Origin of the sequence: Kitasatospora sp. DSM 101779, assembly GCF_025655475.1 — a bacterium.
In the GTDB taxonomy this organism is placed as follows: Bacteria; Actinomycetota; Actinomycetes; order Streptomycetales; family Streptomycetaceae; genus Kitasatospora.
Genome location: NZ_JAHTIK010000001.1, coordinates 5001370 through 5056713, shown reverse-complemented (window position 1 = coordinate 5056713; position 55344 = coordinate 5001370). Strand labels below are relative to the sequence as shown.

Here is a 55344-nt window from a genome sequence, read left to right as displayed (position 1 = left end):
GGACCTCCGGCTGGGCCCGCTAGCGGCCGAGCCGCCGGACGGCCCGGTGCACCCCCCTCGCGGGGCGGTGCGCCGGGCCGTCGGTGCGTCCGGCGGGAGGGTGTCCGAAGGGTCGCGCCGGTCAGCCGGCCGGCGCCGAACGGCGGCCGAGCAGGCCGTCCAGTGCCACCGCGCCCGGGCCGAGCACCGCGATCAGCAGGAACACCCAGGCGAACAGCGCGGCCGGCTCGCCGCCGTTCTGCATCGGCCAGAGCGCGTGCTCCTGATGCACGGAGAAGTAGGCGTACGCCATCGAGCCGGAGCAGACGACGGCGGCGGCGCGGGTGGCGAGCCCGAGCAGCACCAGGGCGCCGCCGACGAGCTGGATGACCGCGGCGTACCAGCCGGGCCAGGACCACGCCTCGACGGTGCCGCCGCCCCGGCCACTGGCCGGGACGCCGAACAGCGAGGCCGCGCCGTGGGCCGTGAACAGCAGACCGGCGACGACACGGAAGAGGCCCACCGCATAAGGGCGGACGGCCTCTGTTCTGACGGACGAACGGGACACGGTACGTCTCCTCGGCTGGAACCTGCGGAAACCGGGCGCCGGTCGACGCCCGGGGAGTCCCTGACCTGGTGGCGCTGACGCGTCCTCCGCCCGCACGGATCATGAACGCGACAAGTCGTCCGGACCATTGGAGGGCGGACCGCTCCCCGCGTCAAGGGTTCCGGACGGGGTGGGAGGGTTTGAGTACGCGTACTCAGGCGCCGCCCGCGACCGGGACGCAGGCTGGTGAGGTGCTCTGGTCAGACCCCCGCGACGAACCCTCCCCGGAAGCGCGGAGGGCCCAGCGGATGCTCCGCCGCGCCGGCCTGCTGCTGGCGGTCCTCGGCTTCGTCGCGGCCGTCCTGCTGGTGCGGTAGGGAGCCCTCCGGCAGGACCTGCGCCCCTGAACGGGTGCCCTCGCTCTCGCCGGTTGCCCCTAGGCTGGGCGCCATGACCGATCGCCGCACTCTCGTCCTCGCCTCCGCGTCCCCGGCCCGGCTCGGGCTGCTCCGCCAGGCCGGCCTCGACCCGCAGGTCCGGGTCAGCGGGGTCGACGAGGACGCGCTGACCGCCGCCACGCCCGCCGAACTCGCCCTGGTGCTGGCCGAGGCGAAGGCCAAGACGGTGGCCGCCGGACTGGCCGGCGGCGAGCTGGTGATCGGCTGCGACTCGGTGCTGGAGCTCGACGGGCAGGCACTCGGCAAGCCCGCGGACGCCGCCGAGGCGATGGAGCGCTGGCGTTCGATGCGCGGGCGGGCGGGCGTGCTGCAGACCGGTCACTGCGTCATCGACAGCGCGACGGGCCGGCAGTCCTCGGCGACCGCCTCGACCACCGTGCGCTTCGGCACCCCGGACGACGAGGAGGTCGCCGCGTACATCGCCTCCGGCGAACCCCTGCACGTGGCCGGGGCGTTCACCCTGGACGGCCGCTCGGCGCCGTTCGTGGAGGGCATCGACGGCGACCCGGGCAATGTGATCGGCCTGTCGCTGCCGCTGCTGCGCCGCTTGCTGGCCGACCTCGACGTGCGGATCACCGACCTCTGGGTCTGATGCCCTGCGCCCGCTCCGGTCAGCCCTGCGGCGGCGCGGTCCGGGCCAGGAAGGCGAGCACGTCGGGCAGGGCGCCGTCGGAGAGCAGCGGGGCGCCGCGGTCGGCGCCCGGGTAGATCTTGAGCTGCTCGTCCTCGGCGGCGGCCGTGTCGTACAGGCCGTGCGCGTCGTCGGCGAAGGGCCGGTCCCCCGCCTCGGCGGCGAACAGCACGGGCACGGCCAGCCGCTTGACGGCGCTGCTCGCACTGTCACCGCCGAAGGACTCGGCCGAGCTCAGCGAGACCACCGCGGCCGGCGGCATCGCCAGGTCCGGCAGCGAGCCGGCGACGATCGACCCGGTGCCGCCCTTGGAGGCGCCCACCCGTACCAGCCGGGCGATCCCCTTGGTCCTGAGGTAGCCGGCGACCTGCTGGATGTTGTCGGAGCCGTTCCCGTCGGCGGTGTGGGGCAGCACCGCGTAGCCGGCCTTGGCGAAGGCGTCCAGGTAGGGGATCCGGTCGCAGAGGGTGCCGCCGTTCTGGTGCGAGAGGACGACGGCGGTCTTCGCGCCGCCCGCGTCGGAGTCGCGGAAGTCGGCCTGCACCGGGGCGAGCCCGTCGACGGTGACCGAGCCCCTGGCGGCCTGCTCCTCGGTGAGGCGGCCGTACCTCTCGGGGCCGCTCGCGGCCGCGGCGCTTGTGCGCCGCCCGCGGAGGAGCAGCCGGCCAGCGCCGCGGCTGCCGCCGGCACGGTCGCGAGCCGTACCGCCGTGGTGGTCCGCATCACATCGACTCCCGGGGTCGGGGCGGCCGGCCGCCGCCCGACGGGGCGTCACGCCGGGGGGGGGAGCCGCAGACAGCGCCAGTAGTCCATACCAATCCCCACCGATGGGACCAAGAAGCGGAGCCGGACACTCCGCACTGCGCCCTGCGGAATCGGACAGAACCGGGGGCGAACTACTGTCGCGGCGGGCCAGCCCGGCCCCGTACCGTCCCCCGATAGGCTGACGCAGCCGTCGGCCGGAAGGAGCGGGGGACATGACCGACAGCGTCCTCAACGTGGTGCTCGGGCTGGTGGCGTCGGCCATCAGCGCGGGCATCGGCTGGCTCGCCCAGACCGTGCGCCGCCGGCGCCGGCTGGAGCGCACCCAGCGGTTCTTCGGCATGCCGGAGGGCACCGAGTGCCTCCTGGTGGTCAATCGGGACGCCGGGGCACGCGCCTCCACGGCCGTCGCACGCAACGACGTGTACGCGCTGATGGAACTCGCCGCCCTGGTGCGCGAGTGCGGGGCGCGGGCCGAGATCGTGGCGCACGACCAGGTGCGCCAGGGGCTCGGCGCCAAGGCGGAGTTCTGCCTCGGCGGGCCGTCCAGCAACAACCGGACGGCCGCCCACCTGGCGTCCTGGCTGCCCGGGGTGACCTCCGCCGCGGGGGACACCGACCTGACGATCACGGTGGGCGACACGGAGTTCCCGCTGACCCGGCCGGTGCAGGAGGGCGTGCCGGTGTACGCCCTGCTGGCCAGGGTGCACGCCGGATCGGGTGACCGCCCGGTCTTCCTGATATCCGGTCAGACCTCCACGTCCAACCACGCGGCGGTCCGCTACCTGGCGGCCAACCACCGCACGCTGGCGCGGCGGCACGGCACGGACAGCACCTTCGTCGTGGTGCTGAAGGTGGTCAACCCCGGGGCGTACGGTCCGGACGTGGTCGAGCTCGCCGCGGAGGTCACCGCCAAGGCGACCGCCAGGCCGGCGCCGGCGGCCGCCACGGCGGCGGCCTGACCGCCGTGTGGCGAAGGCCACGGGCCCGCGACAGCGGCCCGGGGCCGCTACGCGCCGCGGCGGGCCGCTGCGCGTAGCGTCTCTACCAGCGGGGTCTGCCGCTGCGTGGTCGCGTGATCACGAAATCGGGTGACGCTCCGTGTGGGCTAGCTCACCACCAGGGACTACTCGCCGGTAGTGCCCTTAGATCCCTAGACTCAACGAGGTTCAAGAAGGGAGCCACAGTGCGCAAGGTGCTCATCGCCAACCGCGGAGAGATCGCTGTCCGCGTCGCCCGGGCGTGTCGGGACGCCGGTATCGCCAGCGTCGCCGTCTACGCCGAGCCGGATCGGGACGCGCTGCACGTCCGCGCGGCCGACGAGGCCTACGCGCTCGGCGGCGACACCCCCGCGACCAGCTACCTGGACATCGCCAAGGTGCTCAAGGCGGCCGCCGACTCCGGTGCGGACGCCGTCCACCCCGGGTACGGCTTCCTCTCGGAGAACGCCGACTTCGCCGAGGCCGTCATCGCGGCCGGTCTGATCTGGATCGGCCCGCCGCCGCAGGCCATCCGCGACCTCGGCGACAAGGTCACCGCGCGGCACGTCGCCCAGCGCGCCGGCGCCCCGCTGGTCGCCGGCACCCCGGAGCCGGTCTCCGGCGCCGACGAGGTCGTCGCGTTCGCCACCGAGCACGGCCTGCCGGTCGCCATCAAGGCGGCGTACGGCGGCGGCGGCCGCGGCCTGAAGGTCGCCCGCACGCTCGAGGAGATCCCCGAGCTGTACGAGTCCGCCGTCCGCGAGGCGGTCGCCGCCTTCGGCCGCGGCGAGTGCTTCGTCGAGCAGTACCTGGACAAGCCGCGGCACGTGGAGACCCAGTGCCTGGCGGACCAGCACGGCAACGTGGTGATCGTCTCCACCCGCGACTGCTCGCTGCAGCGCCGCCACCAGAAGCTGGTCGAGGAGGCCCCCGCGCCGTTCCTGACCGCCGAGCAGAACGCGGAGCTGTACCGCGCCTCCAAGGCCATCCTCCGCGAGGCGGGCTACGTCGGCGCCGGCACCTGCGAGTTCCTGGTCTCCCAGGACGGCCTGATCTCCTTCCTGGAGGTCAACACCCGGCTGCAGGTCGAGCACCCGGTCTCCGAGGAGGTCACCGGGATCGACCTGGTCCGCGAGATGTTCCGGATCGCCGACGGCGAGGAGCTCGGCTACGACGACCCGGAGATCCGCGGTCACTCGATCGAGTTCCGCATCAACGGCGAGGACCCGGGCCGGGGCTTCCTGCCCGCCCCGGGCACGGTGACGCTGTTCGCCCCGCCCTCCGGTCCGGGTGTCCGGCTGGACGCCGGCGTCGAGTCCGGCTCCGTCATCGGCCCCGCCTGGGACTCGCTGCTCGCCAAGCTGATCGTCACCGGTGCCACCCGGCAGCAGGCCCTGCAGCGTGCCGCCCGTGCGCTGGAGGAGTTCAAGGTCGAGGGCATGGCGACCGCCATCCCGTTCCACCGCGCGGTGGTCACCGACCCGGCGTTCGCGCCCGAGGTGCACGGCAGCGACGCGCCGTTCTCGGTCTACACCCGCTGGATCGAGACCGAGTTCCAGAACACCATCCCGCCGTTCGCCGGGGCCGGCGCCGAGGGCGAGGAGGCCGAGGGCCGCGAGACCGTCGTCGTCGAGGTCGGCGGCAAGCGGATCGAGGTCTCGCTGCCGTCCTCGCTGGGCGTCGCGAGCGCCCCGGCGGCGACCGGCACCAAGGTCGCCAAGCGCCGCGTCGGCGCGAAGAAGGCGGGCTCCGCGGTCAGCGGCGACACCCTCGCCTCGCCGATGCAGGGCACCATCGTCAAGGTCGCCGTCGAGGAGGGCCAGGTCGTCGCGGAGGGCGAGCTGATCGTCGTCCTGGAGGCCATGAAGATGGAGCAGCCGCTCAACGCCCACAAGGCCGGCACCATCGTCGGCCTCAAGGCCGAGGTCGGCGCCAGCGTCAGCAGCGGCGCCGCGCTCTGCGAGATCAAGGACAACTGACCCAGCGTCAGCGGTCGGACGGCCGGCCCGCACCCCTCGGGTGTGCGGGCCGGCCGTCGGCCGTTCGGGGCCGGCCGTTCGGGTCTCAGGGCCGGCCGGTGGCCAGTGGGCGCGCCATCAGACCGGCGTGCCCGGGGCGGCGCTGGCCGGGCAGCGGGGCGCCGGGCGGTGCGGTGCGCCGCGGGCCGCCGGCGGGCGGCTGCTGGTGCGGCGTCATCGGGTGCGCAGGGCCGCCGCTGTGCACGGTCGGCTCCGCGGGCGTGCCCAGCGGGGCGAGCGAGATCTGCACCCCGCAGTCGGCGAGCGCGTCCAGCTCCCGGGCGGTCGGGTCGTGGGCGGCGGCCTGCTCGTCGGTGACCAGCCGGGTGATGGCGTCCGTCGGCACCGTCTGGAACATGGTGTCGGCACCGAGCTTGGTGTGGTCGGCGAGGACGATCACCTCCGTCGCCGCCTGCACCAGCGCGCGGTCCACGCTCGCGGACAGCATGTTGGTGGTCGACAGGCCGCGCTCCGCGGTCAGGCCGCTGCCGGAGACGAACGCCTTGGACACCCGCAGGCCGGCCAGCGACTGCTCGGCGCCACTGCCCACCAGGGCGTAGTTGGAGCCGCGCAGGGTGCCGCCGGTCATCACCACCTCGACGCGGTTGGCGTGCGCCAGTGCCTGGGCGACCAGCAGCGAGTTGGTGACCACGGTGAGGCCGGGCACCCGGGCGAGCCGGCGGGCCAGCTCCTGGGTGGTGGTGCCGGCGCCCACGACCACGGCGTCGCCCTCCTCGACCAGGCCGGCGGCCAGGTCGGCGATGGCGCTCTTCTCGGCCGCGGCGAGATGGGTCTTCTGCGGGTAGCCGGGCTCCCGGCTGAAGCCTCCGGGGAGCACCGCGCCGCCGTGGCGGCGGTCGAGCAGCCCTTCGGCCTCCAGGGCCCGGACGTCCCGGCGGACGGTGACTTCGGAGGTCTGGACGACGCGGGCCAACTCCCGGAGCGAGACCGCTCCGTTGGCGCGCACCATTTCGAGGATCAACTGGCGACGTTCTGCAGCAAACACGGAACCGACGGTAACCTGAATGACCGTCTGCTTTCAGGCGTTTGCAGCCAGTAGCCGGAAACGCTCACCTACGAGCGGCGCGCGACCGTACAATTCGCGCCGCGGACGGCTCCGCGCACGCTCGGCCGCGCGGGTGGAACGCGGCCGGAACGCACGGGGCGGCCGCCGCGGCGACCGCCCCAACTGCGTCCGGCAGGTCAGGAGTCCGAGCCCTCGCGCTTGCGGATGTGCAGCTGTCGGGCGGCCTCCGCGGTGGAGCCGGACAGCGACGGGTACACGGTGAACGCGCGGGCCACCTGTTCGACCGTCAAGTTGTTGTCCACCGCGAGCGAGATCGAATGGATGAGCTCGCTGGCGCGCGGCGCGACGACGACGCCGCCGACCACGATGCCGGTGCCGGGGCGGCAGAAGAGCTTCACGAAGCCGTCCCGGATGCCCTGCATCTTGGCCCGCGGGTTGCCGCGGAGCGGCAGCTTGACCTCGACGGCGTCCATGGTGCCGCCGGCCACGTCGGCGGCGGTGTAGCCGACGGTGGCGATCTCCGGGTCGGTGAAGACGTTGGAGGCGACGGTCTTCAGGTTGAGCGGCTGCACCGCGTCGCCGAGCGCGTGGTACATCGCGATCCGGCCCTGCATGGCGGCGACCGAGGCGAGCATGAAGACGCCGGTGCAGTCGCCGGCCGCGTAGACGCCGGGGGCGGTGGTCCGCGAGACCCGGTCGACCTTGATCTGGCCCCAGTCGTTCAGCGCGACGCCGGCCTCCTCCAGGCCCATGTCCGCGGTGTTGGGGATCGAGCCGACCGCCATCAGGCAGTGGGTGCCCTCGATGACCGTGCCGTCGGAGAGGGTGACCTCGACCTTGTCGCCGATCCGCTTGGCGCTCTCGGCGCGCGAGCGGCTCATGACGTTCATGCCGCGGCGGCGGAAGACGTCCTCCAGCACCTCGGCCGCGTCCGGGTCCTCGCCCGGCAGCACCCGGTCGCGGCTGGAGACCAGCGTGACGTCGGAGCCGAGCGCCTGGTAGGCGCCGGCGAACTCGGCGCCGGTGACGCCGGAGCCGACCACGATCAGCTCGCGGGGCAGCTCGTCGAGGTCGTAGACCTGGGTCCAGGTGAGGATCCGCTCGCCGTCCGGCTGGGCGTCCGGCAGTTCGCGCGGGTGCACGCCGGTGGCGATCAGCACGGCGTCGGCGCGCACCGTCTCGGTGGTGCCGTCCTCGCGGTCGACGACCACCTCGCGGGAGCCGTCCACCGCCTGGCCGCCGGCGCCGAGCCGGCCCTTGCCGCGCAGCACGGTGACGCCGGCCCGGGTGACGGCCTGGGTGATGTCGTGGGACTGGGCGATCGCCAGGCGCTTCACCCGTCGGTTGACCTTGCCGAGGTCGACGCCGACCACCCGGGCGGACTGCGCGAGCGGCGGGGTGTCGTCGGCGACGATGATGCCGAGCTCCTCGTAGGAGCTGTCGAAGGTCGTCATCACCTCGGCGGTCGCGATCAGCGTCTTGGACGGCACACAGTCCGTCAGCACCGCCGATCCGCCCAGGCCGTCGCGGTCGACGACGGTCACCTCCGCGCCGAGCTGGGCTGCCACCAGGGCCGCCTCGTATCCGCCGGGTCCGCCACCGATGATCACGATCCGAGTCACGAGCACCATTCTCCCGCATGCCGGAACCAAAGCCACGCCGGGGGCGTTGCCTCCCGCCCGGGCCCTCCGGGCGCCTCCCGCGGGTGCCGCCGCGGGCCCGCCCGTTCCCGCCCGGGGCAGCGCTCTCCCGTAGGCTGACGCCCATGTCGCTCTACGCCGCGTACGCCACGAACCTCGACGCCCGGCAGATGACCCGGCGCGCTCCGCACTCCCCGCTGCGCGGCACCGGCTGGCTGGACGGCTGGCGGCTGACCTTCGGCGGCGAGCAGCTGGGCTGGGAGGGCTCGCTGGCGACGGTCGTGGAGGACGAGAAGGAGCAGGTCTTCGTCTCGCTCTACGACGTCTCGCCGATGGACGAGGAGGGGCTCGACCGCTGGGAGGGCGTGCAGCTCGGCATCTACCGCAAGATCCGGCTGCGGGCGCACACCCTGGAGGGCGACATCCCGGTGTGGACGTACGTGCTGAACGACTACGAGGGCGGGCTGCCGGCCGCCCGCTACCTGGGGCTGATCGCGGACGCGGCGGAGAGCGCCGGCGCCCCCGACGACTACGTGCACGAGCTGCGCCGCCGCCCCTGCTGAGCCGCTGCCGCCGCGCGGCGCGGCGCGGCCGCGCGCCGATCCGGCGCCGCGGCCTCGTGCGATCCGACGGACCGGGGCGTCCGCAGGCGCCCTGTCACGGTATTTCCGGATGATTCCGGTAACGATCCGGCGCGTCTTGGCGGGATGGTCTACGCGCGTAGGCGAATCTTGTCTATCCTCGGTCGTGTGAACGCATCTCCTCAGTCGGTCGTCTCCGCCGACCCCTACGCCGCCGCCCGGGCCGCCGCCGACCGCCTCCGCGAGCTGACCGGCGTCGACCGCCACGACGTCGCCCTCGTCATGGGCTCCGGCTGGGTGCCGGCCGCCGACGCCCTGGGCGAGACCGTGGCCGAGTTCCCGGTCACCGAGCTCCCGGGCTTCCCCGCCCCCGCCGTCGCCGGGCACGCCGGCCGTATCCGCTCCGTGAAGATCGGCGAGAAGCGCGCCCTGATCTTCCTCGGCCGCAACCACTACTACGAGGGCCACGGCGTGGCCACCGTGGTGCACGGCGTCCGCACCGCCGCCGCGGCGGGCTGCGGGATCATCGTCCTCACCAACGGCTGCGGCGGCCTCCGCGAGGGCTGGACCCCGGGCCAGCCGGTCCTGATCAGCGACCACATCAACCTCACCGCCGACTCGCCGATCGTCGGCGCCAACTTCGTCGACCTCACCGACCTCTACTCCAAGCGGTTGCGCACCCTGTGCCGCGAGGTCGACCCGAGCCTCGACGAGGCCGTCTACGTGCAGTTCCGCGGCCCGCACTACGAGACCCCGGCCGAGGTCAACATGGCCCGGGTGATCGGCGGAGAGCTGGTCGGCATGTCGACCACCCTGGAGGCCATCGCCGCCCGCGAGGCCGGCTCCGAGGTGCTCGGCATCTCCCTGGTGACCAACCTGGCCGCCGGCATCACCGGCGAGCCGCTCAACCACGAAGAGGTGCTGGAGGCCGGCAAGGCCAGCGCCGAGCGGATGGGCGCGCTGCTCGCGAAGGTCCTTGAGCGGATCTGAGCCCGCACTGACGCAGAATCAGTAGACCGGCGGCAGGCCGCGGCACCTTCGCGGTGCCGCGGCCGCCGCCGGCCGGCCCACACCCTCGTTTGGAGCTCGCAGCATGGCGCAGGCACCCACCACCGACCTCCTCGCCCGGGCCCGCGCGTGGCTCGCGGAGGATCCCGACCCGCAGACCCGCACGGAGCTCACCGAGCTGCTCGCCGCCGCCGAGGGCCCCGACGCCGAGTCCGGCGAGCGGATCGCCTGGTCCCGGCTGGCCGAGCGCTTCGCCGGCCGCCTCCAGTTCGGCACCGCGGGCCTGCGCGGCGAACTCGGCGCCGGCCCGATGCGGATGAACCGCGCCGTGGTGATCCGCGCCGCCGCCGGCCTCGCCGCGTACGTGCGCAAGAACCCGCAGCTGGGCGACCTCGTGGTGATCGGCTACGACGCCCGGCACAAGTCGTACGACTTCGCCCGGGACACCGCCGCCGCCGTGGTCGGCGCCGGCCTGCGCGCCGCGCTGCTGCCGCGGCCGCTGCCCACCCCGGTGCTCGCCTTCGCCATCCGCCACCTCGGCGCCGCGGCCGGCGTCACGGTGACGGCCAGCCACAACCCGCCGCAGGACAACGGCTACAAGGTCTACCTGGGCGACGGCTCGCAGATCGTCCCGCCCGCGGACGTCGAGATCGCCGCCGAGATCGACGCGATCGGCGCCCTCGCCGACGTCCCGCTCGCCGAGCAGGGCTGGGAGGTGCTCGGCGACGACGTCGTGGAGGCCTACCTGGACCGCGCGGTCACCGTGCTGGAGCCGGCCGGCCCCCGCGCACTGGACGTGGTCTACACGCCGCTGCACGGCGTCGGCCGGGACGTCCTGCTCGCCGCCTTCAAGCAGGCCGGCTTCCCCGCGCCCACCGTGGTCGCCGAGCAGGCCGAGCCCGATCCGGACTTCCCGACCGTGGCCTTCCCCAACCCGGAGGAGCCCGGCGCGATGGACCTGTCCTTCCGGACGGCCGCCGCCGCTAGCCCCGACATCGTCATCGCCAACGACCCGGACGCCGACCGCTGCGCGGTGGCCGTCCCGGACAACGGCGGCTGGCGGATGCTGCGCGGCGACGACGTCGGCGCCCTGCTCGGCTCGGCGCTGGTCGCCAAGCGGGTCGGCGGCACCTTCGCCACCACCATCGTCTCCTCCACCCTGCTCGGCCGGATCGCCGCCGCCGCGGGCCTCGGCTACACCGAGACGCTCACCGGCTTCAAGTGGATCTCCCGCGCCGAGGGCCTGCGCTACGGCTACGAGGAGGCGCTCGGCTACTGCGTCGACCCCGAGGGCGTCCGCGACAAGGACGGCATCACCGCCGCCCTGCTGATCGCCGAACTCGCCGCCACCCTCAAGCAGTCCGGCCGCACCCTCACCGACCTGCTGGACGACCTGGCGCTGGAGCACGGCCTGCACGCCACCGACCAGCTCTCCGCCCGGGTCGACGACCTCTCGCTGATCGCCGAGGCGATGCACCGGCTGCGCGAGCGGCCGCCGACCGTGCTGGCCGGGCTGCAGGTCACCCGTGCCGACGACCTCACCGCCGGCTCCGCCGACCTGCCGGCCACCGACGGCCTGCGCTACTACCTGGCCGGCGAGGACGTCCGCTCGGCCCGGATCGTGGTCCGGCCCTCCGGCACGGAACCCAAGCTCAAGTGCTACCTGGAGGTCGTCCTCCCGGTCGCCGACGCCGCCGCACTGGCGGACGCCCGCGAGCGGGCCTCCGTCCTGCTCGGCGGCATCAAGCGGGACCTCGCGGCTGCCGCAGGCATCGGCGCCTGACGGCCCGGCTCCGCCCGGCGGGCACCCCGCTTCGTCCGCCGGGCGGCGCCACCATGCAAGGAGCCCCCGCCGACCTCGGGTCGGCGGGGGCTCGTGCGCGTCACGGCCCGGCCGTCAGCCGGCGGCGATCAGGGTGATCAGCGCGATCAGGCCGAGCACGGTCGGCACGATCACCCACCAGCACCAGCTGACGGACAGCTCGCCCTTCGCCTCGGGCCGGCCGGCGCACCGCTCGGCGAGCTCCTGCAGGTTCCCGACCACCTGGTCGGACCAGGCCCGGGTCGGGTCGTTCTGCCCCGGCCGGAGCGACGGCACCGGTGTGCCGTCCTTGGCGGCCCGCACCGCCCGGCGGTTCGCCGCCTTCCGCTGGCGGATCGACACCGGCACCGCCCAGACCTGGTACTTGTGGCCGCCGGCGAACAGCTCGACCGAGTACCCCGACCGCAGCCCCTCCACCTGCGACCACGGCGCGTGGATGCTGCGCAGCGGGTTGCGGACGAGCAGTCGGTGCTCGTTGGCGTACACCGCGGGGCGCAGCGTGTAGGCGATCACCGGGAAGACGAAGACCGGCGCGGCGGCGAGCGCCACCCAGGGCGTGCGGCCGGTGCCGGAGATCACGGCGTCGCCGATCAGCCAGGCGGCCACGGCGAGCAGCAGGACACCGGAGATGATGCCCGGGCCGGAGCGGTAGACGCGGTCGGCGTACTGCGGCTCCTCGGGGGCGGCGGGGCCCGGGTGGGGCGTGCCGTCGGATTCGGTCATGGGGACGATTCTGCCGCATGGGACCCGTCCACCCCAGGGACCCCGGCCGCCGGATCCGTGCGGGTCACGCCGGGCGCCGCCGGACCCGTTGCGGGTACGGCGGCGCGGGGCGCGGTCCACCGGGCGCGGGTCAGGGCGTGCGGCGACGGAGGGTGGCCGCGCCGAGGCCGAGGGCGAGCAGGGCGCAGCCGGCGATGACCGCGAGGTCCGTGACCACCTCGCTGCCGACTCCGCTGTGCACGGTGAGCCGGCCCATCGCGTCGACGGCGTAGGAGAGCGGCATCACGTCGGAGGCCCAGCGCAGCACGTCCGCCATCTGCTCGCGGGGCACGAACAGGCCGCAGAGCAGGAACTGCGGCAGCAGCACGGCGGGCAGGAACTGCACGGCCTGGAACTCGGTGGCGGCGAACGCGGAGACCAGCAGGCCGAGCGCCATGCCGAGCAGGCCGTCGCCGACCGCGACGGCGAACAGCAGCCAGGTGGGTCCGGCGACGTCGAGGCCGAGCAGGCCGATGGTCAGCGCGGAGGCGAGTGCCGCCTGGACGAGGGCGACCAGGCCGAAGGCGAGGGCGTAGCCGAGCAGCAGGTCCAGCTTGCCGAGCGGCATGGTGAGCAGCCGCTCCAGGGTGCCGGTGGTGCGCTCGCGCAGCATGGCGACGGAGGTGACCAGGAACATCACCAGCAGCGGGAAGATCCCGAGCAGGGCGGGGCCGATCCGGTCGAAGGTGTCCGGCTGCCCGTCGTACATGTAGCGCAGCAGGGTCAGCAGCACGCAGGGGACGACCAGCAGCATCGCGAGGGTGCGCGGGTCGTGGCGCAGCTGGGCGAGGACGCGGCGGGCGGTGGCGAGGGTGCGCCGGGTGTTCATCGGCCGGTCTCCACGGTGTCGGCGGTGCGGGGGGTGTCCTCGACCAGGCGGAGGAAGGCGCTGTCGATGTCGGCGGCCCCCGTGGCGGCGAGCAGGGCGGCCGGGGTGTCGTGGGCGAGCAGGCGGCCGTCGCGCATCAGCAGCAGGCGGTCGCAGCGGGTCGCCTCGTCCATGACGTGGCTGGAGACCAGCAGGGTGGCGCCGTCCTCGGCGAGGCCGCGGAAGAGCTGCCAGAGGTCCTGGCGGAGCACGGGGTCGAGGCCGACGGTGGGTTCGTCCAGGACGAGGAGCTCGGGGGCGCCGAGCAGGGCGGCGGCGAGCGAGACGCGGGCGCGCTGGCCGCCGGAGAGCCGGCCGGCGGGGTCGTTCTCGTGGCCGGTCAGGCCGACCTGGCGGATCACCCGCTCCGGGTCGCCCTTCGGGGCGCCGAGGACGGCGGCGAAGTAGTCGAGGTTCTCGGTGACGGTGAGGTCGGCGTAGACGGAGGGCGCCTGGGTGACGTACCCGACGCGGTGGCGCAGCGCGGCGTCGCCGGCCGGGCGGCCGAGCACCTCGACGGCGCCTCCGGCGGTGCGCTGCACACCGACGACCGAGCGCAGCAGGGTGGTCTTGCCGCAGCCGCTGGGGCCGAGCAGTCCGGTCACCGATCCGCGCGGGATCTCCAGGTCGAGGCCGTGCAGGACGGGGCGTCCGCCGCGGACCACGGTGAGGCCGGTGGTCCGGATCGCGGGGCCGGGCCCCGCCTTGGAATTCATCATGTGATGAGTTTTACGCCCGACACCCCGGCCGTCAAGAGAGCGGGCACGGTGGTGCAGGGCGAACCGGGGACAAACCGGGGCCGACCGGGGTGCGGACCGGGCATGGACAACGGGCCCGCCGACCAGCAGGGTGGGCGCGTGACCGCACCGGACGCCCCCGCCCAGCCCGCCGACGCCGACCCGCCGACCGACACCGACCCGAAGACCACGAAGACCCCGCAGGCCGCCGACCCCGCCGACGGCGCCGTCCGGGGCCTGCCGCTGCCGCACCTGCTGCTCGACCTGATCGCCGACGGGCGCTGGCGGCACCCGGGCGACGAGGCCCTCGCCGCCGCCCTGCCCTGGTTCGCCGACCCGGTGGAGCTGCTGCCCGACGTGGCGGCGGTGCGGCGCCAGTCCGCCTCGCTCGACGACCTCTCGGGCGAGGAGCTGGGCCCGCTCTTCCGGCAGGCCCGCGGCAGTGCCGCCGACCGCCCCGTGGAGCTGCCCTGGCTGGACGCCGAGCAGGCCGTGCTCATCGCGGTCGCCCGCACCGCCGGCGACGACACCGCACTCGCCCTCGACTACCGCACCGACCCGGCCGACCCGCGCGTGGTGGGCAGCGACATCTGGACGAACCCACAGGAGTACACCTGGCGGGTCGCCGCCCCGAGCTTCACCGCCTTCGCCACCGCCCTCGGCCTCCTGGAGCCGGATGGGCCGGCCACTCGGGGGCGCGGGGAACCGCGCAGCCCGGGAGCGGGCGCCGCAACAGCACCGGGGCACCCCTGATGCATCCGTGAGCCGGCACGGTTCTCCCCAAACCTCCGGCCGGGAGGTGCCCCCACGCGCCCCCGCGTGGCGCCCCCCTCGGAGGGACCCCTCAGGCCTCGACGAGGTACCCCTGCACCGCGCGGGCCAGCAGCGGCAGCAACTCCTCGGCCGGGGCGGAGGCCAGCGGCTCGACGGCGATCACGTACCGGGCCATGGCGAGGCCGAGGATCTGCGACATCACCAGCTCGACGCGGAGCTCCGGCTGCGGCACGTCGAGGCCGACGGCGAGTCGCGAGACCAGCTCGGTGACCATGAAGCCGCGCATCAGCCCGGCCACCTCCTCGGAGGCGGCGGCCGTCCGCAGCACGGCGAGCAGCCGGTCGCGGACGGTCGGCTGCTCCCACAGTGCGAGGACGAAGCGGGCGACCCGCTCGCCGACCTCCGCGCGGTCGCCGGCCAGCACCTGCTCGACCATCAGCCGCGGGTCGACGGGGAACTCCAGCGCGGCGAGGAAGAGTTTGTCTTTGCTGCCGAAGTAGTGGTGCAGCAGGGCGGCGTCCACGCCGGCGGCCCGGGCGATCGCCCGCATGCTGGCCTTCTGGTAGCCGCGGGCGGCGAACTCGGCCCGCGCGGCCTCCAGCACCGTCCGCCGGGTGTCCGCCCCGCCGGGGCGCCGGCCGGTCTTCTTGCGGGGTGCGGGCTGTTCGGCGGCGGAAGTCACCAGGGCATTCTTCCCGGTCACCAGGCCATTCTTCCCGCCCGCCGGGGGCACTCGGGGGCGGCGGGGTGCCACATCTCGGTCCGGCATCGAAAACCGACCCCTCCCTAGCGGATCGCTACGCGCGTAGATATGCTGGTCTGGTGACTATGTCCACTCTTGCAGCCCACGCCCCCGGCGCTGCGGGCAGCGGCCTCGCGGACGTCGCGGCGTCCGAGGCCTCGCTCCGCCGCTTCCTGCACGGCCTGCCCGGCGTCGACCAGGTCGGCCTGGAGGCTCGCGCCGCCACCCTCGGCACCCGTTCGATCAAGACCACGGCGAAGGCGTACGCCATCGACCTGGCGATCTCGATGATCGACCTGACCACGCTGGAAGGCGCGGACACGGTCGGCAAGGTGCGCTCGCTGTGCATCAAGGGCCGTAACCCCGACCCGTCCGACCCGACGACCCCGCGGGTCGCGGCGATCTGCGTCTACCCGGACATGGTCGCCACCGCCAAGGAGGCGCTGCGCGGCACCGACATCCAGGTCGCCTCGGTCGCCACCGCCTTCCCGGCCGGCCGCGCGGCCCTGCCGGTGAAGCTCGCCGACACCGCGGACGCGGTCGCCGCCGGCGCCGACGAGATCGACATGGTGATCGACCGCGGCGCCTTCCTGTCCGGCCGCTACCTGGACGTCTTCAACGAGATCACCGCGGTCAAGGAGGCCTGCCGCCGCCCCGACGGCACCTCCGCCCACCTCAAGGTGATCTTCGAGACCGGCGAGCTGCAGACGTACGACAACGTCCGCCGCGCCTCCTGGCTGGCGATGCTGGCCGGCGCGGACTTCATCAAGACGTCCACCGGCAAGGTCGCGGTGAACGCCACTCCCCCGGTGACCCTGCTGATGCTGGAGGCGGTCCGCGACTTCCGCGCCGCGACCGGCGTGCAGGTGGGCGTGAAGCCGGCCGGCGGCATCAAGACCACCAAGGACGCCATGAAGTACCTGGTGATGGTCAACGAGACGCTCGGCGACGACTGGCTGAGCCCGCACTGGTTCCGCTTCGGCGCCTCCAGCCTGCTCAACGACCTGCTGATGCAGCGCCAGAAGCTGACCACCGGACGGTACTCCGGCCCTGACTACGTGACGGTGGACTGAGACAGATGGCCAAGAACACCAAGAAGACCGACGCACCCGTGGCGCAGGCCCCCCGCGGCGGCCTCTTCACCTACGCCCCCGCTCCGGAGTCCCCGGCCGCGGCCGGCGACATCGCGACCTCGTACGGACACTTCATCGGCGGCGAGTTCGTCGACTCCTCCGGCAGCGAGGCCCTGAAGACCGTCAACCCGGCCACCGAGCAGGTGCTGGCGGAGTTCGCGCAGGGCACCGGCGAGGACGTCGACCGCGCGGTCGCCGCCGCCCGCAGGGCCTTCGCCGACTGGTCGGCGCTGCCGGGCAGCGAGCGCGCCAAGTACCTGTTCCGGATCGCCCGGATCGTCCAGGAGCGCTCCCGCGAGCTGGCCGTGCTGGAGTCGATCGACAACGGCAAGCCGATCCGCGAGACCCGCGACTTCGACGTGCCGATGGTCGCCGCGTGGTTCTTCTACTACGCGGGCTGGGCGGACAAGCTGGACTACGCGGGCTACGGCCCCAACCCGAAGCCGGTCGGCGTCGCCGCCCAGGTCATCCCGTGGAACTTCCCGCTGATGATGCTGGCGTGGAAGATCGCCCCGGCGCTGGCCACCGGCAACACGGTCGTCCTCAAGCCGGCCGAGACCACCCCGCTGACCGCGCTGCGCTTCGCCGAGATCTGCCGCCAGGCGGGCCTGCCGAAGGGCGTCGTCAACATCGTCACCGGCGACGGCCGCACCGGCGCCGCGCTGACCGCCCACCCGGACGTGGACAAGGTCGCCTTCACCGGCTCCACCCCGGTCGGCCGCTCGATCGCCCGCCAGCTGGCCGGCACCCGTACCAAGCTCTCCCTGGAGCTCGGCGGCAAGGCCGCGAACATCGTCTTCGACGACGCGCCGATCGACCAGGCCGTCGAGGGCATCGTCAACGGCATCTTCTTCAACCAGGGCCACGTCTGCTGCGCGGGCTCCCGGCTGCTCGTCCAGGAGTCGGTCCAGGACGAGTTCCTGGAGGCGCTCAAGCGCCGGATGTCGACCCTGCGGGTCGGCGACCCGCTGGACAAGAACACCGACATCGGTGCCATCAACTCCTCGGCGCAGCTGTCCCGGATCACCGAGCTGACCGACGCCGGCGAGGCCGAGGGTGCCGAGCGCTGGTCGCCCTCCTGCGACCTGCCGGGCACCGGCTACTGGTTCCGCCCGACCCTGTTCACCGGCGTCTCGCAGGCCCACCGGATCGCCCGCGAGGAGATCTTCGGCCCGGTGCTGTCGGTGCTGACCTTCCGTACCCCGGCCGAGGCGGTCGAGAAGGCCAACAACACCCCGTACGGCCTCTCCGCCGGCATCTGGACGGAGAAGGGCTCGCGCATCCTGTGGACGGCGAGCCGGCTCAAGGCCGGTGTGGTCTGGGCCAACACCTTCAACAAGTTCGACCCGGCCTCGCCGTTCGGCGGCTACAAGGAGTCGGGTTACGGCCGCGAGGGTGGCCGGCACGGTCTGGAGCCCTACCTGAATGTCGAGGCCCGAGATGTCTGATGTGTCGCTGCGTCTTGACGTCCTCAAGACCTACAAGCTGTACGTCGGCGGGAAGTTCCCGCGCTCCGAGAGCGGGCGGGTGTACGAGGTGACCGACTCCAAGGGCCAGTGGCTCGCCAACGCGCCGCTCGGCACCCGCAAGGACACCCGGGACGCCGTCGTGGCCGCGCGCGCCGCGGTCAAGGGCTGGTCCGGCACCACCGCGTACAACCGCGGCCAGGTGCTGTACCGGGTCGCCGAGATGCTGCAGGGCCGCCGCGAGCAGTTCGCCGCCGAGGTGGCCGCCGCCGAGGGCCTGGGCGTCAAGAAGGCCGCCGCGCTGGTGGACGCCGCGATCGACCGCTGGGTCTGGTATGCGGGCTGGACGGACAAGGTCGCCCAGGTCGCCGGCAACGCCAACCCGGTCGCCGGGCCGTACTTCAACCTGTCGACGCCCGAACCGACCGGTGTGGTCGGTGTGCTGGCGCCGCAGGCCGGCCACGGCTTCTCCTTCCTCGGCCTGGTGTCGGTGCTCGCCCCGGTGATCGCCACCGGCAACACCGCCGTGGTCGCCGCCGCCGCCGAGGCGCCGCTGCCGGCGCTGTCGCTGGGCGAGGTGCTCGCCACCTCCGACCTGCCCGGCGGTGTGGTCAACGTGCTGTCCGGCCGCACGGCCGACATCGCCCCCACCCTGGCGTCCCACCAGGACGTCAACGGTCTCGACCTGACCGGCGCGGTGCACCAGGACGGGCCGGGCTCGCCCGCCGCCCTGGAGGCCGCCGCCGCCGAGACCCTCAAGCGCGTCCTGCGGCCGGCCGCCGACCCGGCCGCCGCGGACTGGACCCAGGCGCCGGGCACCAAGCGGCTGACCTCCTTCCTGGAGACCAAGACGGTCTGGCACCCGATGGGCATCTGACCCTCGGGCCGCGACGAAAGTGGGATCCGCACCCTCCCGACCGGGGGTGCGGATCCCACTTTCGTCGTTGCGGGTTCCGGCCGGTCGGCGGGCAACCGTCCGTGCCGTTCCACCGGTCCAACCGGGCAGGAACGACCGGAAGGACGAAACGATGTGGGAGTTGGCCGCCGACCTGGCGGTTCTGTTCGGGGACGGGCCGGTGCGGGCGCTGCGCGCACGGCGGGCGCACCGGCGGCTGACGGCCGGGCTGCCGACCCGCATCCCGTGCTCGGTGCGCTCCGAGCGCCCGGGCTGGCCGGCCGCGTACGAGAACGGGAGCCTGCTGTTCACCCCGGGCCGGCCCACCGCCTCCTTCGGCTCCCGCAAGCACCCGTGGCTGGAGTTCGGGCTCGGCGGCGAGCACCGCGACCCTGAGCCGCAGGACTGGTTCGACCAGGACTGGGCGGCCACCGGCTACCTGCCCCCGGACGGCGGCGCGGCGCTGTTCGTCCAGGTGCACAGCCGGTACCTGACGACCACCAGGCTCGCCCTGGGCGGCCCGGTGGACGGGACGGTCTGACCGGGGCACCGCCGGGAGGTCCGTGTGAGATTGGCCCGGGGGCGTCCCGGCGGTATCGGCGGGCACCGGTGATGCGTCAGACTGGTGTCCCGTGAGTGACACCCCGCTGAACCCGGCGCCGACCCAGCGCGCCCGCGTCATCCTGCTGTCGGGACCCTCCGGATCGGGGAAGTCCTCCCTCGCCGAGCGCACCGGCCTCCCGGTGCTCCAGCTCGACGACTTCTACAAGGACGGCGACGACCCGACGCTGCCGCAGCTGCCGGACGACGGCGGCACGGACTGGGACTCGCCCGCCTCCTGGCACGCCGAGCAGGCGATGGCGGTGATCCGGGCGCTGGTCGAGGACGGCCGCGCGGACGTCCCGGTGTACTCGATCCCGGACAACGGCCGGGTGGGGGTGCGCCCGTTCGCCCTGGACGGCGCGGGCGCGTTCGTCGCGGAGGGCATCTTCGCCGCCGAGCTGGTCGGCCGCTGCGAGGCCGAGGGGCTGCTCGGCGACGCGCTGTGCCTGCGCAACCGCCCGTCCACCACGGCGTGGCGGCGCTTCCGCAGGGACGTCCGCGAGGGCCGCAAGTCGGTGCCCTACCTGCTGCGGCGCGGCTGGCGGCTGATGCGCGCCGAGCGCGGCATCGTGTCCCGCCAGACCGCCCTCGGCGCGTACGCCTGCGCCGGCCCGGAGGCCGAGCGGCGGGTCCGCGCGGTGGCGGACGCCCGGCCGGTCCGCGTCGCGGCCTGACCGGGCGCCCGGGGAGCCGTGGCGGTCAGGGCGCCGTACCGGTGAGCACCGGCCCGGCCTCGGCCCGGCCGGTGTGCTGCAGCGCGGAGTGGTGCCGGCTGTAGCCGAGGTAGACGGCAACCGCCAGAGCCAGCCACACGGCGAACATCAGCCAGGTGTCCAGCGGCAGCCCGTACAGCAGGTAGCCGCAGAAGGCGACGGACAGCAGGGGCACCACCGGGTGTCCGGGCACCCGGAAGCCGCGCTCCAGGTCGGGGGCGGTGCGCCGGAGGATCAGCACCCCCAGGGAGACCACGGCGAAGGCGACCAGGGTGCCCAGACTGGTCAGGTCGGCGAGGACGTCCAGCGGGACGACGGCGGCGAGCACCGCGACCAGTGCGCCGACGACGACGGTGCCGGCGACCGGGGTGCCGCTGCGCGGGCCGACCCGCCGGAACAGCTCCGGCAGCATGCCGTCCCGGCTCATCGTGTACAGGATCCGGGTCTGCCCGTAGAGGACCACGAGGACGACGCTGACGATGGAGAGCACGGCGCCCGCCGAGAGCAGCAGCCCGGGCCAGCCCGCCCCGGTCACGCGGGTGAGGATCGCCGACAGGCCGGCCTCCTGCCCGCCGAAGGCCGTCCACGGCTGGGCGCCGACACCGACCAGGGCGACCAGCACGTACACGGCGGTGACCACCAGCAGCGCGCCGATGATCGCCAGCGGCAGCGTGCGGCGGGGGTTCTTCACCTCCTCGCCGGCGGTGGAGACGGCGTCCAGGCCGATGAAGGAGAAGAACACCGTGGAGGCGGCCGCGCCGATCCCGGCCGCGCCCATCGGCGCGAACGGGTGCAGGTTGGCGGCGTGGAACCCGGTCGCGCCGACCACCACGAAGAGCGCCAGCACGGCCAGCTTGACCAGCACCATCACGGTGTTGACCAGCGCGGACTGCTTCGCCCCGCGGACCAGCAGCAGGCAGCAGAGCAGCACCAGGACGGCGCCGGGCAGGTTGACCCAGCCGCCGGCTCCGGGCGGGGCCGCGATCGCCTGCGGCAGCTGGAAGCCGAACAGCCGCTCGGTGAGGTCGTTGAGGTACTGGCCCCAGCTCACCGCGATCGCCGCGCCGGAGACGGCGTACTCCAGCAGCAGGCACCAGCCGACCGCGTAGGCGGCGAACTCGCCCAGGGTGGCGTAGGCGTAGGAGTACGAGGAGCCGGAGACCGGCACGGCGGAGGCGAGTTCGGCGTAGCACAGGGCGGTGAGGGCGGCGGTGACGGCGCCGATCACGAAGGAGAGCACGACGGCCGGGCCGGCCTCCGGCACCGCCGAGTCCAGGGTGAAGAAGATCCCGGTGCCGATGGTGGCCCCGATGCCGATCATGGTGAGCTGGAACAGGCCGACGGTGCGGCGCAGTTCGCCGCCGCCCTGGAGGGCACCGACCGGCTTGCGTCTGAGGAGTTGCCGGCGGAGCGTCACGTCCGATGCCATGGTGGACCTCTCGTGCAGGGGGTGGGGTTCCGGGTCAGTGCAGGTCGCGGCGGAGCAGGTCGCCGTACGTCTCCCGGCGCACCACGGCCCGGTGGCGGCCGTCGCGGCAGAAGACGACCGGGGGCCGGCGGGCGCCGTTGTAGTTGTTGCCGAGCGCGTAGGTGTACGCGCCGGTGGCGGGGACGGCGATCAGGTCGCCGGGGCGGGGGTCGCGCAGCGGGACGCCCTCGCTGAGCACGTCGCCGGACTCGCAGTGCCGGCCGACCAGCCGGACGGGCCCGCCGCCGCCCACCCGGGTCGCCACGGTGGCCTCGAACCGCTGCTGGTAGAGCGAGACTTCGAGGTTGTCGCCCATGCCGCCGTCGACCGCGACGAAGGTCGGGTGGCCGTGCTTGACGGTGACCGCCCGGTAGAGCGAGACGCCGGCCTCGGCGGTCATCGAGCGGCCGGGCTCGATCAGGATGCGGGCGGCGGCGGGCAGGGTGCCGCGGGCGCTGTCGACGAGGGCGTCCAGGTACTCGTCCACGCTCGGCGGCGTGTCGTCGTAGGTGTAGCGGGCGCCGAGGCCGCCGCCGAGGTCGTAGACGTCGAACGTGCCGAGTCCGGCGACCGCCTCGACGGCCTGCTCGAACGGCTTGGTGTCCATGATCTGCGAGCCGACGTGCACGTGGACGCCGTCCAGGCGCAGCCGGTCGCTGCCGCGCAGCCGGGCGATCGCCTCGCGGGCCTCGGGCAGCAGCAGCCCGAACTTGGAGCCGGCCTGACCGGTGGAGACGGCCGCGTGGGTGTCCGGGCGGATGTCGGGGGTGACCCGGACGAGGACGCCCTGCTCGCGGCCGGGCCGTCCGGCGAGGATCAGCTCCAGACGGTCGATGTCGTCGAAGTTGTCGACCACGATCAGCCCGGCACCGGCGTCGACGGCCATCCGCAGTTCCTCCGAGGTCTTGGCGTTGCCGTGCACGACCAGACCGGCCGGGTCGGCGCCGCCGGCCACGGCGAGGGTCAGTTCGCCGCCGCTCGCCACGTCGATGCCGAGGCCCTCCTCGGTGAGGGCCCGGTAGACGGCGGTGCACGGGAAGGCCTTGGAGGCGAAGGTGACCCGGGAGTTCGGCCAGCGGGCGGCGAGGCCGTCGGCGTACGCGCGGGCCCGGGCGCGCAGGGCGCCCTCGTCCACGATCAGCGCCGGGGTGCCGTACGTCTCCGCGAGTTCGGCCACCCGGCAGCCGGCGATCACCAGGGCACCGTCCTCGTCGAGTTCGGTGCCGGGCGGGAAAAGGCCGATCAGCTGGTCCTGCATGGTGCCCCTTCCGGGGGTGGGCTGCGGTGCACAGCCATCGTGGCGGCGGTCCGGCCGGACGTCGTTGGCGAAATCGCCTAGGGTCGTGGCATGGAGCATGCGGAATCGCCAATGGAGGGCACCAGCGAGGAGCTGTTCGCGCTGGCCAACGCCATCGCCTCGGTGACCGGCGGATCGGTGGCGGTCGAGGATCTGGACCGGCGGGTCCTCGCCTACTCCGCGCTGCCCGACCAGCGGATCGACGAGCTGCGACGGCGCGGCATCCTGGAGCGGCGGGTGCCGGACCAGGCCGAGCAGCAGGCCCAGTACCGGGCGGTGCTGGCCGCGCCCGGCGTGACGCGGCTGCCGACGCTCGCCGAGGACGAGCTGCCCCGGGCGGCGGTGGCGATCCGGGCGGGCGACCTGCCGCTGGGCACCATCTGGGCGATCGAGGGCCCGGACGGCCTGGACCCGGCCGGCGAGCGGGCGCTGCTCGACGGCGCCCGGCTGGCCGCGCTGCACATCCTGCGCCGCCGCAGCGCACAGGAACTGGAACTGCGGGCACGGGAGGACGGGCTGCGCGACGCACTGCACGGCCGCGGGCGTACCGCGGATCTGCGGTACGCGCTGGGTCTGCCGGAACGGCCGCGGCTGGTCCTGGTCGGGCTGACCCCGCTGCGGCGGCCGGACGAGGAGCCGCCCTCGGTGGTGCGGCTCGCCGCCGCGGCGGCGCGGCACTGGTCGGCCGTGCACGGGGAGGCGGCGGTGGCCGCCGTCGGCCGGACGGTCTATGTCCTGCTCGCCGAGGTCGGGCCGAGCGCCGCGCGCCGGCTGGCGGAGCAGGCGGTGGCGGCACTCGGGCCGAGCGGCGGCGGGGTGGTGCGGGCCGCCGTGAGCCGGCCGGCGGAGGACCTGGAGGCGGTGCCGGCGCTCCGGGCCGAGGTGGACGACGTGCTGCGGGTGACCTCGGCGGATCCCGGGTGCGCCGCGGTCGCCGGCCTGGCCGACGTCCACGCCCGGGTGCTGCTGGCCCGGGTCGCCGACGAGCTGGCCCGGCGCCCGGAGCTGCGGCACCCCGCGGTGGACGCGATGCTCGCGCACGACCGGGAGCACCGCACGGAGTACGCCCGGTCGGTGGCGGCGTGGCTGGACGCCGTGGGGTCGGTGGCGGTCGCGGCGGAGCGGGTCGGCGTGCACCCGAACACGCTGAAGTACCGGCTGCGGCGGGCCGGGCAGCTGTTCGGCCTGGACCTGGAGCACCCGGACGACCGGCTGTCGGCCTGGCTCCAGCTGCGGCTGGCGCTCTGAGCGGGCCGGGGCCGCACGCACGACGACGCACAGGAGCCCGGTGCCTCTCCCCGGCACCGGGCTCCTGCTGTTGCGGGGCTGCGGGCTTCCCCCGTCGGCGGCCACTCCCCCGAGTAGGCCGTCCGCGCGTCCGCGTCCCCTTCACCCGTCCCCCGACGGGAGTCCTGTTGCGTGCGGTCAGGCGACCAGCTCGCCGAAGGCGTGCACGGTGTCGCCCGTCCGGTTGAGCTGCTCGTCGTCGCGCAGCCGGCGCAGCGCGCGCCAGATGCTGCTCTTGACGGTGCCGACGCTGATGCCGAGGATGTCGGCGATCTCCGGGTCGGTGCGGCCCTCGTAGTAGCGGAGCACCAGCATGGTCCGCTGGTTCTCCGGCAGCTTGGCCAGCGCCTGCCAGAGCACGGCGCGCAGCTCGGTGCCGCCCATCGCGTCGGTGTCGCCGGCCGTCTCCGGCAGCTCCTCGGTCGGGTACTCGTTGACCTTGCGGCGCCGCCAGGCGGAGATGTGCAGGTTGGTCATGGTGCGGCGGAGGTAGCCCCCGACCGCGGCCTTGTCGGTGATCCGGTCCCAGGCGCGGTAGGTGCTGAAGAGCGCGCTCTGCAGCAGGTCCTCGGCCTCGTAGCGGTCACCGGTGAGGTGGTACGCGGTGGCGTACAGGGAGGCGCGGCGCTCGCGCACGTATGCGGTGAACTCAGCGATGCGGTCCGCCGCCTCGGCCGAGCACTCCCCCTGCGCGCCTCCCTGTCGACCGTCCTCGGCACCGGCTGCCGCGGGGGTGAGCCGCAGCAGCGTGGTGCCTGCGGCCTGGCGGGCGTCCGGCTCCCCCGAGCCGGCGCCGCGCAGGCCTTCCCCCGTCGGGATGGCCCGACCCTGACCCACCGGGAGGATCCCCCGGAGCGTCATGGTCGAGCTGCTGTCGGCCGCACTCCCCCTGTGGCCGATCCCGTACAGCTCCCCCACGTGCCCGCCGCCACTGGGGCGGTGGGCTCCGGTGCGGTGTGCGCACCCCCGTACGACCACGGCACCGGAAGCCTCGTCGGTCCGCACCTCGTACCTGGTCCGCGGGTTCGCGGTCGAACGCGCTGCGCGGACGGCCGCGTTGCGGTTCAGAAGCGTTGCGTTCATCGTGCGCCCCCATGGTCGGTACGTGCGGTTCCCCGTCGCCGTTCCCTCCGGTTCTCACCCGGTCGTTCCCGGCGACATGGAAAATCCTGCCCGCCCGTCGTCATGGCGGTGTCCGCCGACTGTCACAGGGCTGTCACAGCGTCCTGGGCCTCCCGGCACACTGCTGTCACACCCGCCCGGACGCCCGAACCTGCGCCTCCGGTTCCCGCGACCGTTCAGCAACCACCCGGGTGGGTGATCTGTGGCCCCGGGTGGGCCAGAATGAGCCCGTGCCTTTCCTGCTTCTGATCGAGGACGACGACGCCATCCGGACGGGCCTCGAACTCGCCCTCACCCGCCAGGGCCACCGCGTGGCCACCGCTGCCTCGGGCGAGGACGGCCTGAAGCTGTTCAAGGAGCAGCGTCCGGACCTCATCGTCCTGGACGTCATGCTGCCCGGGATCGACGGCTTCGAGGTGTGCCGCCGCATCCGCCGGACCGACCAACTGCCGATCATCCTGCTCACCGCGCGCTCCGACGACATCGACGTGGTGGTGGGCCTGGAGTCCGGCGCCGACGACTACGTCGTCAAGCCGGTGCAGCCGCGCGTCCTGGACGCCCGGATCCGGGCCGTGCTGCGCCGCGGCGAGCGGGAGAGCTCGGACTCCTCCACCTACGGCAGCCTGGTCATCGACCGCTCGGCGATGACCGTCACCAAGGACGGACAGGACCTGCAGCTCACCCCGACCGAGCTGCGGCTGCTGCTGGAGCTGAGCCGCCGGCCCGGCCAGGCGCTGTCCCGGCAGCAGCTGCTGCGGCTGGTGTGGGAGCACGACTACCTGGGCGACTCCCGGCTGGTGGACGCCTGCGTGCAGCGGCTGCGGGCCAAGGTCGAGGACGTGCCGTCCGCGCCGACGCTGATCCGCACCGTGCGCGGGGTCGGCTACCGGCTCGACCCGCCGCTGCAGTGACCGCCCGGCCGCCCCGGCCGTCCGCCTGTTCCCGTTCCCGTCTGTGAGACCTGTTGACTGACCCCCAGACCCCGCCGCGCCGCCGTCGTCCCTGGCGGCGGCTGCGCTCGCTCCGGGTCCGCCTGATCGCGGTGTTCGCCGCGGTCGCGCTGATCACCGCGGTGTCGGCGTCCGGCATCGCCTACTGGCTGAACCGCGACGCCGTCCTCAAGCGTGCCCAGGACACCGCGCTGAACGACTTCCGGGTCTCGCTGACCCGGAACGTCTCCGACCTGCCGCTGGAGCCCACCTGCCCGGAACTCGCCTACCTGGCGCAGCAGGTGGCCTCGTCCGGGCTCAACTACGACGTGGTGGTGACCGATCCGGCGCAGCCGGGGTGCGCGGTCTCGACCGACCCGTCGCGGTTCACCCTGCAGGACGTGCCGCAGGCGCTGCAGCGGGCGGTGGCCACCCCGCGGGAGGTCGGCGCGGGCAACCAGTACCCGTACCACCTGTACTGGCAGCGGGTGAACCTGGGCAACCGGCCGTTCCTGGTCGGCGGGACGAAGGTGGTGCCCTCCGGGCCGACGGCGTACATGTTCAAGTCGCTGGAGGACGAGCGGGCCGATCTCAACACGCTGGGCTGGTCGTTGGCGATCGCCACGCTGCTGGCGCTGATCGGCTCGGCACTGCTGGCGCAGGCCGCGTCCTCGACCGTGCTGCGGCCGGTCCGCCGGCTCGGCGAGGCCGCCCGGCGGCTCGGCGAGGGCAAGCTGGACACCCGGCTGGAGGTCGAGGGCGGCGACGAACTCGCCGACCTGGCCCGGACGTTCAACCGCACCGCGGAGTCGCTGTCGCACCAGGTGGAGGAGTTGAGCGCCCGCGAGGCGCAGAGCCGCCGCTTCGTGGCCGACATGTCGCACGAACTGCGCACCCCGCTCACCGCGATGACCGCCGTCACCGACATCCTGGAGGACGAGGCGGACTCGCTGGACCCGATGATCGAGCCCGCGGTGCGCCTGGTGGTCAGCGAGACCCGGCGGCTGTCCGACCTGGTGGAGAACCTCATGGAGGTGACCCGCTTCGACGCCGGCACCGCCAAGCTGGTCGCCGACGAGGTGGACATAGCCGACCTGATCATGTCCTGCATCGACGGCCGGGCCTGGTACGACGCCGTCGAGGTGGACGCGCCGCGCGGTATCCGGCTGATGGCCGACCCGCGCCGCTTGGACGTCGTCTTCGCGAACCTGATCGGCAACGCCCTCAAGCACGGCGGCTCGCCGGTCCGGGTGGCCGTCCGGCAGGAGGGCGACCAGGTGGTCGTCGAGGTCCGCGACAGCGGGCCGGGCATCCCCGAGGAGGTGCTGCCGCACGTCTTCGACCGCTTCTACAAGGCGGACAAGGGGCGGGCCCGCTCCGAGGGCAGCGGCCTCGGGCTGTCCATCGCGATGGCCAATGCACAGATCCACGGCGGCACCATCACGGCCGCCAACGGGGAGAGCGGCGCGGTCTTCACCCTGACCCTGCCGCACACCCCGCCCAGCCAGGAGGACGCACAGTGAGCGCGGTACGGAGGGCGGCGGCACTGGTCCTGCTGGCCGGAGCCGCGGCCGGCTGCGGCATCCGGCCGACGGCGGTGCCGGTGGACGCCGGGGCGCCCGCCAGCCGCACGGCCTGCCCGACCCCCGTGCAGGTGCCGCGGGCGGTCACCCCGACGGCGACCTCGCCGGCCGCCTCACCGGCCGCGACCGGTGCGCCGTCCGCCGCGGCGAAGAGCCCGGCGCCGCTGTTCAGCGCCACGCCGACGCCGAGCGCTTCGGCCTCGCACTGCCCCTGAACCGCCCGCGCCGTGCCGGTGGAACCGTCCGCCGCCGAGACCGCGTCCACCCGGTTGTGCACCGACATGGCACCACCACCCGCACCGGCGCAGAGGCCGGGGACGACCCGATCGAGGACGCCGAGCCGATCGATCGGACCCCGCCGCCGGAGGCGTGCCGCTTGCTGCGGACGACCGCACGGCTCCTGCTGGCCAGCTACGCGGTGCTGCTCGCCTGGCTGGTGCTGCGACCCACCACGGTGAACTGGACCTACCCGGCCAACCTGACCCCGCTGGCCTCGGTCGACCGGGCGCTCGCCCTCGGCGGCTACGAGGGGGCCCGGCAGCTCGCGGCCGGCATCCTGCCGCTCACCCCGTTCGGGGTGCTGCTGCCGATCGCGATCGGCCGGCTGCGGACGCCCTGGCTGCCGTCCTTCCTGCGCACCGTCGGGGGTGCCGCCCTGCTGGCGACGGGGCTGGAGATCCTGAAGAGCTGGACCCCGGGCCACGTGCTGAACGTCGACGACATCATCCTCGGCACGGCCGGCGCGGCCGTCTGCCACCTGCTGCTGGTGCCGGCCGCCCGCGCCCTGCTCCGGCTGCGCGCCCGCCGCCGGCACCCCGCCGTCCTCCCTGCCGCGCACCCGCACCACCGCACCTACGAACTCGCCTCGCCGGCCGCTCCCTTGGGCCGCCTCACCGCCCCGGGCGGCCCCACCGCCCGGTGACTGACACACAGGGGACGGCCTTCACCAACGGCCACGCACCGCCCTGCCATGCCCTGGCGGGGCGGCGCCTGCCCCGGCCCGCTGACGCCCGGCCCCGCACCGCGGGGTCGAGCCGCCGGCGCCCGCGCAGCGGCCCGCCGCCGCGGCCCCCGATCCCCGACAGGCAGCCTCCGCGGGCCCATTGGCGCCCCCGCCCCCGCGGTGCGTCTCGGGGGCGGCCCTGAGGGCGACCCTGAGAGGGGCGTCCGCCGCCCCGGTGAGAGGTCAGGGGCGTGGATCACTATCGGGGCTGACGTTTCCGGCGGCCCGGCCGAGCACGATGGAGACATGCCCGCCGGACGGACCGGACCGGGCCCGCGACCCGGGAGTCACACCATGAGCACGCTCGCCCGCCCCCGCCACAACCGCGTCATCGCCGGCGTCTGCGCCGGGCTGGCCAAGCGCTTCGGCCTCGCCCCGTGGACCGTGCGGATCATCTTCCTGCTGTCCTGCCTGCTGCCCGGCCCGCAGTTCCTGATCTACCTGGCGCTCTGGCTGCTGCTCCCGCAGGAGCCGTGAGGCACGGCGAAGGGCCGCCCCCGCAGTACGGGGGCGGCCCTTCGCCGTTGCTGCGCCGTGCCGTCCGGCCGCGGGCGGTGTCAGCCGCCGATGCCGGGGAGGGCGCCGCCGGGGCCCGCGCCGAGCCCGCTCACCGTGCCGAGCACGCCGCCGACCGGCGTCTTCTCCAGGCCCTGGGCACCCGGGACGGGCGGAAGGGCACGGTCCGCGGCGGCCGGGGCGGCGTCGGCGGCAGGCGCCTGCTCGGCCGGGGCGGCGGGGGTCAGCTTGCCGCCGACCTCGGGGTTGAGGGTGCCGACGGCCTGGGTGACCTCGCTGCCCCCGGGCACCTTCTGAACGGCACCGGGCACCGCGTTGGTCAGGCCGGGGTTGGTCAGCGCGCTGGTCGGGAGCCCGAGCCCGCCGGGGGCGGCGGCGGAGGCGGTGCCTGCGGCCGCGGCGGCGATCGCGACGCCCAGAGCGGCGGTGCCTGCGGCCTTCAGAGTTGCCTGCTTCATGCGTTGGTCCTCGAGTCCTCGTCGGTGCCCGTGGTACGGCCGCCCCGGGGAGCGCCCGCCGTCACACCGGGTCAGCAGTGACTGGCACACCGTAGTGAGAACATCGAATGCGGATCAACGGAGCGTCACTCACAGGAATGATTAGTCAGACAATCGGGCAGAGCGGGGCCCCGGCGACGGCCCCGCCCCGCCCCGCCCGGAGATCCGGACGCGTCCGGCCTGCCGGCTCAGGCGCCGGCGAACAGCCACTCCGCCTTGAGCTCGGCGTAGCCCGGCTTGATCACGTCGTTGATCATGGCGAGGCGCTCGTCGAAGGGCAGGAAGGCCGACTTCATGGCGTTGACGGTGAACCACTCCATGTCGCCCAGGGTGTAGCCGAAGGCGTCGACCAGGTGCTCGAACTCGCGGCTCATGCTGGTGCCGCTCATCAGCCGGTTGTCGGTGTTGACGGTGACGCGGAACTTCAGCCGGCTCAGCAGGCCGATCGGGTGCTCGGCGTACGAGGCGGCGGCGCCGGTCTGCAGGTTGGAGGTGGGGCACATCTCCAGCGGGACGCGCTTGTCGCGCACGTACGCGGCGAGGCGGCCGAGCTGCACCGCGCCGTCCTCGCCGACGGTGATGTCGTCGACGATCCGGACGCCGTGGCCGAGCCGGTCGGCGCCGCAGCACTGCAGGGCCTCCCAGATCGACGGCAGGCCGAAGGCCTCGCCCGCGTGGATGGTGAAGTGGTTGTTCTCGCCCTTGAGGTAGTCGAAGGCGGCCTGGTGCCGGGTGGGCGGGTGGCCCGCCTCGGCACCGGCGATGTCGAAGCCGACCACGCCCTGGTCGCGGTAGCGGTTGGCGAGCTCGGCGATCTCGGTGGAGCGCGCGGCGTGGCGCATCGCGGTGAGCAGGGTGCCGACCCGGATCCGGCGGCCGGCGGCACGGGCGTTGGCCTCGCCGAGCCGGAAGCCCTCGTTGACGGCCTCGACGACCTGGTCGAGGGTGAGCCCGGCCTCCAGGTGCTGCTCGGGGGCGTAGCGGACCTCGGCGTAGACGACACCGTCGGCCGCGAGGTCCTCGGCGCAGTCGGCGGCGACCTTGATCAGCGCCTCGCGGGTCTGCATCACGGCGCAGGTGTGGGCGAAGGTCTCCAGGTAGCGGACCAGCGAGCCGGAGTCGGCGGCCTCGCGGAACCACTCGCCGAGCTTGACCGGGTCGGTGGTGGGCAGGCCCTCGTAGCCGCATGCGGCGGCGAGCTCGACGACCGTCTCGGGGCGCAGGCCGCCGTCCAGGTGGTCGTGCAGGAGCACCTTGGGAGCACGGGCGATCTGATCGGCGGTGGGAATGCGGGGGCCAGTGGTGCCCGCGGTGGCAGGGATCTGCTTCTCCATTGCGGGAGTGTAGCTCCTACGCGCGTAGATTCCTACTCGGATCGCCGCGCGTCCGCCATGTCGGAACATTCCGACGCTTGACGTGTCGGAAAATCCCGACGTATGGTCCGGGCATGGCAACGGACGTCTTCGGCGCGCTCGCCAACCCCGTGCGGCGCGCCCTTCTCGCGGCCCTGCTGGAGGGCCCCCGGCCGGTCAACGACCTGGCGAGCCTCTTCGACCTCAGCCGGCCGGCCGTCTCCGAACACCTGCAGCTGCTGCGGCAGGCCGGGCTGGTCCGCGAGGAGCCCCGCGGCCGGCAGCGCTGGTACCACCTCGACGCGGCACCGCTCGCCGAGGTCGGGGACTGGCTGCATCCGTTCGAACACTACTGGCGCGACCGACTGCGCGCCCTCAGCGACCTGCTCGACGAGGAGAGACCGTGACCGACTCCGACACGATCCACTGCGACCGCTACCTTCCGCACCCGCCCGCCGCCGTCTGGCGCGCCCTCACCGACCCCGAGCTGCACGCCCGTTGGTGGGCGGCCGGTGACGTACGGCCGGTGCTCGGACACCGCTTCAGCCTGGACATGGGCCCCTGGGGCAGCCAGCCGTGCGAGGTCACCGCCGTCGAGGAGGAGCGGCTGCTGCGCTACACCTTCGCCGAGGGCAGCCTCGACACCACCGTCACCTGGCGGCTCGTCCCCGAGGGCCACGGCACCCGGCTCTTCCTCGAACACGCCGGCTTCGACCTCGACTCCCCGATGGGCCGCGCCGCCCTCGACGGCATGGGCCAGGGCTGGCCGGGCGTCCTGGAGCGCCTCGACGCCGTCCTGGCCTGACGTCCGGGGTCAGTCCCCTCAGGGGCGCAGGGGGCACCCCCTCAGTGCGTGCCCAGCAGAGCGCCCCTGCGGGACAGCACGAAGTCCCGGAAGGCCGCGGCCGGCGGTGTGAGCGGGCGGCCCGTCACCCAGGCCAGGCCGATCGCCCGCCGGGTCCGCGGGGCGGTCACCTCCAGCTCCACCACGCCCGGGCGGGGCACCAGCGCCGGTGGCAGCAGCGCCACGCCGAGCCCGGCCGCGACCAGCCCGCGCAGCGTCTCCGCCTCCTCGCCCTCGAAGGCGATCCGCGGTGCGAAGCCGGCCTCCGCGCAGAAGCCGTCGGTGATCAGGCGCAGCCCGTAGCCCTCCTCCACCGCCACGAACGGTTCCTCGGCGACCTCCGCCAGCCGGATCCGGCGCCGCCCGGCCAGCCGGTGGTCGGCCGGGACGGCCAGCGGCAGCCGCTGCTCGTCCAGGTACCGGGCGGTGAGGTCGGGTGCGTCCGGCAGCGGCGAGACCAGGCACAGGTCGAGTTCGCCGGCCCGCAGCCGTTCCAGCATCGCCGCCACATAGTCCTGCACCAGCTGGAAGCGGACCCGGGGGTGCGAGGCGCGGAAGTCCCGCAGCAGGGCGGGCACCGCCTCCGTCCCCATGGTGTGCAGGAAGCCGAACGCCACCCGGCCCGCCGCGGGGTCGGCCTCGGCCTGGGCCGCCTCGGCACCGCGTTCCAGTTCGGCGAGGGCCCGCTCCACCGAGGCGAGCAGCAGCCGGCCGGCCCGGGTCAGCCGCACCGTCCGCCCCTGACGGGCCAGCAGGTCCACGCCGAGCTCTGCCTCCAGCCGGGCCACCGACCGGGAGAGCGTCGGCTGCGGCATCCCGAGCAGCTGCGCGGCCTGGGTGACGTGCTCCAGCCGCGCGACCGCGGCGAACTGTGCCAGCTGGGGTGTGAGGCGGACCACGGCCGACTCCGGATCCAGCTCGGCCAGGCGCAGCGGCGGTGAGCTGCTGTCATGCGTCATGGCATGGATTCTGCACGATTCATGTATTGGACGCATCAGCCGCGCTGGGCCTACGTTCGAGCCATGTCGCCCGCCAGTACCGGGGCATCCGCAGCCACGCTGCCGGGTGCCCTCACGCCGTCGTCCCCTTCCACCGCCGATGCCGCCCCCGGGGCAGCCGCCGACCGCCGCCTCCGGCCCGGGGACCGCGCCTTCCGGCGCGCCAACCTGGCCCTGTTCGCCGCGGGTGTGGCCACCTTCGTCCTGCTGTACTCCACGCAGGGCCTGCTGCCGATCCTCTCCGCCGACCTCGACCTGACCCCCGGTCAGGCCAGCTGGACGGCGTCCGCGGCCACCCTGGGCCTCGCCCTCGCGCTGCTGCCCGCCAGCGCGCTCTCCGACCGGTTCGGCCGCACGGCGGTCATGACCGCCTCGATCGCCTCCGCCGCCGTGCTGGCCCTGGCGCTGCCCTTCGCCCCGGACCTCACCACCCTGGTGGTGCTGCGGGTCCTCCAGGGCGCGGCGCTCGCCGGTCTGCCCGCCACGGCGATGGCCTACCTCGGGGAGGAGGTCCACCCGAGTGCGCTGGCCTCGGCGATGGGCCTGTACGTGGCGGGCAACTCGATCGGCGGCATGAGCGGACGGCTGGTCTCCGGCTGGGCCGCGGCCGCCTGGGGCTGGCGCTGGGGCCTCGCGGTCTCGGCCCTGCTGGCGCTGCTCTCGGTGGTCGCCTTCCGCACGCTGATCCCGCCGGCCCGCAACTTCACCCCGGCCCGGGTGGACGCCCGCGCGCTCGCCCGCACCGTCGGCGGGCACCTGCGCAACCCGCTGCTGCTGCGGCTGTACGCCCTGGGGCTGCTCTTCATGGCGGTGTTCGGCGCCGTCTACAACACCGTCGGGTACCGGCTGGTCGCCGCGCCGTTCGACCTGCCGCAGTCGGTGGCCGCCTCGATCTTCGTGGTCTACCTGGTCGGCACGGTCTCCTCGGCCTCCGCCGGGAAGCTGGTCGGCCGGCTGGGCCGCCGCGGCACCCTCTACACGGCGATCGGCCTCACCACGGCGGGCCTGCTGCTGTCGCTCTCCGGCTCGCTGGTGGCCGCCCTGGCCGGGCTCGTGCTGATCACGGCCGGGTTCTTCGCCGGCCACGCCACCGCCTCCTCGGCGGTCGGCCGCACCGCCACCGAGGGCTGCGCCCAGGCCTCGGCGCTCTACCTGATCGCCTACTACCTCGGGAACAGCCTCGGCGGCACGATCGGCGCCGACGCCTACCACGCCACCGGCTGGTCCGGCGCCGCCGCCGTGGGCCTGTCCGCGATGACCCTGGCGGCCGGCATCACCCTCTACGCCACCCGCCGCGCGGTCGTCGAACGCCGCACCCTCGCCACCGCCCGGTAGCGCGCTACCCCCCGACGCGTGACCGGTGCATCAGCGGGCTACGCCCGGCTGCGGGAGATCCTCGACGGACTTCCCCCGCTGCCGGGCGTCGGGAGGGTCGAAATCGCCGAAGGGACCATCCGGCTGACGCTCCCCCCGGTGAATCGGCACGAACTCGCCGTGCTGAGGATCACCCGTCGGCTCAACGCCCGGCTCCCCTCGACACATCCGGGTTATGTCGCCCACCCCGGCGCCGATCTGGAGGACGTCGGGCTCGGTCGGCTGCGCTGCCCGGACCTCATGACGTTCACCGAGGAGGCACTGGAGAGGGAACAGCCCTCGCTCCTCCCCCACGAGGTGCTGCTCGTCGTCGGGGTCGTCTCGAAGTCCAACCCGGAGAACGACTACGAGGGCAAGGTCCGCGACTACGCGGCCATGGGCATCCCGCTCCACCTGCTCGTCGACCCCCGCAAGGGCACCGGCATCGTGCACGACGAGCCCGGGTACGCCTCACGGACGCACTTCGTCGTCGGCGACACCGTCCCCGTCGGACCCTGGCGGGTCGACACCTCGGGGCTGCTGACGTACGCCTGACGGGCAGGCGGACGCCGGCAGCCCCAGGGGCGGCGGTCAGGCGATGCGGTCGAGGACGATCGGGTTCGGGGTGAAGGCGGTGCCCTGGGGGGCGACCGTGATGCCGTCCTTGAGGGCCTCGATCGCGTAGTCGAAGCGCTCGGGGGTGTCGGTGTGCAGGGTCAGCAGCGGCTGGCCGGCCACGACGGTGTCGCCGGGCTTGGCGTGCATCTCGACGCCGGCGCCGGCCTGCACCGGGTCCTCCTTGCGGGCGCGGCCGGCGCCCAGGCGCCAGGCGCAGACGCCGACGGCGTAGGCGTCGAGGGCGGTCAGCACGCCGGAGGCGGGGGCGGGGATCACGTGCTGCTCGCGGGCGACCGGCAGCGGCGCGTCGACGTCGCCGCCCTGGGCGGCGATCATGCGGCGCCAGTGGTCCATGGCGGAGCCGTCCCGCAGCGCGTCGGCCGGGTCCTTGCCGTGCACGCCGGCCGCGTCGAGCATCTCGCGGGCCAGCGCCAGGGTGAGCTCGACGACGTCGGCGGGGCCGCCGCCGGCCAGCACCTCGACCGACTCGCGGACCTCCAGCGCGTTGCCGGCGGTCAGGCCGAGCGGGGTGGACATGTCGGTGAGCAGGGCGACGGTGTTGACGCCGGCCGCCTTGCCGAGGCCGACCATGGTGCGGGCGAGTTCCTGGGCGTCGGCGAGGTTCTTCATGAAGGCGCCGGAGCCGACCTTGACGTCGAGGACGAGCGCCCCGGTGCCCTCGGCGATCTTCTTCGACATGATCGAGGAGGCGATCAGCGGGATCGCCTCGACGGTGCCGGTGACGTCTCGGAGCGCGTAGAGCTTCTTGTCGGCGGGGGCGAGGCCGTCGCCGGCGGCGCAGATGACGGCGCCGGTGTCGTTCAGCACCTGGAGCATCTCCTCGTTGGAGAGCAGGGCGCGCCAGCCGGGGATCGACTCCAGCTTGTCGAGGGTGCCGCCGGTGTGGCCGAGGCCGCGGCCGGAGAGCTGCGGGACGGCGGCGCCGCAGGCGGCGACCAGCGGGGCGAGCGGCAGGGTGATCTTGTCGCCGACGCCACCGGTGGAGTGCTTGTCGGAGGTGGGCACGCCGAGCGAGGAGAAGTCCATCCGGACGCCGGAGCGGATCATCGCGTCCGTCCAGCGGCTGATCTCGCGGAGGTTCATGCCGTTCAGCAGGATGGCCATGGCCAGGGCCGACATCTGCTCGTCGGCGACCTCGCCGCGGGTGTACGCGTCGATGACCCAGTCGATCTGGCCGTCGGTCAGCTCTCCGCGGTCGCGCTTGGTCCTGATGACGGAGGGGGCGTCCATGGGGTCTCCAAGAGGTGCAGGGGTGCTCAGGTGCGGGAATGCGAAGAGTGCCGCGGCGGACCCGGATCGGGGCCCTCCGCGACACTCTACGCGCGTAACAACGGGAGGTGCTAGAGCCGCTCCGGCCCGAAGGCGTCGGGCAGGACCTCGTCCATGGTCTTCACCCCGGACGGCAGGTCCACCAGCAGCTCCGGCCCGCCGTGCTCGTACAGCAGCTGCCGGCAGCGGCCGCACGGCATCAGCAGGGTGCCGGACCCGTCCACGCAGGTGAAGGCGGTCAGCCGGCCGCCACCGCCGGCGTGCAGCGCGGAGACCAGGCCGCACTCGGCGCACAGGCCGAGTCCGTACGAGGCGTTCTCCACGTTGCAGCCGGTGACGATCCGTCCGTCGTCGACCAGGGCCGCCGCCCCGACCGGGAACTTGCTGTAGGGGGCGTAGGCGTGCGCCATGGCGCCGCGCGCGGCCTCCCGCAGCGCCTCCCAGTCGGGTGCCGGTGCGGTCGTCACTTGCCTTCGCCCTTGCGGTAGATCTGGCCGTCGGCCTTCGGCGGACGCAGGCGCTGCGAGGCGAGCGCGAGCACGACGAGCGTGATCACGTACGGCGTGGCGACGATCAGCGGGCGCTCCACCGAGTCGGTCAGCGCGTACCAGAGGCCGAGGCCGCCGGCGACCACCAGGCTGATGACCGCGGTGGTGTACTTGCGGCGGTAGCCGTGCCACATCGCGAGCAGGCCCATGGCGAGCGCGATGACCAGCAGCAGGACGTGGACGTTGTCCGCGTCGCGCAGCTGGAGGCTGTCGGTGAAGCCGAACAGGCCCGAGCCGACGGCGAGACCGCCCGGCATCCAGTTGCCGAAGATCATCGCGGCGAGGCCGATGAAGCCCCGGCCCTGGGTCTGGCCGTCCTTGTAGAAGTGCGCCGCGACCAGCGAGAGGTACGCGCCGGCGAGACCGGCGAACGCGCCCGAGGCGACGACCGCGAAGTACTTGTACTTGTAGACGTTGACGCCCAGCGTCTCGGCGGCGGTCGGGTTCTCGCCGCAGGAGCGCAGCCGCAGACCGAAGACGGTGCGCCAGAGCAGGAAGTAGCTGGCGACGATCAGCGCCGCGGCGATCACGATGACCACCGACAGGTCGGTGACCACGCCGCCGACGATGCCGGCCACGTCGGAGACCAGGAACCAGTGGTGCTTCTCGATGTCCTGCAGCCAGTCCGACAGCCCGGGGATGGTGATGGTGGGCAGCGAGTCGGCGGGCGGCGACTGGTTGGCGCCGGCGCCGTTCGCCACGTAGTCCCGGTAGTAGATCCGGTTCACGTAGGCGCAGATGCCCGGGATCAGCAGGTTGATGCCGACGCCGGAGACGATGTGGTCGACGCCGAAGGTGACGGTGACCAGCGCGTGCAGCAGGCCGCCGAGGGCGCCGCCGGCCATACCGGCGAGCAGGCCGACCCAGGGGTTGACCAGGAAGCCGACCCAGGCGCCGCAGAAGGTGCCGGCGACCATCATGCCTTCGAGGCCGATGTTGACCACGCCGGCCCGCTCCGACCACAGACCGCCGAGACCGGCCATCGCGATCGGGACGGCGGCGCCGAGGGCGGCGTTGATCTGGCCGGAGGCGGTCAGGCCGTGGTTGTCGGTGGCCGCGCCGACCGCGGAGACCAGGACGAGCGCGCCCGCGATCAGCAGGAGGACGACCGGCCAGGTGATCTTCGGCTTCTTGGTCGGGGCTCCCGGCGTCTTCGGCCGGGCGGTGGTGGCGGTGCTCACGCGGCAACCTCCTTGTTGGCGGCCGCGGCGGCCTGGGCGGCGAGCTCGGCGCCCACCTTCTGCTGCTGGCGCTTGAGGCCGTAGCGGCGCACCAGCTCGTAGGCGACGACGACGCAGATGACGATGGTGCCCTGCATGACGAGGACGATCTCCTGCGGGTAGTCACCGTGCAGCGGGAGCTGCGTACCCGAGACGTCGAGGAAGGCGAAGAGCAGGGCCGAGAAGGCGATGCCGATCGGGCTGTTGCGTCCGAGCAGCGCCACCGAGATGCCGATGAAGCCGAGGTTCAGCTGGATGCTCTGGCCGAAGTAGAACGAGCTCTGCAGCAGCTCCGGGATGCCGATGAGACCGGCGATGGCGCCGGAGACCGCCATGCTGGTCAGCACCATGCGCTTGACGTTGACACCGGACGCCTTGGCGGCGGTCTCCGAGCGGCCGGTGGCGCGCAGGTCGAAGCCGAAGCGGGTGCGGGTCAGCGTGAACTGGAACAGCACACCGATCAGGATCGCGACGAAGATGAATCCCCACAGGGTGCCGCCGGCGGTCTCGATCGAGAAGAAGTGGCTCGACTCGGAGACCGGGGCGGTCTGGATCGCGTTGGCGTTGGCGCTCTTCGCCGGCGCGAAGCGGCCGGGGATGAGCAGCAGGCCGACGACGGCGGTGGCGATCGCGTTCAGCATGATGGTCGAGATGACCTCGCTGACGCCGCGGTAGACCTTGAGCACGCCGGCGATGCTGGCCCACAGGCCACCGACCAGCATGGCGGTGACGAGCAGCAGCGGGATCTGGATGAACGACGGCAGGTCGACCTGGCTGCCGATGTAGGCGGCGAACAGCACGCCGAGGCGGTACTGGCCCTCGACGCCGATGTTGAACAGGTTCATCCGGAAGCCGAACGCCGCGGCGCAACCGGCGATGTAGTAGACGGTGGCCCGGTTGAGGGTCAGCACCTGGCCGTCGGACGCGGTGCCGTACCGGATCATCACGTCGAAGGCGTCGAACGGGTCCTTGCCGGAGACGGCGAGCAGGACGGAGCAGATCGCCACCGAGAGCAGGACGGCCAGCACAGGGGCGGCCAGGGCGAGGAGGATCTTCTCGCCGTCGAACCGCGAGGCGAACGAGCGCTTGGCGGGCGGGTTGGGACTGGTCATGGATTACTCCCCCGCCTGCGTGTCGTCGGCGGAACGGTCGGACGCGGCCTCGGTGCCCTCGGCGGCGGTCGCCTTCTGCTCGGCGACGGCGTCGGGCTCGGACTCGATGTGGCCGCGGGCGGCGCCGGTCATCGCGGTGCCGAGGTCCTCGGCGGTGACGGTGGCCGGGTCGGCATCGGCGACCAGGCGACCGCGGTAGATCACCCGGATCGTGTCGGAGAGGCCGATCAGCTCGTCGAGGTCGGCGGAGATCAGCAGCACGGCGAGGCCTTCGCGCTGGGCCTTGCGGATCTGCTCCCAGATCTGGGCCTGCGCGCCGACGTCCACGCCGCGGGTCGGGTGGGCCGCGACCAGCAGCTTCGGGTCGTGGCTCATCTCGCGGCCGATGATCAGCTTCTGCTGGTTGCCGCCGGAGAGGGAGGCCGCGGTGACCTCGATGCCCGGGGTGCGGACGTCGTACTCCTCGACGATCCGCTGGGTGTCCTTCCGGGCACCCGCCGGGTCGAGCAGGATGCCCCGGGAGTTGGGCGACTCGGACACGTGGCCCAGGATGCGGTTCTCCCAGAGCGGGGCTTCCAGCAGCAGGCCGTGGCGGTGACGGTCCTCGGGGATGTAGCCGATGCCGGCCTCGCGGCGGGCCCGGGTGAGCTCGTTGGTGACGTCCTTGCCGTCCAGGGTCACGGTGCCCGCGTCGAGCGGCAGCATGCCCATGATGGCCTCGACGAGCTCGGCCTGGCCGTTGCCCTCGACGCCGGCGATGCCCAGCACCTCGCCGCGGCGGATGCGCAGCGAGATGTCGTCGAGGACGACGCGCTCGATGCCCTCGGCGTCGGTCTTGGCGATCCGCAGGCCGTCGACGCGGAGCGTCTCGTCCGGCATGACGGTCGACTCGCGGCTCGCCGGCGAGGGGAGCTCGGCGCCGACCATCATCTCGGCGAGCTGCCGGGCGGTGACGGTCTTGGGGTCGGCGTCGCCCACGGTGGTGCCGCGGCGGATGACGCTGATCGCGTCGGCGACGGCGAGCACCTCGTGCAGCTTGTGGGAGATGAAGATGACGGTGACGCCCTCCGCCTTGAGCTCGCGGAGGTTGTCGAAGAGCGCGTCCACCTCCTGCGGGACGAGGACGGCGGTCGGCTCGTCGAGGATCAGGATGTTCGCGCCGCGGTAGAGGACCTTGAGGATCTCCACGCGCTGCCGGTCGGCGACGCCCAGGTCCTCGACCAGGGCGTCCGGGCGCACGCCCAGGCCGTACTGGTCGGAGATCTCCTGGATCTTCGCCTTGGCCTTGCTCCCCATGCCGTGGAGCTTCTCGCCGCCGAGGACGATGTTCTCCCACACGGTCAGGTTGTCCGCGAGCATGAAGTGCTGGTGGACCATGCCGATGCCGAGGTCGATGGCGTCGGCCGGGGTGTTGAGCTGGACCTGCTTGCCGTTGATGGCGATGGTCCCCTCGTCCGGCTTCTGCATGCCGTAGAGGATCTTCATCAGGGTGGACTTGCCTGCGCCGTTCTCGCCCATCAGGGCGTGCACGGTGCCGCGTCGCACGGTGATGTCGATGTCGTGGTTGGCCACGACGCCGGGGAAGCGCTTGGTGATGCCGCGCAGTTCGACGGCCGGTGTCGCCGTCCCCGCGCTGGGGGTGCCGCCCTGGTCGAGAGCGGGATCGGAAGCGGTGATGGCGATCTCCTGAAGTCGTCGTGCGCACCGTTGCGCCGGAGTGCCTGGTGTTCTGTCTGTGGGTGGAACGGGCGGGGCCCGGCGGGGACGCGTCCTGCGCGCCCCGCCGGGCCCTCCGGTGATGGTCGTCGGCCCCGGTGGCACCGCCGGCAGGTGGCGGTGGTCAGGAGCGTCGGATCAGTTCTCCGGGGTGGTGGGGATCTTGGTGGCGCCGGAGGTGATCGCCTGGGTGGCGGCGTCGAGCTTCGGCTGGATGTCCTTCAGGAAGCCGCCGGTCTGGGCCAGCGAGACACCCTCGGCCTTCAGGTCGAAGTTCTTGACGCCGGTCAGCGGGTTGCCGTCCTTGTACGCCTTGATGTAGTCGAAGACGGCCACGTTCACGTTCTTGACCATGGAGGTCAGGATGTTGGCCTTGTACTTCGACAGCGCCGGCTGGTTGGCCTGGTCGGAGTCGACGCCGATGGCCCACTTGCCCTTGGACGCGACGGCCTCGATCGAGCCGTTGCCGGAGGAGCCGGCGGCGGAGTAGATGACGTCCGCGCCCTTGTCCAGCTGGCCCTGAGCCGCTTCCTTGCCCTTGCCGGGGTCGTTGAAGCCGCTGAAGTCCGGCGGGGTGGTGAGGTAGGTGGTCTCGATCACGATGTTCGGGTCGACGGACTTGGCGCCCGCCTTGTAACCGGCCTCGAACTTCTTGATCAGCTCGGACTGCACGCCGCCGATGAAGCCGATGTGCTTGGCCTTGCTCTTGGAGGCGGCGGCGACGCCGGCGAGGTACGAGCCCTCCTGCTCCGAGAAGGTCAGCGAGGTGACGTTGCTCGGCTGGGTGTCGGAGGCCGAGTCGATGATCGCGAACTTGACGTTCGGGTTCTCCTTGGCGACCTTCTCGACGGCGGCCTGGTACACGAAGCCGACGGCGATGACCGGGTTGTAGCCGGCGCTGACCAGCGACTTGAGGCGGGCCTCCTTGTCGGCCTCGGCCTCACCGGTCTTGGCCTCGGCCTCGGTGACCTGGACGCCGAGCTGGTCCTTGGCCTGGTCGAGACCACGGGCGGCGGAGTCGTTGAACGACTGGTCGCCGCGGCCGCCGATGTCGTAGGCCATGCCGACCTTGACGCTGGAGGCGCCGGAGGAGGAACCGGACGAGGTGTTGTTGTCGGTGCTCTTTGCGCCGCAAGCGGCGAGCGAGGCGATGCCCAGGGAACCCGAGAGCACTACCGCGGCGAGCTTCAGTGAACGGCGCAAGGGAGTATCTCCTTCTCACACACCCGTTTGGCGTGGTCGAGCGCCACCGTAACGCGCGTAGAACACAGTTGTATTACGGCCTGCGGAGGCATTCGGGTTGTTATCAAAATGTGGTCATCTGCCAGGACGAATCCGGACAGACCGCCACCTTTGTTCAACGCGATGTCACTACCGAGTGATATTCGACCACCACAGTACGCCGATGCGTCCACGACAGGAGGGAGCCGCGCCGGACACCTGTCCGACGCGGCCCGGGTCGTACGCGTTCAGACCGTCCCGTGCTCCAGGGCGAGTGCGCAGAACAGCTCCACGCCGATGCCGATCGACCGCTCGTCCACGTCGAAGCGGCCCTGGTGCAGGTCACGGACGCCCTTCTCGTGCGGGGCCCGCACGCCGAGGCGGGCCAGCGCGCCCGGCGCGTGCTCCAGGTACCAGGAGAAGTCCTCGCCGCCGAGGCTCTGCTCGGTGTCCTCCACCACCGGGGCGCCCCCGTCGCCGAAGCAGTCGGTCATCGCCCGCTCCAGCTGCGCGATCGAGGTGTGCTCGTTGACCACCGGCGGCACCCCGCGGTGGTAGTCGAGCGTCCACTTCGCCCGGTGGGTCTCGGCGATCCGGGCGATCAGCTCGTCGAGGATCTCCGGGGCCTCCCGCCAGCCCGCGAGCTCCAGGCAGCGGACGGTGCCCTCCAGCTCCGCGTGCTGCGGGATCGCGTTGGGCGCGGACCCGGCCGCGATCCGGCCGAAGACCAGGCTGACGCCCCAGCGCGGGTCCATCCGGCGGCCCAGGGCGGCGGGCAGGTCCGCCGCCATCCGCGCCACCGCGGTCACCAGGTCGGTGGTCAGGTGCGGCCGGGCGGTGTGGCCGCCGGGACCGTCCAGCGACAGCAGCAGCCGGTCGCAGGCCGAGGTGATCGCCCCGACCTTCAGCCCGATCCGGCCGACCTCCACCTTGGGGTCGCAGTGCACCGCGAAGATCCGGCCGACGCCGTCCATCCCGCCGGCCTTGATCACGTCCAGCGCGCCGCCCGGCATGACCTCCTCGGCGGGCTGGAAGACCAGCCGCACCGGCTGCCGCAGCCCACCGGTGCGGGCCGCCTCGGCCAGCACCAGGGCGGTGCCCAGCACCACCGCGGTGTGCACGTCGTGCCCGCAGGCGTGCGCCCGGCCCGGCAGGGTCGAGCGGTACGGCACGTCGGTCTTGGCGTCGTCGATCGGCAGCGCGTCGATGTCCGCCCGGAAGGCCAGCAGCGGAGTGCCCTCGGTCGTGCCCGGCGGCACGATGTCCACCGTCATCCCCGTGCCGCCCGGCAGCAGCCGCGGCTCCAGGCCGGCCGCGACGAGCCGCTCGCGCAGCAGGCGGGTGGTGCGGAACTCCTGCCGGCCCAGCTCCGGGTGCCGGTGGAGATCGCGGCGGAAGGCGATCAGCTCGGCCTCGTGCGCCCGTACCCGGGCACGCAGGTCCCGTCCGGCGCGGACGGCGGTGGCGAGGGCGGCCCGATCGGCGGGCTGAGGATCGTTCACCTCAACAAGAGTAGGCCGGGCGGGGGGATTTGGCCCGGCTTCCCGCGAAGTCGTGCCCCTTTCGGTGCATACCGGCCGCACAGATGGGTATGACATTCCGATTCAGCCGCCTTCCCGGGTGATCATCGTCCTGTGCAACGACCCCGCCGCCGCGGGGACACGCCGAGCAGGGGACCGGCCGCCGACTGCGCCGCAGGGACGCGGCCGACCGGCGCCGACGGCGCGTCAGAAGCGTTCGACCGGCGTGTGGGTGCCCCACACGGCGCGCAGCGCGTCGCACACCTCGCCCACCGTCGCCCGGGCGGCCAGCGCCTCCTTCATCGGGTACAGCACGTTGTCCCGGCCCTCCGCGGCCCTCCGCAGACCGTCCAGGCCGCGGGCGACCGCCGGGCCGTCCCGCTCGGCCCGCAGCCGGGCCAGCCGCCGCGCCTGCTGCTCCTCGATCGCCGGATCCACCCGGAGCGGCTCGTAGGGCTCCTCGGCGTCCAGCCGGAACCGGTTCACGCCGACCACGGTCCGGGTGCCGGCCTCCTGCTCCTGCTGGAGGCGGTAGGCCGTCCGCTCGATCTCCGCCTTCTGGTGGCCCTGCTCGATCGCGGCGGCCGCGCCCCCGAGCTCCTCCACCCGGGCCATCAGCGCCAGCACCGCCTCCTCCAGGTCGTCGGTCATCCGCTCGACGGCCCAGGAGCCGGCGAAGGGGTCGACGGTGGCGGTGACGTCGGTCTCGTACGCCAGCACCTGCTGGGTGCGCAGCGCCAGCCGGGCGGCCTTCTCGGTGGGCAGCGCGATCGCCTCATCGAAGCTGTTGGTGTGCAGCGACTGCGTCCCGCCGAGCACCGCGGCCAGCGCCTGGACGGCGACCCGGACGAGGTTGACCTCGGGCTGCTGGGCGGTGAGCTGCACCCCGGCGGTCTGGGTGTGGAAGCGCAGCATCTGCGACCGCGGGTCCTTCGCGCCGAACTCCTCGCGCATGACCCGGGCCCAGATCCGGCGGGCCGCACGGAACTTGGCGACCTCCTCCAGCAGGGTGGTCCGGGCGACGAAGAAGAAGGAGAGCCGCGGGGCGAAGTCGTCCACCGCCATGCCGGCCGCGACGGCCGTGCGCACGTACTCGATGCCGTCGGCGAGCGTGAAGGCGATCTCCTGCGCGGGGTCGGCGCCGGCCTCGGCCATGTGGTAGCCGGAGATCGAGATGGTGTTCCACCGCGGGATCTCGGTCCGGCAGTACCGGAACAGGTCGGAGACCAGCCGCAGCGAGGGCCGCGGCGGGAAGATGTACGTGCCGCGGGCGATGTACTCCTTGAGCACGTCGTTCTGGACGGTGCCGGTCAGCCGCGCCGCCGGCACGCCCTGGGCCTCGCCGACCAGCTGGTAGAGCAGCAGCAGCACGGCCGCCGGGGCGTTGATGGTCATCGAGGTGGAGACCTCGCCCAGCGGGATGCCGTCGAACAGCACGGCCATGTCCTCGACACTGTCCACCGCCACGCCCACCTTGCCGACCTCGCCGGCCGCGAGCGGGGCGTCCGAGTCGTAGCCCATCTGGGTGGGCAGGTCGAACGCGACGGACAGGCCCGTCGTGCCGTCGGCGATCAGGCGCCGGTAGCGGGCGTTGGACTCGGCCGCGGTGCCGAAGCCCGCGTACTGGCGCATCGTCCACGGCCGTCCGGTGTACATCGTCGGGTAGACGCCCCGGGTGAAGGGGTACTCGCCGGGCCTGCCGACCCTGGCCTCCAGGTCCCGCCCCGCGAGGCTCTCAGGGCCGTACACCGGCTCGATCGGCAGACCGGACTCGGACCTGCGGGGCTCGGGCGGCATGGCGGTCCTCCGTGGCACGGGGCCCGGACGCGGCGGCCCGGGCGGACGGACTCTGGCCTGACTCTGCAATCTAACCGGCGGCGGCTCGCCGCGGGCGGAGGCGCAGGGGGGCACCGCCCGGCGGCGGTCCGGAGGCGGCTGGGATGATCGGTTCCGCAGACCGGAACTTCTCCCCGGGAGGGGCAATGACCGAGCAGAAGGTGGCCGTCGTCACCGGCGCCAGCAGCGGCATCGGCGCCGCGACGGCGCGGCGGCTGGCCGCGGACGGCTTCGACGTGGTGCTGACCGCCCGCCGCACCGACCGGATCGAGGCCCTGGCCAAGGAGATCGGCGGCCGCGCCCGCACCCTGGACGTCACCGACCGGGCGGCCGTGGACGCCTTCGCCGCCGAGATCGGCCGGGTCGACGTCCTGGTCAACAACGCCGGCGGCGCGATCGGCGCGGAGAGCGTCGAGAGCGGCGACCCGGCCGACTGGCGGGCGATGTACGAGGTCAACGTGATCGGCGTGCTCAACGTGACCCAGGCGCTGCTGCCGGCGCTGCGGGCCACCGGCGACGGCACGGTGCTGGTGATGTCCTCCACCGCCGCGATGGCGGCCTACGAGGGCGGCGGCGGCTACGTGGCGGCCAAGCACGCGGCGCACACCATCGCGGCCACGCTCCGGCTGGAGCTGTGCGGCGAGCCGATCCGGGTGATCGAGATCGCGCCCGGCATGGTGAAGTCCGAGGGCTTCGCGGTGACCCGGTTCCGCGGCGACGAGGACAAGGCCGCCGCGGTGTACGCGGGCGTCGCCGAGCCGCTGACCTCGGAGGACGTCGCGGACACGGTCTCCTGGGCGGTCACCCGCCCGCCGCACGTCAACATCGACCTGCTGGTGGTCCGCCCGCGTGCGCAGGCGGCCAACCACAAGGTGCACCGGGAGCTCTGAGCCCGTCCCCAGGAGGGGAGGGAGATGTCGAGCAACCGTCAACGTCACAACTTGATAGCTCGTTCGGGTGAATTCTGCCCGCTCCCTCCCCAACTGATGAGCCCTCAACTACCGTGAAGACACGGCGCGGGTGCGCTTCTCCGCGTTCCGCGGTCTTCCTTCTTCGCAGTATTCGACTCCTGCCCGGTACGCCGCGCCTCTCCGCAGCACCTACCTTTCGTCTCTGGAGCAATCCCCCTTCCCGCCCTCACGAGGAGGACCCGCTGGCCAGCGACATCCCGCCGCAGCGCTTCGACGCTTCGACGGATCCGTCCCTGCTCGGGCTGCACCGCTTCAACGAGGCCGATGCCGGCGCCGCCGAGGAGGCCCTGCTCGCCTGCTGCGGCAGCCACCGCTGGGCCCTGAGGCTCACCGCCCACCGGCCCTACCCCGACATAGAGTCCCTGCTCGCCGCAGCCAGCGAGGCCTCCTACGACCTGCGCCCCGCCGACCTCGCGGAGGCACTGGCCGACGAGAGCTGGATGCCGCAACCGCTGCTCGGCATGCGGGCCCCCGGCAGCCAGGCCGCGCACACCGCGCTCCGGGCGGCGCACGCCGCGTACGAGGCGCGGTTCGGCCACGTCTTCGTGGTCTGCCTGGAGGGCGTGGAACCGGAGGAGATGCTCGACACCGTGCTCACCTCCATCCGCACCCGGCTCGCCAACGACCCGGACGAGGAGCGGCTGGTCGCCTCCGACGAGCTGCGCCGGATAGCGCTGATGCGCCTCGCGCACCTGGTGGCCCGGCACTCCGCGGAGGCCGGCGCCCACTGATCCTGCCGCGGCCCGCCGGGCCGCCCTCCCGATGCCCCGTCCCGGTCCGACCGGGGCGGGGCTCAGTGCTGTGCTGCCCGCAGCCGTACCGCCTGGGCCCGGACGAGCCGCTCGTCCGGGGCCGGCGCCGGGTCGCCGGCCGTCCCGAGCGTGGAGAAGAGCGCGAGCGCCGTTCCGACCCGGGCGACCACGGCCCGCCGGCTGCGCGCGGAGCCGCCCGATTCATCCGTAAGGGTGAATGCGGTCATCGCGTCCACGCCCTCCGGGACGGCCGCGTCGGACCGCTGCAACCGGTGCAGCACCGACACCGGTTTCGCCGCGGCACCCTTGCCGCCGACGCCGACACCGCGGGCCGGCCCGGCCGGCGGGGTCGAGCGGAACACCGTGCAGCGGGAGAGCAGCTGGTCCAGTGCGCTGCGGACGCGCTCCGCGCCACCCGGCCCGAAGGCGAGCAGCCCCGCGTTGACGGTCTCCCGGGGGCGGCCGGCCCGGGAGGCGCTCAGGTCGGTCTGCGCGAGCGGGCCGGAGCGCGCACCGGCCGGGGCGAGCGCGTCCAGCACCGGCTGGCACGCCGGCACGTCCGCCAGCAGGCGCGCCGCAGGTGGCGCGGCGCTCCCCCGCTCCGGAGCCGCGACGGTGACCGTCCACCCGTCGCCCAGGTCCGCCGCGGTGACGGCGGCCGCCCGCAGCGCGGCGGCGTCCAGGGTGCGCCCGGCCGACCGCGGCACCCGGTCCGCGGAGGCGGAGACGGTGGTGCAGCCCGCCGCCGCGAGCAGCACGGTGCAGCACAGCAGGGCGGTCGGACGGTGGCGCACGGCGGTCCTTCGGTGGGCGCGGGCAGGCAGCGGCGGGACGTGCCGCGCACCGCAGCGCGACCGTCCGGGCACAGCCTGTCACGGTTCCCGGAACCGTTAGGCCGTGAGTGCCTGATTGATCACACCTGTGCCCCCCGGAGGCGTTTCCCGACAACGCGTCGATAGGATGCTCGCGGCCGGAGGACCGTACCCGGCCGGGCTGACCGACACCGAAGCCGGCCGAGCCCCCAATCGCTTCCGGAGGGTTTTCCGTGCCGGCTGGAACGCTGTACCGCGGCCGGGAAGGCATGTGGAGCTGGGTGGCTCACCGAGTCACCGGCGTCCTCATCTTCTTCTTCCTTTTCGCGCACGTCCTCGACACTGCACTGGTCCGTGTGTCCCCGCAGGACTACGACACCGTCATCGAGACGTACAAGAACCCCATCGTGAACCTGATGGAGTACGGCCTCACGGCCGCCATCCTGTTCCACGCGCTGAACGGCCTGCGGGTCGTGGCGGTCGACTTCTGGTCGAAGGGCGCCAAGTACCAGAAGCAGCTGCTCTGGTCCGTCGTCGGCGTCTGGGTCGTCCTGATGGCGGGAGCCTTCTACCCGATTCTGCAGCACACTCTTCGCACCTGGTTCGGGGGCTGATCCGCGATGGCCATCGAGAACTCGGACACTCTGGTCGTCCCTGCCGCCCAGGCCCACACCGGCCAGGGCCTCGGCACCGGGAACCCCGCCGACGCGTTCGTCGTCGAGCCGGCCCGCGCGCGCACCAAGAGGACGCCGCGCCGCACCCGCACCAACTTCGAGATGCTGGCGTGGCTGTTCATGCGCCTCTCCGGCGTGGTGCTGGTCTTCCTGATCCTCGGCCACCTGCTGATCATGCTGGTGCTGGACGGCGGCGTCTCGAAGATCGGCTTCGCGTTCGTCGCCGGCCGCTGGGCCTCGCCGTTCTGGCAGGGCTGGGACCTGCTGATGCTGTGGCTCGCCATGCTCCACGGCGCCAACGGCATGCGGACCGTCATCAACGACTACGCCGAGAAGGACTCCACTCGGCTCTGGCTGAAGACCCTCATGGGCGCCGCCGCGGTGTTCACCGTGCTGCTCGGCACCCTGGTGATCTTCACCTTCGACCCGAACATCTAATCGGCAGAGCCAGAGGCGCTTACCCCCATGCAGATTCACCAGTACGACACGGTCATCGTCGGCGCCGGCGGCGCGGGCATGCGTGCGGCCATCGAGTCGACGCAGCGCAGCCGCACCGCGGTGCTGACCAAGCTCTACCCCACCCGGTCCCACACCGGCGCGGCCCAGGGCGGCATGTGCGCCGCCCTCGCCAACGTCGAGGAGGACAACTGGGAGTGGCACACCTTCGACACGGTCAAGGGCGGTGACTACCTGGTCGACCAGGACGCCGCCGAGATCATGTGCAAGGAGGCCATCGACGCGGTCATCGACCTGGAGAAGATGGGTCTCCCCTTCTCCCGCACCGAGCAGGGCCGGATCGACCAGCGCCGCTTCGGCGGCCACTCCCGCAACCACGGCGAGGCCCCGGTCCGCCGCTCGTGCTACGCGGCCGACCGTACCGGCCACATGATCCTCCAGACGCTGTTCCAGAACTGCGTCAAGCACGGCGTCGAGTTCTTCAACGAGTTCTACGTCCTCGACCTGCTGATCAACGAGGGCCGTACCGCCGGCGTCGTCGCCTACGAGCTGGCCACCGGCGAGATCCACGTCTTCCAGGCCAAGGCGGTCGTCTTCGCCTCCGGCGGCACCGGCAAGATGTTCAAGGTCACCTCGAACGCGCACACCCTGACCGGTGACGGCCAGGCCGTGGCGTACCGCCGGGGCCTGCCGCTGGAGGACATGGAGTTCTTCCAGTTCCACCCGACGGGCATCTGGCGCATGGGCATCCTGCTCACCGAGGGCGCCCGCGGCGAGGGCGGCATCCTCCGCAACAAGGACGGCGAGCGCTTCATGGAGCGCTACGCGCCCGTCATGAAGGACCTCGCCTCCCGTGACGTCTGCTCCCGCGCGATCTACAGCGAGATCCGCGAGGGCCGCGGCTGCGGTCCGGACGGCGACCACGTCTACCTGGACCTGACGCACCTTCCGCCGGAGCAGCTGGACGCCAAGCTGCCGGACATCACCGAGTTCGCGCGCACCTACCTCGGCATCGAGCCCTACACGGACCCGATCCCGATCCAGCCCACCGCGCACTACGGCATGGGCGGCATCCCGACCAACGTCGAGGGCGAGGTGCTGAAGAACAACACCGACGTCGTCCCCGGCCTGTACGCCGCCGGCGAGGTCGCCTGCGTCTCCGTGCACGGCGCCAACCGCCTGGGCACCAACTCGCTGCTGGACATCAACGTGTTCGGCCGCCGCGCGGGCCTCGCCGCCGCCGAGTTCGCCGCCAACAACGACTTCGTGCCGCTCCCGGAGAACCCGGCCGCGCTGGTGCAGGGTCTGGTCGACACGCTCCGCGAGTCGACCGGCACCGAGTCGGTGGCGCAGCTCCGCAAGGAGATGCAGGAGAGCATGGACGCCAACGCGTCCGTGTACCGCACCGGCGACACCCTCAAGCAGGCCGTCGCCGACATCGCCGCCCTGCGCGAGCGCTACAAGAACGTCGCCATCCAGGACAAGGGCGAGCGCTTCAACACCGATCTGCTGGAGGCCATCGAGCTGGGCAACCTGCTCGACCTGGCCGAGGTCACGGTCGTCTCGGCGCTGGCCCGCGAGGAGTCCCGCGGCGGTCACTACCGCGAGGACTTCCCGACCCGCGACGACGTGAAGTTCATGCAGCACACCATGGCGTACCGCGAGGAGGCCGCCGACGGCAGCACCTCCGTCCGCCTCGACTACAAGCCGGTCGTGCAGACCCGCTACCAGCCGATGGAGCGTAAGTACTGATGAGCACTCCGACCCTGGAGAAGCACTCGGCCGCTCTGGACGCGGCCGAGGCGGGCGCGACCGCGCTGATCAACGTCACCCTGCGGATCCGCCGGTTCAACCCGGAGGAGCACCCGGACCCGGTGTGGGTGGACTACCAGCTGCTGATGGACCCGAAGGAGCGCGTCCTGGACGCCCTCAACAAGGTCAAGTGGGAGCAGGACGGCACCCTGACGTACCGTCGCTCGTGCGCCCACGGCATCTGCGGCTCGGACGCCATGCGGATCAACGGCCGCAACCGGCTGGCGTGCAAGACGCTGATCAAGGACGTCAACCCGGAGAAGCCGATCACGGTCGAGCCCATCAAGGGCCTCGCGGTCCTGAAGGACCTGATCGTCGACATGGACCCGTTCTTCCAGGCGTACAAGGACGTCATGCCGTTCCTCATCACCAAGGGGAACGACCCGACGCGCGAGCGCCTGCAGTCCCAGGAGGACCGCGAGCGGTTCGACGACACCACCAAGTGCATCCTGTGCGCCGCGTGCACGTCGTCCTGCCCGGTGTTCTGGAACGACGGCCAGTACTTCGGCCCGGCCGCGATCGTCAACGCGCACCGCTTCATCTTCGACTCGCGCGACGAGGGTGCGGAGCAGCGGCTGGAGATCCTGAACGACCGCGAGGGCGTGTGGCGCTGCCGCACCACCTTCAACTGCTCGGAGGCCTGCCCGCGCGGCATCGAGGTCACCAAGGCGATCGCCGAGGTGAAGCGGGCGCTGGTCACCCGCCGCTTCTGAGATCACGCAGCAACGCCCGAGGGCCCGACCGGTACGTCCGGTCGGGCCCTCGGGCGTTCTGCCGTACCGGGTCAGCGCAGGGTGCCGAGGTCCTTCGGGGCGGTGGTGCCGTCGAAGGTCAGCAGGTGGCGGGCGGCGGTGACGGCGTACAGGTCGGGCCGGCCGTCGCCGTTGCCGTCGCCGGAGCTGCCGAGCTGTGGGTAGTCGACCGCCGGGAGGGTGCCGGCGAGGACGGTGCCGGACGCCGGGTCGGTGAGCGCGGAGAAGTCCCAGCCGCCGTCGGCCTGCTTGGTGACCGGGTGGCTGCGCAGGATGCCGGTGGCCCGCTCGCGGGACCACAGGGCGAGGCTGCCGTCGGCCGCCCTGCCGGGCGCGATCACGTCGTACCCGGCCCAGACGCCGGTGGTGGAGAGTCGCTTGACGGTGGAGTAGCGGGTCCCGACGGTGGCGGCCTGGAACAGCCAGAGGTCGCCGTTCTCGACGGTCACCAGCGAGCTCTGCTGGCCGGTGCCGAGGGCGCCGAGGGCAACCAGCTGGTCGGTGGCGGACCAGTCGGCGGCGCAGCCGGCCGCGGCGCAGGCGGTGGGCCGGGCGAGCAGGACGGGGGTGCGCTGGAAGGCGCCCTGGTCGAGGTTGCGGTAGAGGTACAGCGCGGCGCCGCCGGGGACGTGGACGAACAGGTCGTCGGCGGGCGCGTGGCTGGAGTCCCAGCCACGGTGCGCGGTGGTGGTGCCGGCCCAGGTGCCGCCGGGGCCGTAGGTCGCCGCGGTGGTGGAGGCGGGGTCCGTGTTCGGGGTGTCGGCGCCGAGGACCTGCAGGTTGCCGTCGGCGTCGGGCAGCAGGATGTCCGGCACTCCGTCGGCGTTCACGTCGCCGGGGACGCTCTGCGGCGGGTTGGGGTTCGACGGTGCGTAGAAGGTGTAGGTGACCGGCTGAGAGGCGTTGCCGGCCTCGTCGAAGGCCTGGACCGTGAGGATGTTGGTGCCCCAGTCCTTCGGCTTCAGGGTGAAGGTGGCGCTGCCGTCCGCGGCGGGCCGCACGGCACCGGTGCAGTCGTTGCCGACGCTCGGGGTGCCGTTCAGTACGTACCGGTAGCAGGCGACGCCGGAGGCGGCGTCACTGCCGGCAACGGTGAAGGTGCCGGTCTGGCCGGCGTACTTCTGCGGGGTCCGGCCGCTGTCGGAGCTCGGGAAGTCGGCGGAGTCGACGGTGAGGGAGGGGGCGGTGGCGTCGATCCGGAAGTGGCACTCGGCGGTGGGGGCGCCGCCGCCTGCGCCCTTGGCACGCCAGGTGTAGGTGTGGCCCTCGGTGAGGCCGGCGGGCCGTGCGGTGGCGGTGCCGTCGGTGGCGGTGCCCTCGGCGTCGAAGACCTTGGTGCCCGTCTCGTCCCAGACCTTGAAGCGTGCCCGGTCGGCGGCGGTACGGGCGGTGAGGGCCGGCGCGGTGGTGGCGATCCAGCCGGGTGCGGTGGTGGCGTCGCAGGCGTCGGTGCGGACACCGGTGCCGAAGAAGCCGGGGCTCGGCACGACGGCGGGGTCGGTGGCCCTGCCGTCGGTGGCGGCGGAGGCCGCCGGCGCGGCCAGGAGGCCGGTGGCGAGGGCGACGCCGGCGGCCGAGGCCAGCAGACGCGGAGAGACCGTACGGAACACTGTGTGACCCACCCCAAGAAGACGCACGTGTGTACGCACGGTGCGCACACGGCGGAGATCATTCCAGTCCAATTCCCTGCCGGGCAACGGGTTTCGGCCTCAGAAGGTGCTGGGCAGTCGGATGATTGCTCGTTCTTGAGGTCGCCGGCGAGGCGGCGAGCTGCTTCGGTCTCGACGGGGCCGCGTGGTTCGATCTCCTCGCCGGCGAGGCGGGCGGCCATGCGCCGGATCACGGCGACCTTGGTCATCGCTTCGGCGCGCGTGGGGCCCGCACCCGCTTACCCGCGTCGTAGCCGGTCGCCCGGCCGCCCCGGTGGCCGCGAACGGACTGCGAGTCCAGCACGGCCGCCCGTCCCGACGCGGATCCCGTTCCGGCAGCAGCGGCTCGATCACCAACCACTGAGCATCCGTCAACGACGGAAGGCTTGCGCGAACAGACGCACATGATGGCGCTCGTCGGGGCCAGCCCTGCCGCAAAGATCACCGCCAGCGGACCACACCATGGAGTTGATCGATTACCCAAAGCTTCTCAGTCGGCGGTGCGGGCGCGCAGGCTGCGGACGCCCCGTACGCCGACGGCGCCGACCGCGATGCCGAGCACGAGCGAGGTCACGGCCAGCAGGAGGTGGACCCAGAAGAAGGCGGTCGGCTGCGCGTGGTCGCCGTTCACGAAGGCCTGGCCGCCGGAGTCCTTCCAGAGGTTCTTGACGAAGGTCGTCCAGATGATCAGGGACCACACGCCGAAGGCGGTGAGGAACCAGGAGGTGCGGCGGCTGAGCTTCATCGGGGGTCCTTCTCGGGGCGGAGGCGGTGTTGCCCGTCCAGTATGCGCAGCCCGGCCGGGCGCATCCGTTCGGGGGGAGTCCGCGACGGCGGGGCGGCGGCGCGGGGCCGCGCGGGTACGTTCCGGCAATGCTGATCGACCGTCACTTCGCGCACCGATGTGCCGCCGCAGCCGCCGCCGGCCTGTTCGTCCTCGTTCCGGCCGCTCCGGCGGCCGCCCGGCCGCAGGCCGCCGCGGAGGTGGTCGGTGGTGAGCGGCTGGCCCGGCCCGGGGTCCAGGTGGCTCCGCGGTCGGACGCTCCCGCGCTGCCCGGCAACCTCACCGGGCGGTCCTGGCTGGTCGCGGACGGCACCTCCGGAGAGGTGCTGGCCTCGTACAACGCGCACGCCGAGCTGCCTCCGGCGTCCACGCTGAAGATGCTGTTCGCCGACACCGTGCTGCCGAAGCTGGACCGCGAGGCGGTGCACCGGGTCGCCCCGGAGGAGCTGACCGGGCTGGGGTCGGGCAGCAGCCTGGTCGGGATCAAGGAGGACCTCGACTACAAGGTGGAGGACCTGTGGCGCGGGGTCTTCCTGAGCTCGGGCAACGACGCCGTGCACGTGCTCGCCCACATGAACGGCGGCATCGACCGGACGGTCGCCCAGATGCAGGCCCGGGCGGACGCGCTGCAGGCGCACGACACCCATGTGGTCACCCCCGACGGCTACGACCAGGACGGGCAGGTCTCCTCGGCGTACGACCTGACGCTGTTCGCCCGGGCGGGGCTGCGCAACCCGGACTTCCGGGCGTACTGCTCGACCCGGGACGCGCAGTTCCCCGGTGCGGTGGACCGGGCGACCGGGCAGCGCGGCAGCTTCGGGATCGCCAACACCGACCGGCTGCTCGGCAAGTACCCCGGGCTGATCGGGGTGAAGAACGGCTACACCACCAACGCCGGGTCGACCTTCACCGGGGCGGCCGAGCGGGACGGCCGGCTGCTGCTGGTCACCGTGATGCACACGGCGACCTACCAGAAGGTGTACGACGAGGCGGCTGCCCTGCTCGACTGGGGTTTCGCCGCGGCCGACCGGGTGAGCCCGGTGGGCGAGCTGGCCGAGGACACCTCGGCCGTGCAGGCGGCCCCGACGGCGGAGCCGAGGCCCAACCCGGTGCCGGACGTCGTTCCCTCCGCCGCGCCGAGCCCCCCGCGGTCGCTGCCGGCCGCGCCGCCGGTGGCCGCGCCGGCCGACGGGCGGCAGCCGGAGC

Annotated in this window: 56 protein-coding genes and 1 pseudogene (1 of these 57 only partly in view); 31 read left to right on the top strand and 26 right to left on the bottom strand. The window is 73.3% G+C overall.

Annotation, left to right across the window (positions count from 1 at the left end; translation table 11 throughout):
- A protein-coding gene (locus tag KSNIM_RS23140; RefSeq protein ID WP_263105081.1) for an acyl-CoA carboxylase subunit epsilon crosses the window boundary here: on the top strand, positions 1-23 show its final stretch. The gene continues 196 nt to the left of window position 1, outside the view; the window shows 23 of its 219 coding nt (coding positions 197-219); its start codon lies beyond the left edge, outside the window; its stop codon occupies positions 21-23.
- 98 nt (positions 24-121) lie between these two features.
- Here the strand turns inward: KSNIM_RS23140 and KSNIM_RS23135 are convergent, their stop codons facing one another.
- Positions 122-547, bottom strand: coding sequence for a DoxX family protein (locus KSNIM_RS23135; RefSeq protein WP_263105080.1), 426 nt, complete (start codon positions 545-547; stop codon positions 122-124).
- A 230-nt stretch (positions 548-777) separates the two neighbouring features.
- Here KSNIM_RS23135 and mmpB point away from each other — a divergent pair, with 230 nt between their 5' ends.
- Positions 778-903 carry a morphogenic membrane protein MmpB gene (gene mmpB / locus KSNIM_RS23130; protein ID WP_263105079.1) on the top strand — a complete coding sequence of 42 codons (126 nt, stop codon included), beginning with the start codon at positions 778-780 and terminating at the stop codon, positions 901-903.
- A 73-nt stretch (positions 904-976) separates the two neighbouring features.
- Positions 977-1576, top strand: coding sequence for a Maf family protein (locus KSNIM_RS23125; protein ID WP_263105078.1), 600 nt, complete (start codon positions 977-979; stop codon positions 1574-1576).
- Between the two features lie 19 nt (positions 1577-1595).
- On the opposite strand, the gene KSNIM_RS23120 is transcribed toward KSNIM_RS23125, so the two are convergent.
- The gene (locus tag KSNIM_RS23120; protein WP_263105077.1) at positions 1596-2390 is read right to left on the bottom strand and encodes a hypothetical protein; all 795 of its coding nucleotides are present in this window, start codon (positions 2388-2390) and stop codon (positions 1596-1598) included.
- Between the two features lie 202 nt (positions 2391-2592).
- On the opposite strand from KSNIM_RS23120, the gene KSNIM_RS23115 reads away from it, so the two are divergent.
- Together KSNIM_RS23115 and KSNIM_RS23110 are read left to right on the top strand one after the other, a co-directional pair.
- Entirely contained in the window at positions 2593-3339 is a 747-nt protein-coding gene (locus KSNIM_RS23115; protein ID WP_263105076.1) for a hypothetical protein, read from the top strand.
- 224 nt (positions 3340-3563) lie between these two features.
- The gene (locus KSNIM_RS23110) at positions 3564-5336 is read left to right on the top strand and encodes an acetyl/propionyl/methylcrotonyl-CoA carboxylase subunit alpha (RefSeq protein ID WP_263105075.1); all 1773 of its coding nucleotides are present in this window, start codon (positions 3564-3566) and stop codon (positions 5334-5336) included.
- An 85-nt stretch (positions 5337-5421) separates the two neighbouring features.
- On the opposite strand, the gene KSNIM_RS23105 is transcribed toward KSNIM_RS23110, so the two are convergent.
- Positions 5422-6381 (bottom strand): DeoR/GlpR family DNA-binding transcription regulator, encoded by a 960-nt coding sequence (locus tag KSNIM_RS23105; protein ID WP_263105074.1) that lies wholly within the window; start codon positions 6379-6381, stop codon positions 5422-5424.
- 197 nt (positions 6382-6578) lie between these two features.
- The gene (locus KSNIM_RS23100; protein WP_263105073.1) at positions 6579-8033 is read right to left on the bottom strand and encodes an NAD(P)H-quinone dehydrogenase; all 1455 of its coding nucleotides are present in this window, start codon (positions 8031-8033) and stop codon (positions 6579-6581) included.
- 134 nt (positions 8034-8167) lie between these two features.
- Here KSNIM_RS23100 and KSNIM_RS23095 point away from each other — a divergent pair, with 134 nt between their 5' ends.
- From KSNIM_RS23095 to KSNIM_RS23085, 3 genes are all read left to right on the top strand, one after another.
- On the top strand, positions 8168-8605 hold the full coding sequence (locus tag KSNIM_RS23095) for a gamma-glutamylcyclotransferase (protein ID WP_263105072.1): 438 nt from the start codon (positions 8168-8170) through the stop codon (positions 8603-8605).
- A gap of 186 nt (positions 8606-8791) precedes the next feature.
- Entirely contained in the window at positions 8792-9613 is an 822-nt protein-coding gene (locus KSNIM_RS23090; protein WP_411543757.1) for a purine-nucleoside phosphorylase, read from the top strand.
- Positions 9614-9716: 103 nt separating this feature from the next.
- The gene (locus tag KSNIM_RS23085; RefSeq protein WP_263105070.1) at positions 9717-11414 is read left to right on the top strand and encodes a phospho-sugar mutase; all 1698 of its coding nucleotides are present in this window, start codon (positions 9717-9719) and stop codon (positions 11412-11414) included.
- A gap of 114 nt (positions 11415-11528) precedes the next feature.
- On the opposite strand, the gene KSNIM_RS23080 is transcribed toward KSNIM_RS23085, so the two are convergent.
- From KSNIM_RS23080 to KSNIM_RS23070, 3 genes are all read right to left on the bottom strand, one after another.
- Entirely contained in the window at positions 11529-12176 is a 648-nt protein-coding gene (locus tag KSNIM_RS23080; RefSeq protein WP_263105069.1) for a PH domain-containing protein, read from the bottom strand.
- Between the two features lie 130 nt (positions 12177-12306).
- On the bottom strand, positions 12307-13044 hold the full coding sequence (locus tag KSNIM_RS23075; protein ID WP_263105068.1) for an ABC transporter permease: 738 nt from the start codon (positions 13042-13044) through the stop codon (positions 12307-12309).
- Entirely contained in the window at positions 13041-13802 is a 762-nt protein-coding gene (locus KSNIM_RS23070) for an ABC transporter ATP-binding protein (protein ID WP_263105067.1), read from the bottom strand. The genes KSNIM_RS23075 and KSNIM_RS23070 overlap by 4 nt, the downstream gene beginning before the upstream one ends.
- Before the next feature lie 138 nt (positions 13803-13940).
- On the opposite strand from KSNIM_RS23070, the gene KSNIM_RS23065 reads away from it, so the two are divergent.
- Positions 13941-14573 (top strand): hypothetical protein, encoded by a 633-nt coding sequence (locus tag KSNIM_RS23065; RefSeq protein WP_263105066.1) that lies wholly within the window; start codon positions 13941-13943, stop codon positions 14571-14573.
- 91 nt (positions 14574-14664) lie between these two features.
- On the opposite strand, the gene KSNIM_RS23060 is transcribed toward KSNIM_RS23065, so the two are convergent.
- Complete coding sequence (locus KSNIM_RS23060) at positions 14665-15297, bottom strand: TetR family transcriptional regulator (protein WP_263105065.1); 633 nt, start codon at positions 15295-15297, stop codon at positions 14665-14667.
- A gap of 125 nt (positions 15298-15422) precedes the next feature.
- On the opposite strand from KSNIM_RS23060, the gene deoC reads away from it, so the two are divergent.
- From deoC to KSNIM_RS23035, 5 genes are all read left to right on the top strand, one after another.
- On the top strand, positions 15423-16409 hold the full coding sequence (deoC, locus tag KSNIM_RS23055; RefSeq protein ID WP_263105064.1) for a deoxyribose-phosphate aldolase: 987 nt from the start codon (positions 15423-15425) through the stop codon (positions 16407-16409).
- A gap of 5 nt (positions 16410-16414) precedes the next feature.
- On the top strand, positions 16415-17917 hold the full coding sequence (locus tag KSNIM_RS23050; protein WP_263105063.1) for an aldehyde dehydrogenase family protein: 1503 nt from the start codon (positions 16415-16417) through the stop codon (positions 17915-17917).
- Positions 17910-18812, top strand: coding sequence for an aldehyde dehydrogenase family protein (locus tag KSNIM_RS23045; protein ID WP_263105062.1), 903 nt, complete (start codon positions 17910-17912; stop codon positions 18810-18812). The genes KSNIM_RS23050 and KSNIM_RS23045 overlap by 8 nt, the downstream gene beginning before the upstream one ends.
- Before the next feature lie 151 nt (positions 18813-18963).
- On the top strand, positions 18964-19371 hold the full coding sequence (locus tag KSNIM_RS23040) for a hypothetical protein (RefSeq protein ID WP_263105061.1): 408 nt from the start codon (positions 18964-18966) through the stop codon (positions 19369-19371).
- 91 nt (positions 19372-19462) lie between these two features.
- The gene (locus tag KSNIM_RS23035; RefSeq protein ID WP_263105060.1) at positions 19463-20107 is read left to right on the top strand and encodes an ATP-binding protein; all 645 of its coding nucleotides are present in this window, start codon (positions 19463-19465) and stop codon (positions 20105-20107) included.
- A gap of 25 nt (positions 20108-20132) precedes the next feature.
- Here the strand turns inward: KSNIM_RS23035 and KSNIM_RS23030 are convergent, their stop codons facing one another.
- Together KSNIM_RS23030 and lysA are read right to left on the bottom strand one after the other, a co-directional pair.
- Positions 20133-21575 carry an amino acid permease gene (locus tag KSNIM_RS23030; RefSeq protein ID WP_263105059.1) on the bottom strand — a complete coding sequence of 481 codons (1443 nt, stop codon included), beginning with the start codon at positions 21573-21575 and terminating at the stop codon, positions 20133-20135.
- A 34-nt stretch (positions 21576-21609) separates the two neighbouring features.
- Positions 21610-22872, bottom strand: coding sequence for a diaminopimelate decarboxylase (gene lysA / locus KSNIM_RS23025; RefSeq protein WP_263105057.1), 1263 nt, complete (start codon positions 22870-22872; stop codon positions 21610-21612).
- 90 nt (positions 22873-22962) lie between these two features.
- Between lysA and KSNIM_RS23020 the strand changes: the two genes are divergently transcribed.
- Positions 22963-24159, top strand: coding sequence for a PucR family transcriptional regulator (locus tag KSNIM_RS23020; RefSeq protein ID WP_263105056.1), 1197 nt, complete (start codon positions 22963-22965; stop codon positions 24157-24159).
- Positions 24160-24336: 177 nt separating this feature from the next.
- On the opposite strand, the gene KSNIM_RS23015 is transcribed toward KSNIM_RS23020, so the two are convergent.
- Positions 24337-25059, bottom strand: a complete 723-nt coding sequence (locus KSNIM_RS23015; protein WP_411543756.1) for a SigE family RNA polymerase sigma factor — start codon at positions 25057-25059, stop codon at positions 24337-24339.
- A 491-nt stretch (positions 25060-25550) separates the two neighbouring features.
- Here KSNIM_RS23015 and KSNIM_RS23010 point away from each other — a divergent pair, with 491 nt between their 5' ends.
- The 5 genes from KSNIM_RS23010 (at position 25551) to KSNIM_RS22990 (ending at position 29312) form a co-directional block, all read left to right on the top strand.
- Entirely contained in the window at positions 25551-26231 is a 681-nt protein-coding gene (locus KSNIM_RS23010; RefSeq protein WP_263105055.1) for a response regulator transcription factor, read from the top strand.
- 53 nt (positions 26232-26284) lie between these two features.
- The gene (locus KSNIM_RS23005) at positions 26285-27772 is read left to right on the top strand and encodes a sensor histidine kinase (RefSeq protein ID WP_263105054.1); all 1488 of its coding nucleotides are present in this window, start codon (positions 26285-26287) and stop codon (positions 27770-27772) included.
- The gene (locus KSNIM_RS23000) at positions 27769-28047 is read left to right on the top strand and encodes a hypothetical protein (RefSeq protein ID WP_263105053.1); all 279 of its coding nucleotides are present in this window, start codon (positions 27769-27771) and stop codon (positions 28045-28047) included. The genes KSNIM_RS23005 and KSNIM_RS23000 overlap by 4 nt, the downstream gene beginning before the upstream one ends.
- A 161-nt stretch (positions 28048-28208) precedes the next feature.
- Positions 28209-28754: a VanZ family protein gene (locus tag KSNIM_RS22995; RefSeq protein ID WP_263105052.1), complete on the top strand. Its 546-nt coding sequence runs from the start codon at positions 28209-28211 to the stop codon at positions 28752-28754.
- A 375-nt stretch (positions 28755-29129) separates the two neighbouring features.
- Positions 29130-29312, top strand: coding sequence for a PspC domain-containing protein (locus KSNIM_RS22990; RefSeq protein ID WP_263105051.1), 183 nt, complete (start codon positions 29130-29132; stop codon positions 29310-29312).
- 80 nt (positions 29313-29392) lie between these two features.
- On the opposite strand, the gene KSNIM_RS22985 is transcribed toward KSNIM_RS22990, so the two are convergent.
- Together KSNIM_RS22985 and KSNIM_RS22980 are read right to left on the bottom strand one after the other, a co-directional pair.
- Entirely contained in the window at positions 29393-29809 is a 417-nt protein-coding gene (locus tag KSNIM_RS22985) for a hypothetical protein (RefSeq protein WP_263105050.1), read from the bottom strand.
- Positions 29810-30036: 227 nt separating this feature from the next.
- Positions 30037-31182, bottom strand: a complete 1146-nt coding sequence (locus tag KSNIM_RS22980) for an adenosine deaminase (RefSeq protein WP_263105049.1) — start codon at positions 31180-31182, stop codon at positions 30037-30039.
- 113 nt (positions 31183-31295) lie between these two features.
- Here KSNIM_RS22980 and KSNIM_RS22975 point away from each other — a divergent pair, with 113 nt between their 5' ends.
- Together KSNIM_RS22975 and KSNIM_RS22970 are read left to right on the top strand one after the other, a co-directional pair.
- A complete protein-coding gene (locus KSNIM_RS22975; RefSeq protein WP_263105048.1) occupies positions 31296-31607 on the top strand; it encodes an ArsR/SmtB family transcription factor in 312 nt (103 codons plus the stop codon).
- A complete protein-coding gene (locus KSNIM_RS22970; protein WP_263105047.1) occupies positions 31604-32005 on the top strand; it encodes an SRPBCC domain-containing protein in 402 nt (133 codons plus the stop codon). The genes KSNIM_RS22975 and KSNIM_RS22970 overlap by 4 nt, the downstream gene beginning before the upstream one ends.
- A gap of 41 nt (positions 32006-32046) precedes the next feature.
- Here the strand turns inward: KSNIM_RS22970 and KSNIM_RS22965 are convergent, their stop codons facing one another.
- Positions 32047-33003: a LysR family transcriptional regulator gene (locus KSNIM_RS22965; RefSeq protein ID WP_263105046.1), complete on the bottom strand. Its 957-nt coding sequence runs from the start codon at positions 33001-33003 to the stop codon at positions 32047-32049.
- Positions 33004-33066: 63 nt separating this feature from the next.
- Here KSNIM_RS22965 and KSNIM_RS22960 point away from each other — a divergent pair, with 63 nt between their 5' ends.
- Both KSNIM_RS22960 and KSNIM_RS22955 read left to right on the top strand, forming a co-directional pair.
- Positions 33067-34377 (top strand): MFS transporter, encoded by a 1311-nt coding sequence (locus tag KSNIM_RS22960; RefSeq protein ID WP_263105045.1) that lies wholly within the window; start codon positions 33067-33069, stop codon positions 34375-34377.
- Between the two features lie 18 nt (positions 34378-34395).
- A complete protein-coding gene (locus KSNIM_RS22955; protein WP_263105044.1) occupies positions 34396-34950 on the top strand; it encodes a Uma2 family endonuclease in 555 nt (184 codons plus the stop codon).
- A gap of 36 nt (positions 34951-34986) precedes the next feature.
- Here the strand turns inward: KSNIM_RS22955 and KSNIM_RS22950 are convergent, their stop codons facing one another.
- The 8 genes from KSNIM_RS22950 to KSNIM_RS22915 all read right to left on the bottom strand — a co-directional run bounded on the left by KSNIM_RS22950 (position 34987) and on the right by KSNIM_RS22915 (position 45437).
- A complete protein-coding gene (locus tag KSNIM_RS22950; protein WP_263105043.1) occupies positions 34987-36264 on the bottom strand; it encodes a thymidine phosphorylase in 1278 nt (425 codons plus the stop codon).
- Between the two features lie 110 nt (positions 36265-36374).
- Positions 36375-36770 carry a cytidine deaminase gene (locus KSNIM_RS22945; protein ID WP_263105042.1) on the bottom strand — a complete coding sequence of 132 codons (396 nt, stop codon included), beginning with the start codon at positions 36768-36770 and terminating at the stop codon, positions 36375-36377.
- A complete protein-coding gene (locus KSNIM_RS22940; protein WP_263105041.1) occupies positions 36767-38032 on the bottom strand; it encodes an ABC transporter permease in 1266 nt (421 codons plus the stop codon). The genes KSNIM_RS22945 and KSNIM_RS22940 overlap by 4 nt, the downstream gene beginning before the upstream one ends.
- Positions 38029-39183 carry an ABC transporter permease gene (locus KSNIM_RS22935; RefSeq protein WP_263105040.1) on the bottom strand — a complete coding sequence of 385 codons (1155 nt, stop codon included), beginning with the start codon at positions 39181-39183 and terminating at the stop codon, positions 38029-38031. The genes KSNIM_RS22940 and KSNIM_RS22935 overlap by 4 nt, the downstream gene beginning before the upstream one ends.
- A 3-nt stretch (positions 39184-39186) precedes the next feature.
- A complete protein-coding gene (locus KSNIM_RS22930; protein WP_411543883.1) occupies positions 39187-40701 on the bottom strand; it encodes an ABC transporter ATP-binding protein in 1515 nt (504 codons plus the stop codon).
- Between the two features lie 336 nt (positions 40702-41037).
- Positions 41038-42102, bottom strand: a complete 1065-nt coding sequence (locus KSNIM_RS22925; RefSeq protein ID WP_263105039.1) for a BMP family protein — start codon at positions 42100-42102, stop codon at positions 41038-41040.
- 266 nt (positions 42103-42368) lie between these two features.
- Positions 42369-43559 carry an amidohydrolase gene (locus tag KSNIM_RS22920; RefSeq protein WP_263108065.1) on the bottom strand — a complete coding sequence of 397 codons (1191 nt, stop codon included), beginning with the start codon at positions 43557-43559 and terminating at the stop codon, positions 42369-42371.
- A gap of 288 nt (positions 43560-43847) precedes the next feature.
- Positions 43848-45437 (bottom strand): methylmalonyl-CoA mutase, encoded by a 1590-nt coding sequence (locus KSNIM_RS22915; RefSeq protein ID WP_263105038.1) that lies wholly within the window; start codon positions 45435-45437, stop codon positions 43848-43850.
- 185 nt (positions 45438-45622) lie between these two features.
- On the opposite strand from KSNIM_RS22915, the gene KSNIM_RS22910 reads away from it, so the two are divergent.
- Together KSNIM_RS22910 and KSNIM_RS22905 are read left to right on the top strand one after the other, a co-directional pair.
- A complete protein-coding gene (locus KSNIM_RS22910) occupies positions 45623-46366 on the top strand; it encodes an SDR family oxidoreductase (protein ID WP_263105037.1) in 744 nt (247 codons plus the stop codon).
- Between the two features lie 263 nt (positions 46367-46629).
- Positions 46630-47178 (top strand): 2-oxo-4-hydroxy-4-carboxy-5-ureidoimidazoline decarboxylase, encoded by a 549-nt coding sequence (locus tag KSNIM_RS22905; RefSeq protein ID WP_411543882.1) that lies wholly within the window; start codon positions 46630-46632, stop codon positions 47176-47178.
- A gap of 62 nt (positions 47179-47240) precedes the next feature.
- Here the strand turns inward: KSNIM_RS22905 and KSNIM_RS22900 are convergent, their stop codons facing one another.
- On the bottom strand, positions 47241-47993 hold the full coding sequence (locus KSNIM_RS22900) for a hypothetical protein (protein WP_263105036.1): 753 nt from the start codon (positions 47991-47993) through the stop codon (positions 47241-47243).
- 251 nt (positions 47994-48244) lie between these two features.
- Between KSNIM_RS22900 and sdhC the strand changes: the two genes are divergently transcribed.
- The 4 genes from sdhC to KSNIM_RS22880 are packed head-to-tail and all read left to right on the top strand — an operon-like array spanning position 48245 to position 51666.
- Entirely contained in the window at positions 48245-48625 is a 381-nt protein-coding gene (sdhC, locus tag KSNIM_RS22895) for a succinate dehydrogenase, cytochrome b556 subunit (protein WP_095874536.1), read from the top strand.
- 6 nt (positions 48626-48631) lie between these two features.
- The gene (locus KSNIM_RS22890) at positions 48632-49123 is read left to right on the top strand and encodes a succinate dehydrogenase hydrophobic membrane anchor subunit (RefSeq protein WP_030263217.1); all 492 of its coding nucleotides are present in this window, start codon (positions 48632-48634) and stop codon (positions 49121-49123) included.
- 27 nt (positions 49124-49150) lie between these two features.
- Positions 49151-50893 (top strand): succinate dehydrogenase flavoprotein subunit, encoded by a 1743-nt coding sequence (sdhA, locus tag KSNIM_RS22885; protein ID WP_263105035.1) that lies wholly within the window; start codon positions 49151-49153, stop codon positions 50891-50893.
- On the top strand, positions 50893-51666 hold the full coding sequence (locus KSNIM_RS22880; RefSeq protein WP_263105034.1) for a succinate dehydrogenase iron-sulfur subunit: 774 nt from the start codon (positions 50893-50895) through the stop codon (positions 51664-51666). Before sdhA ends, KSNIM_RS22880 begins: the two co-directional genes overlap by 1 nt.
- Positions 51667-51737: 71 nt before the next feature.
- Here KSNIM_RS22880 and KSNIM_RS22875 read toward each other — a convergent pair whose 3' ends face one another.
- The 3 genes and pseudogenes from KSNIM_RS22875 to KSNIM_RS22865 form a co-directional block, all read right to left on the bottom strand.
- Positions 51738-53315, bottom strand: coding sequence for a hypothetical protein (locus tag KSNIM_RS22875; protein WP_263105033.1), 1578 nt, complete (start codon positions 53313-53315; stop codon positions 51738-51740).
- A gap of 128 nt (positions 53316-53443) precedes the next feature.
- Positions 53444-53572, bottom strand: a pseudogene (locus tag KSNIM_RS22870) (IS5/IS1182 family transposase); the annotation flags it as partial.
- A gap of 272 nt (positions 53573-53844) precedes the next feature.
- Entirely contained in the window at positions 53845-54099 is a 255-nt protein-coding gene (locus KSNIM_RS22865) for an SCO4848 family membrane protein (RefSeq protein WP_263105032.1), read from the bottom strand.
- Between the two features lie 128 nt (positions 54100-54227).
- Here KSNIM_RS22865 and KSNIM_RS22860 point away from each other — a divergent pair.
- On the top strand, positions 54228-55344 hold a 1117-nt coding region (locus KSNIM_RS22860; RefSeq protein ID WP_263105031.1), incomplete at its 3' end, for a D-alanyl-D-alanine carboxypeptidase family protein.

Excerpts from the sequence above, each read along its gene's own strand:
- KSNIM_RS22880 (WP_263105034.1), top strand. The coding sequence starts at position 50,893 with ATGAGCACTCCGACCCTGGAGAAGCACTCGGCCGCTCTGGACGCGGCC.
- KSNIM_RS23030 (WP_263105059.1), bottom strand. The coding sequence starts at position 21,575 with ATGGCATCGGACGTGACGCTCCGCCGGCAACTCCTCAGACGCAAGCCG.
- deoC (WP_263105064.1), top strand. The coding sequence starts at position 15,423 with ATGTCCACTCTTGCAGCCCACGCCCCCGGCGCTGCGGGCAGCGGCCTC.
- lysA (WP_263105057.1), bottom strand. The coding sequence starts at position 22,872 with ATGCAGGACCAGCTGATCGGCCTTTTCCCGCCCGGCACCGAACTCGAC.
- KSNIM_RS23080 (WP_263105069.1), bottom strand. The coding sequence starts at position 12,176 with ATGACCGAATCCGACGGCACGCCCCACCCGGGCCCCGCCGCCCCCGAG.
- sdhA (WP_263105035.1), top strand. The coding sequence starts at position 49,151 with ATGCAGATTCACCAGTACGACACGGTCATCGTCGGCGCCGGCGGCGCG.
- KSNIM_RS22915 (WP_263105038.1), bottom strand. The coding sequence starts at position 45,437 with ATGCCGCCCGAGCCCCGCAGGTCCGAGTCCGGTCTGCCGATCGAGCCG.
- KSNIM_RS23075 (WP_263105068.1), bottom strand. The coding sequence starts at position 13,044 with ATGAACACCCGGCGCACCCTCGCCACCGCCCGCCGCGTCCTCGCCCAG.
- KSNIM_RS22910 (WP_263105037.1), top strand. The coding sequence starts at position 45,623 with ATGACCGAGCAGAAGGTGGCCGTCGTCACCGGCGCCAGCAGCGGCATC.
- KSNIM_RS22935 (WP_263105040.1), bottom strand. The coding sequence starts at position 39,183 with ATGACCAGTCCCAACCCGCCCGCCAAGCGCTCGTTCGCCTCGCGGTTC.
- KSNIM_RS22930 (WP_411543883.1), bottom strand. The coding sequence starts at position 40,701 with ATGGGCGAGAACGGCGCAGGCAAGTCCACCCTGATGAAGATCCTCTAC.
- KSNIM_RS23040 (WP_263105061.1), top strand. The coding sequence starts at position 18,964 with ATGTGGGAGTTGGCCGCCGACCTGGCGGTTCTGTTCGGGGACGGGCCG.
- KSNIM_RS23125 (WP_263105078.1), top strand. The coding sequence starts at position 977 with ATGACCGATCGCCGCACTCTCGTCCTCGCCTCCGCGTCCCCGGCCCGG.
- KSNIM_RS22950 (WP_263105043.1), bottom strand. The coding sequence starts at position 36,264 with ATGGACGCCCCCTCCGTCATCAGGACCAAGCGCGACCGCGGAGAGCTG.
- KSNIM_RS23085 (WP_263105070.1), top strand. The coding sequence starts at position 9,717 with ATGGCGCAGGCACCCACCACCGACCTCCTCGCCCGGGCCCGCGCGTGG.
- KSNIM_RS23095 (WP_263105072.1), top strand. The coding sequence starts at position 8,168 with ATGTCGCTCTACGCCGCGTACGCCACGAACCTCGACGCCCGGCAGATG.
- KSNIM_RS23070 (WP_263105067.1), bottom strand. The coding sequence starts at position 13,802 with ATGATGAATTCCAAGGCGGGGCCCGGCCCCGCGATCCGGACCACCGGC.
- KSNIM_RS23050 (WP_263105063.1), top strand. The coding sequence starts at position 16,415 with ATGGCCAAGAACACCAAGAAGACCGACGCACCCGTGGCGCAGGCCCCC.
- KSNIM_RS23020 (WP_263105056.1), top strand. The coding sequence starts at position 22,963 with ATGGAGCATGCGGAATCGCCAATGGAGGGCACCAGCGAGGAGCTGTTC.
- KSNIM_RS22975 (WP_263105048.1), top strand. The coding sequence starts at position 31,296 with ATGGCAACGGACGTCTTCGGCGCGCTCGCCAACCCCGTGCGGCGCGCC.
- KSNIM_RS22960 (WP_263105045.1), top strand. The coding sequence starts at position 33,067 with ATGTCGCCCGCCAGTACCGGGGCATCCGCAGCCACGCTGCCGGGTGCC.
- KSNIM_RS23100 (WP_263105073.1), bottom strand. The coding sequence starts at position 8,033 with ATGGTGCTCGTGACTCGGATCGTGATCATCGGTGGCGGACCCGGCGGA.
- KSNIM_RS22990 (WP_263105051.1), top strand. The coding sequence starts at position 29,130 with ATGAGCACGCTCGCCCGCCCCCGCCACAACCGCGTCATCGCCGGCGTC.
- KSNIM_RS22985 (WP_263105050.1), bottom strand. The coding sequence starts at position 29,809 with ATGAAGCAGGCAACTCTGAAGGCCGCAGGCACCGCCGCTCTGGGCGTC.
- KSNIM_RS22980 (WP_263105049.1), bottom strand. The coding sequence starts at position 31,182 with ATGGAGAAGCAGATCCCTGCCACCGCGGGCACCACTGGCCCCCGCATT.
- KSNIM_RS22890 (WP_030263217.1), top strand. The coding sequence starts at position 48,632 with ATGGCCATCGAGAACTCGGACACTCTGGTCGTCCCTGCCGCCCAGGCC.
- KSNIM_RS22865 (WP_263105032.1), bottom strand. The coding sequence starts at position 54,099 with ATGAAGCTCAGCCGCCGCACCTCCTGGTTCCTCACCGCCTTCGGCGTG.
- KSNIM_RS23015 (WP_411543756.1), bottom strand. The coding sequence starts at position 25,059 with ATGACGCTCCGGGGGATCCTCCCGGTGGGTCAGGGTCGGGCCATCCCG.
- KSNIM_RS23045 (WP_263105062.1), top strand. The coding sequence starts at position 17,910 with ATGTCTGATGTGTCGCTGCGTCTTGACGTCCTCAAGACCTACAAGCTG.
- KSNIM_RS23115 (WP_263105076.1), top strand. The coding sequence starts at position 2,593 with ATGACCGACAGCGTCCTCAACGTGGTGCTCGGGCTGGTGGCGTCGGCC.
- KSNIM_RS22965 (WP_263105046.1), bottom strand. The coding sequence starts at position 33,003 with ATGACGCATGACAGCAGCTCACCGCCGCTGCGCCTGGCCGAGCTGGAT.